Origin of the sequence: Mycobacterium sp. UM_CSW (genome assembly GCF_000455205.1) — a bacterium.
Classification (GTDB): Bacteria; Actinomycetota; Actinomycetes; order Mycobacteriales; family Mycobacteriaceae; genus Mycobacterium.
The window spans coordinates 1-56255 of the sequence record NZ_AUWQ01000048.1; the positions used below are offsets into that span (position 1 = coordinate 1).

63 protein-coding genes and 1 tRNA gene (1 of these 64 running past the window's edge) are annotated in these 56255 nt (G+C 68.4%); 26 read left to right on the forward strand and 38 right to left on the reverse strand.

Translation table 11 applies throughout. The features are described from left to right. The first annotated feature begins 372 nt into the window (after positions 1 to 372). Entirely contained in the window at positions 373 to 1410 is a 1038-nt protein-coding gene (locus N415_RS17575; RefSeq protein WP_068184602.1) for a PAS domain-containing protein, read from the forward strand. On the opposite strand, the gene N415_RS17580 is transcribed toward N415_RS17575, so the two are convergent. Genes N415_RS17580 through ssd form a run of 7 tightly spaced genes read right to left on the reverse strand, consistent with a single transcriptional unit; the run spans position 1407 to position 5849 of the window. Further along, positions 1407 to 1703, reverse strand: coding sequence for an Rv3654c family TadE-like protein (locus tag N415_RS17580; RefSeq protein ID WP_068184604.1), 297 nt, complete (start codon positions 1701 to 1703; stop codon positions 1407 to 1409). The two genes, N415_RS17575 and N415_RS17580, sit on opposite strands and share 4 nt — an antisense overlap. Positions 1704 to 1734: 31 nt before the next feature. Further along, entirely contained in the window at positions 1735 to 2025 is a 291-nt protein-coding gene (locus N415_RS17585; protein WP_081665329.1) for a TadE family type IV pilus minor pilin, read from the reverse strand. A 35-nt stretch (positions 2026 to 2060) separates the two neighbouring features. Then, positions 2061 to 2261, reverse strand: coding sequence for a DUF4244 domain-containing protein (locus N415_RS17590; protein ID WP_068108717.1), 201 nt, complete (start codon positions 2259 to 2261; stop codon positions 2061 to 2063). A gap of 18 nt (positions 2262 to 2279) precedes the next feature. Next, positions 2280 to 2858, reverse strand: coding sequence for a type II secretion system F family protein (locus N415_RS17595; protein ID WP_193376469.1), 579 nt, complete (start codon positions 2856 to 2858; stop codon positions 2280 to 2282). Next, positions 2855 to 3652, reverse strand: a complete 798-nt coding sequence (locus N415_RS17600) for a type II secretion system F family protein (RefSeq protein WP_068184607.1) — start codon at positions 3650 to 3652, stop codon at positions 2855 to 2857. Before N415_RS17600 ends, N415_RS17595 begins: the two co-directional genes overlap by 4 nt. Further along, a complete protein-coding gene (locus N415_RS17605) occupies positions 3649 to 4812 on the reverse strand; it encodes a TadA family conjugal transfer-associated ATPase (protein WP_068184609.1) in 1164 nt (387 codons plus the stop codon). Before N415_RS17605 ends, N415_RS17600 begins: the two co-directional genes overlap by 4 nt. Further along, positions 4809 to 5849, reverse strand: coding sequence for a septum site-determining protein Ssd (ssd, locus tag N415_RS17610; RefSeq protein ID WP_081665336.1), 1041 nt, complete (start codon positions 5847 to 5849; stop codon positions 4809 to 4811). Before ssd ends, N415_RS17605 begins: the two co-directional genes overlap by 4 nt. A gap of 491 nt (positions 5850 to 6340) precedes the next feature. Here ssd and N415_RS17615 point away from each other — a divergent pair, with 491 nt between their 5' ends. Then, positions 6341 to 7198: an HAD-IB family hydrolase gene (locus N415_RS17615; RefSeq protein ID WP_068184615.1), complete on the forward strand. Its 858-nt coding sequence runs from the start codon at positions 6341 to 6343 to the stop codon at positions 7196 to 7198. A gap of 429 nt (positions 7199 to 7627) precedes the next feature. On the opposite strand, the gene N415_RS17620 is transcribed toward N415_RS17615, so the two are convergent. The 5 genes from N415_RS17620 to N415_RS17640 are packed head-to-tail and all read right to left on the reverse strand — an operon-like array spanning position 7628 to position 13396. Then, positions 7628 to 8386: an oxidoreductase gene (locus N415_RS17620; RefSeq protein WP_068184618.1), complete on the reverse strand. Its 759-nt coding sequence runs from the start codon at positions 8384 to 8386 to the stop codon at positions 7628 to 7630. 11 nt (positions 8387 to 8397) lie between these two features. Continuing rightward, positions 8398 to 9999, reverse strand: coding sequence for an ABC transporter ATP-binding protein (locus tag N415_RS17625; protein WP_068184622.1), 1602 nt, complete (start codon positions 9997 to 9999; stop codon positions 8398 to 8400). Further along, on the reverse strand, positions 9996 to 10859 hold the full coding sequence (locus N415_RS17630; protein ID WP_068184625.1) for an ABC transporter permease: 864 nt from the start codon (positions 10857 to 10859) through the stop codon (positions 9996 to 9998). Before N415_RS17630 ends, N415_RS17625 begins: the two co-directional genes overlap by 4 nt. After that, positions 10852 to 11778: an ABC transporter permease gene (locus N415_RS17635; RefSeq protein WP_068184628.1), complete on the reverse strand. Its 927-nt coding sequence runs from the start codon at positions 11776 to 11778 to the stop codon at positions 10852 to 10854. Before N415_RS17635 ends, N415_RS17630 begins: the two co-directional genes overlap by 8 nt. Before the next feature lies 1 nt (position 11779). Next, a complete protein-coding gene (locus N415_RS17640; protein ID WP_068184631.1) occupies positions 11780 to 13396 on the reverse strand; it encodes an ABC transporter substrate-binding protein in 1617 nt (538 codons plus the stop codon). Positions 13397 to 13493: 97 nt separating this feature from the next. On the opposite strand from N415_RS17640, the gene N415_RS17645 reads away from it, so the two are divergent. Then, a complete protein-coding gene (locus N415_RS17645; protein WP_068184633.1) occupies positions 13494 to 14183 on the forward strand; it encodes a hypothetical protein in 690 nt (229 codons plus the stop codon). A gap of 6 nt (positions 14184 to 14189) precedes the next feature. On the opposite strand, the gene N415_RS17650 is transcribed toward N415_RS17645, so the two are convergent. Beyond that, positions 14190 to 14726, reverse strand: coding sequence for a DUF4232 domain-containing protein (locus N415_RS17650; RefSeq protein WP_193376470.1), 537 nt, complete (start codon positions 14724 to 14726; stop codon positions 14190 to 14192). A 114-nt stretch (positions 14727 to 14840) separates the two neighbouring features. On the opposite strand from N415_RS17650, the gene acs reads away from it, so the two are divergent. After that, entirely contained in the window at positions 14841 to 16790 is a 1950-nt protein-coding gene (gene acs / locus N415_RS17655) for an acetate--CoA ligase (RefSeq protein ID WP_068184639.1), read from the forward strand. Between the two features lie 95 nt (positions 16791 to 16885). Here the strand turns inward: acs and N415_RS17660 are convergent, their stop codons facing one another. After that, on the reverse strand, positions 16886 to 17581 hold the full coding sequence (locus N415_RS17660) for a S1 family peptidase (protein ID WP_152531452.1): 696 nt from the start codon (positions 17579 to 17581) through the stop codon (positions 16886 to 16888). A gap of 269 nt (positions 17582 to 17850) precedes the next feature. Here N415_RS17660 and N415_RS17665 point away from each other — a divergent pair, with 269 nt between their 5' ends. Then, positions 17851 to 18381, forward strand: coding sequence for a phage holin family protein (locus N415_RS17665; RefSeq protein WP_068184642.1), 531 nt, complete (start codon positions 17851 to 17853; stop codon positions 18379 to 18381). Further along, positions 18382 to 19359: an alpha/beta hydrolase gene (locus tag N415_RS17670; RefSeq protein ID WP_068184645.1), complete on the forward strand. Its 978-nt coding sequence runs from the start codon at positions 18382 to 18384 to the stop codon at positions 19357 to 19359. On the opposite strand, the gene marP is transcribed toward N415_RS17670, so the two are convergent. From marP to nth, 4 genes are read right to left on the reverse strand one after another with little or no spacing between them, the layout of a single operon-like run. Further along, positions 19352 to 20545 (reverse strand): acid resistance serine protease MarP, encoded by a 1194-nt coding sequence (gene marP / locus N415_RS17675; protein ID WP_142282171.1) that lies wholly within the window; start codon positions 20543 to 20545, stop codon positions 19352 to 19354. The two genes, N415_RS17670 and marP, sit on opposite strands and share 8 nt — an antisense overlap. Before the next feature lie 11 nt (positions 20546 to 20556). Next, positions 20557 to 21312, reverse strand: a complete 756-nt coding sequence (locus tag N415_RS17680; RefSeq protein ID WP_081665337.1) for a CoA pyrophosphatase — start codon at positions 21310 to 21312, stop codon at positions 20557 to 20559. Positions 21313 to 21362: 50 nt separating this feature from the next. After that, entirely contained in the window at positions 21363 to 22001 is a 639-nt protein-coding gene (locus N415_RS17685; RefSeq protein WP_068184651.1) for a TlpA disulfide reductase family protein, read from the reverse strand. Between the two features lie 17 nt (positions 22002 to 22018). Beyond that, entirely contained in the window at positions 22019 to 22699 is a 681-nt protein-coding gene (nth, locus tag N415_RS17690) for an endonuclease III (protein ID WP_068184653.1), read from the reverse strand. Positions 22700 to 22860: 161 nt separating this feature from the next. Here nth and N415_RS17695 point away from each other — a divergent pair, with 161 nt between their 5' ends. Both N415_RS17695 and crp read left to right on the forward strand, forming a co-directional pair. After that, a complete protein-coding gene (locus tag N415_RS17695; RefSeq protein ID WP_081665332.1) occupies positions 22861 to 23256 on the forward strand; it encodes a hypothetical protein in 396 nt (131 codons plus the stop codon). Positions 23257 to 23352: 96 nt separating this feature from the next. Continuing rightward, the gene (gene crp, locus N415_RS17700; RefSeq protein ID WP_036465140.1) at positions 23353 to 24027 is read left to right on the forward strand and encodes a cAMP-activated global transcriptional regulator CRP; all 675 of its coding nucleotides are present in this window, start codon (positions 23353 to 23355) and stop codon (positions 24025 to 24027) included. Between the two features lie 70 nt (positions 24028 to 24097). On the opposite strand, the gene N415_RS17705 is transcribed toward crp, so the two are convergent. Genes N415_RS17705 through N415_RS31555 form a run of 3 tightly spaced genes read right to left on the reverse strand, consistent with a single transcriptional unit; the run spans position 24098 to position 25517 of the window. Beyond that, positions 24098 to 24892, reverse strand: coding sequence for an MBL fold metallo-hydrolase (locus N415_RS17705; protein WP_068184657.1), 795 nt, complete (start codon positions 24890 to 24892; stop codon positions 24098 to 24100). Positions 24893 to 24897: 5 nt separating this feature from the next. Continuing rightward, complete coding sequence (locus N415_RS17710) at positions 24898 to 25353, reverse strand: RidA family protein (protein WP_068184659.1); 456 nt, start codon at positions 25351 to 25353, stop codon at positions 24898 to 24900. Positions 25354 to 25355: 2 nt separating this feature from the next. Beyond that, positions 25356 to 25517, reverse strand: coding sequence for a DUF4177 domain-containing protein (locus N415_RS31555; protein ID WP_073871548.1), 162 nt, complete (start codon positions 25515 to 25517; stop codon positions 25356 to 25358). A 77-nt stretch (positions 25518 to 25594) separates the two neighbouring features. Here N415_RS31555 and N415_RS17715 point away from each other — a divergent pair, with 77 nt between their 5' ends. Continuing rightward, positions 25595 to 26617 carry an ArsA family ATPase gene (locus N415_RS17715; protein ID WP_068184662.1) on the forward strand — a complete coding sequence of 341 codons (1023 nt, stop codon included), beginning with the start codon at positions 25595 to 25597 and terminating at the stop codon, positions 26615 to 26617. Beyond that, positions 26614 to 27768, forward strand: coding sequence for an ArsA family ATPase (locus N415_RS17720; RefSeq protein WP_068184665.1), 1155 nt, complete (start codon positions 26614 to 26616; stop codon positions 27766 to 27768). The genes N415_RS17715 and N415_RS17720 overlap by 4 nt, the downstream gene beginning before the upstream one ends. Before the next feature lie 291 nt (positions 27769 to 28059). Here N415_RS17720 and N415_RS17725 read toward each other — a convergent pair whose 3' ends face one another. Further along, entirely contained in the window at positions 28060 to 28410 is a 351-nt protein-coding gene (locus N415_RS17725) for a WhiB family transcriptional regulator (protein WP_066938055.1), read from the reverse strand. Between the two features lie 361 nt (positions 28411 to 28771). Here N415_RS17725 and ponA2 point away from each other — a divergent pair, with 361 nt between their 5' ends. From ponA2 to N415_RS17755, 6 genes are all read left to right on the forward strand, one after another. Beyond that, on the forward strand, positions 28772 to 31198 hold the full coding sequence (gene ponA2 / locus N415_RS17730) for a transglycosylase/D,D-transpeptidase PonA2 (protein ID WP_068184667.1): 2427 nt from the start codon (positions 28772 to 28774) through the stop codon (positions 31196 to 31198). 69 nt (positions 31199 to 31267) lie between these two features. After that, positions 31268 to 32236, forward strand: a complete 969-nt coding sequence (locus tag N415_RS17735; RefSeq protein ID WP_068184669.1) for a metallophosphoesterase — start codon at positions 31268 to 31270, stop codon at positions 32234 to 32236. Further along, on the forward strand, positions 32233 to 33345 hold the full coding sequence (locus N415_RS17740; protein WP_068184673.1) for a PLP-dependent cysteine synthase family protein: 1113 nt from the start codon (positions 32233 to 32235) through the stop codon (positions 33343 to 33345). The genes N415_RS17735 and N415_RS17740 overlap by 4 nt, the downstream gene beginning before the upstream one ends. Before the next feature lie 53 nt (positions 33346 to 33398). Beyond that, positions 33399 to 33472 (forward strand) — tRNA-Pro (locus N415_RS17745). A gap of 93 nt (positions 33473 to 33565) precedes the next feature. Next, on the forward strand, positions 33566 to 34249 hold the full coding sequence (locus N415_RS30840; protein WP_081665333.1) for a DUF4190 domain-containing protein: 684 nt from the start codon (positions 33566 to 33568) through the stop codon (positions 34247 to 34249). A 210-nt stretch (positions 34250 to 34459) separates the two neighbouring features. After that, a complete protein-coding gene (locus tag N415_RS17755; RefSeq protein WP_152531453.1) occupies positions 34460 to 35524 on the forward strand; it encodes a hypothetical protein in 1065 nt (354 codons plus the stop codon). A 39-nt stretch (positions 35525 to 35563) separates the two neighbouring features. On the opposite strand, the gene N415_RS17760 is transcribed toward N415_RS17755, so the two are convergent. From N415_RS17760 to N415_RS17785, 6 genes are all read right to left on the reverse strand, one after another. Beyond that, a complete protein-coding gene (locus tag N415_RS17760; protein WP_068184679.1) occupies positions 35564 to 36154 on the reverse strand; it encodes a restriction endonuclease in 591 nt (196 codons plus the stop codon). A 76-nt stretch (positions 36155 to 36230) separates the two neighbouring features. Further along, complete coding sequence (locus N415_RS17765; protein WP_152531454.1) at positions 36231 to 36875, reverse strand: hypothetical protein; 645 nt, start codon at positions 36873 to 36875, stop codon at positions 36231 to 36233. 216 nt (positions 36876 to 37091) lie between these two features. Beyond that, complete coding sequence (locus tag N415_RS17770) at positions 37092 to 38441, reverse strand: cytochrome P450 (protein WP_193376471.1); 1350 nt, start codon at positions 38439 to 38441, stop codon at positions 37092 to 37094. 54 nt (positions 38442 to 38495) lie between these two features. Continuing rightward, on the reverse strand, positions 38496 to 38792 hold the full coding sequence (locus tag N415_RS17775; protein WP_068184686.1) for a DUF4193 domain-containing protein: 297 nt from the start codon (positions 38790 to 38792) through the stop codon (positions 38496 to 38498). Positions 38793 to 38946: 154 nt separating this feature from the next. Further along, positions 38947 to 39219 (reverse strand): hypothetical protein, encoded by a 273-nt coding sequence (locus N415_RS17780; RefSeq protein WP_068184689.1) that lies wholly within the window; start codon positions 39217 to 39219, stop codon positions 38947 to 38949. Positions 39220 to 39283: 64 nt separating this feature from the next. Then, positions 39284 to 39595 (reverse strand): hypothetical protein, encoded by a 312-nt coding sequence (locus N415_RS17785; protein WP_068184692.1) that lies wholly within the window; start codon positions 39593 to 39595, stop codon positions 39284 to 39286. A 142-nt stretch (positions 39596 to 39737) separates the two neighbouring features. On the opposite strand from N415_RS17785, the gene N415_RS17790 reads away from it, so the two are divergent. Then, positions 39738 to 40439 (forward strand): HAD family hydrolase, encoded by a 702-nt coding sequence (locus N415_RS17790; RefSeq protein WP_068184695.1) that lies wholly within the window; start codon positions 39738 to 39740, stop codon positions 40437 to 40439. Here the strand turns inward: N415_RS17790 and N415_RS17795 are convergent. Further along, positions 40407 to 40913, reverse strand: coding sequence for a DUF6328 family protein (locus tag N415_RS17795; RefSeq protein WP_068184701.1), 507 nt, complete (start codon positions 40911 to 40913; stop codon positions 40407 to 40409). The two genes, N415_RS17790 and N415_RS17795, sit on opposite strands and share 33 nt — an antisense overlap. A 105-nt stretch (positions 40914 to 41018) precedes the next feature. Between N415_RS17795 and N415_RS17800 the strand changes: the two genes are divergently transcribed. Genes N415_RS17800 through N415_RS17810 form a run of 3 tightly spaced genes read left to right on the forward strand, consistent with a single transcriptional unit; the run spans position 41019 to position 43897 of the window. Further along, a complete protein-coding gene (locus N415_RS17800; RefSeq protein ID WP_068101872.1) occupies positions 41019 to 41579 on the forward strand; it encodes a hypothetical protein in 561 nt (186 codons plus the stop codon). Beyond that, positions 41580 to 42896, forward strand: a complete 1317-nt coding sequence (locus tag N415_RS17805) for a peroxidase (RefSeq protein WP_068184703.1) — start codon at positions 41580 to 41582, stop codon at positions 42894 to 42896. It begins immediately after the preceding gene. After that, positions 42893 to 43897 (forward strand): hypothetical protein, encoded by a 1005-nt coding sequence (locus N415_RS17810; protein ID WP_068184705.1) that lies wholly within the window; start codon positions 42893 to 42895, stop codon positions 43895 to 43897. Before N415_RS17805 ends, N415_RS17810 begins: the two co-directional genes overlap by 4 nt. A 15-nt stretch (positions 43898 to 43912) precedes the next feature. Here N415_RS17810 and N415_RS17815 read toward each other — a convergent pair whose 3' ends face one another. Further along, entirely contained in the window at positions 43913 to 44281 is a 369-nt protein-coding gene (locus tag N415_RS17815; protein WP_239645615.1) for an STAS domain-containing protein, read from the reverse strand. 156 nt (positions 44282 to 44437) lie between these two features. Here N415_RS17815 and N415_RS17820 point away from each other — a divergent pair, with 156 nt between their 5' ends. From N415_RS17820 to N415_RS17845, 6 genes are read left to right on the forward strand one after another with little or no spacing between them, the layout of a single operon-like run. Then, complete coding sequence (locus tag N415_RS17820; RefSeq protein WP_068184707.1) at positions 44438 to 45331, forward strand: STAS domain-containing protein; 894 nt, start codon at positions 44438 to 44440, stop codon at positions 45329 to 45331. Positions 45332 to 45353: 22 nt separating this feature from the next. Next, positions 45354 to 45743, forward strand: a complete 390-nt coding sequence (locus N415_RS17825; protein WP_067157499.1) for an STAS domain-containing protein — start codon at positions 45354 to 45356, stop codon at positions 45741 to 45743. Then, the gene (locus N415_RS17830) at positions 45733 to 46143 is read left to right on the forward strand and encodes an anti-sigma regulatory factor (protein ID WP_068184765.1); all 411 of its coding nucleotides are present in this window, start codon (positions 45733 to 45735) and stop codon (positions 46141 to 46143) included. The genes N415_RS17825 and N415_RS17830 overlap by 11 nt, the downstream gene beginning before the upstream one ends. Positions 46144 to 46189: 46 nt before the next feature. Beyond that, positions 46190 to 46762, forward strand: coding sequence for a SpoIIE family protein phosphatase (locus tag N415_RS17835; RefSeq protein WP_081665334.1), 573 nt, complete (start codon positions 46190 to 46192; stop codon positions 46760 to 46762). After that, positions 46759 to 48975 (forward strand): SpoIIE family protein phosphatase, encoded by a 2217-nt coding sequence (locus N415_RS17840; RefSeq protein ID WP_068184713.1) that lies wholly within the window; start codon positions 46759 to 46761, stop codon positions 48973 to 48975. The genes N415_RS17835 and N415_RS17840 overlap by 4 nt, the downstream gene beginning before the upstream one ends. Positions 48976 to 49018: 43 nt before the next feature. Continuing rightward, entirely contained in the window at positions 49019 to 50038 is a 1020-nt protein-coding gene (locus tag N415_RS17845) for an iron-containing redox enzyme family protein (protein ID WP_068184716.1), read from the forward strand. On the opposite strand, the gene N415_RS17850 is transcribed toward N415_RS17845, so the two are convergent. The 8 genes from N415_RS17850 to N415_RS17885 form a co-directional block, all read right to left on the reverse strand. Then, entirely contained in the window at positions 50035 to 50235 is a 201-nt protein-coding gene (locus N415_RS17850; RefSeq protein ID WP_068184718.1) for a CDGSH iron-sulfur domain-containing protein, read from the reverse strand. The two genes, N415_RS17845 and N415_RS17850, sit on opposite strands and share 4 nt — an antisense overlap. Continuing rightward, positions 50232 to 50921: a HemK2/MTQ2 family protein methyltransferase gene (locus N415_RS17855; protein WP_068184769.1), complete on the reverse strand. Its 690-nt coding sequence runs from the start codon at positions 50919 to 50921 to the stop codon at positions 50232 to 50234. The genes N415_RS17850 and N415_RS17855 overlap by 4 nt, the downstream gene beginning before the upstream one ends. A 99-nt stretch (positions 50922 to 51020) precedes the next feature. Continuing rightward, the gene (locus tag N415_RS17860) at positions 51021 to 51575 is read right to left on the reverse strand and encodes a type 1 glutamine amidotransferase domain-containing protein (RefSeq protein ID WP_068184721.1); all 555 of its coding nucleotides are present in this window, start codon (positions 51573 to 51575) and stop codon (positions 51021 to 51023) included. Between the two features lie 13 nt (positions 51576 to 51588). Beyond that, positions 51589 to 52758, reverse strand: coding sequence for a zinc-dependent alcohol dehydrogenase (locus tag N415_RS17865; RefSeq protein ID WP_068184724.1), 1170 nt, complete (start codon positions 52756 to 52758; stop codon positions 51589 to 51591). Further along, on the reverse strand, positions 52755 to 53699 hold the full coding sequence (locus N415_RS17870; protein WP_068184726.1) for an SRPBCC family protein: 945 nt from the start codon (positions 53697 to 53699) through the stop codon (positions 52755 to 52757). Before N415_RS17870 ends, N415_RS17865 begins: the two co-directional genes overlap by 4 nt. Before the next feature lie 178 nt (positions 53700 to 53877). Then, a complete protein-coding gene (locus tag N415_RS17875; protein WP_068184728.1) occupies positions 53878 to 54864 on the reverse strand; it encodes an LLM class F420-dependent oxidoreductase in 987 nt (328 codons plus the stop codon). Positions 54865 to 54990: 126 nt separating this feature from the next. Next, entirely contained in the window at positions 54991 to 56076 is a 1086-nt protein-coding gene (gene nrfD / locus N415_RS17880) for an NrfD/PsrC family molybdoenzyme membrane anchor subunit (RefSeq protein ID WP_068184731.1), read from the reverse strand. Next, positions 56073 to 56255, reverse strand: the end of a protein-coding gene (locus N415_RS17885) for a 4Fe-4S dicluster domain-containing protein (protein WP_068184734.1). 780 nt of this gene lie beyond the right edge of the window; only the last 183 of its 963 coding nucleotides appear in the window; the start codon falls outside the window, past its right edge; its stop codon occupies positions 56073 to 56075. Before N415_RS17885 ends, nrfD begins: the two co-directional genes overlap by 4 nt.

Consider the following 56255-nt stretch of genomic DNA (forward strand, 5'->3'; position numbering starts at 1 on the left):
GTGCCGGCGGCAACGCCGTCGTCGTCGGCGATGGCGGCAACGGTGGCAATGGCGGGACGGGCCCCATCGCCGGCAACGCCGGCGCGGGTGGAAACGGCGGCCGGCTGCTGGGGCTGAACGGCTTGGACGGGTTGCCGTAACGACGGCAGCGTACGAAGGTCGGGCGGCGGTTTACGCCAGGCAATACCGGGACGGCGACCGACCCCTCAACGGTCGACCTCCACGAACATGCGTCGTGATGGGCGCCATTCCTCACTGCTGAGGAGACTTCAACGTACCACCGCGCGGGGCGACCAACGGGCGAATACGCAATCCCGGCGTCGGCGGTCCAGCGCCGTGTAGACGGCCGTCGCACCGCCGTAAAATGCGCCCATGGCCCACGACTGGTTGCTCGTGGAGACGTTGGGCGGCGAACCCGCCGTCGTCGCGCAGGGTCGCCAACTCAAAAACCTCATCCCGATCACGACGTTCCTGCGCCGCAGCCCGCATCTCGCGGCCGTCCGGACGGCGATCGCCGAGTCGGTGCAGACCGGCCAGAGCCTGACCAGCATCACCACCAAGCGCGACCGTGTCATCCGCACGGAGCCGGTGGTGATGTCCGACGGCCAGATTCACGGGGTGCACGTGTGGACCGGGCCGGCCGACGCGGAACCGTCCGAACGGCCGATCCCTGGCCCGCTGAAGTGGGACCTCACCCTCGGTGTGGCCACCGATACCCGGCAATCGCTGACCAACAGCGGCAAGAATCCCGATGTCGAGGTGACCTTCGGCCGTGCCTTCGCGGAGGACCTTCCCTCGCGAGAGCTCAACCCGAACGAAACCAAGGTCCTCGCCATGGCGGTTCGGGCCAAGCCCGACCAAACAATCTGCAGCACTTGGGATGTCACCGATTGGCAGGGCAAGCCCATTCGGATCGGCTTCGTCGCCCGCACCGCCGTGGAGCCTGGGCCGGACGGCCGCGACCACCTGATCGCCCGGGCGATGAACTGGCGCTCGGTACTCAAGGGCCCGATGGTGTCCACGGACGATCTCGCGCAACGGATCCTCAACGGACTGGCCCAGGCCGGAGTCCACCGGGCGCTCGTCGACCTGGACAGCTGGGCGCTGCTCAAATGGCTCGACGAGCCGTGCCCGTTCTACGACTGGCGCGGGAGCAACACGGACCGGCCGAAGGTCCATCCAGACGACGAGCACCTAAAGTCCTCCATGACAAAGGAATTCGTCGAGGGTCCGACCAGCCGGGTGCTGCGCATGCGGGGCCACGACGACGACTGGGTGCCCGTGCACGTCACGGTCAACAGGGTGGAACTCGAACCCGACACGTTCGCCGGGCTGGTCGCGCTGCGGTTGCCAACCGACGAGGAAGTCTCCGCCGCTGGGCTCACGACAACGCCGGACGAGACGGCCTAGCCGGTGCCGGCGGGGCCTGCCCGCGCGGCGGCCCGCGCCGTGCCGGCGAAGGCGACCCGCACCTCGACGGTCACGACGACGTCGAGATCGTCGACCGCACACCGCGCGTCGTCGACGCGCATCTCGCGCGCCACCACCGTCGCGCGGGCGCACGCCGCCGCAGCCCCGGCGGGAAGCCCGGCCGCCGCGGCCAAGGCGGCCAGGTCCGCCGCGGCCTGCGCCCGGTGACGCGCCACCACCACAGAGCCGACACAGGCGCCCGCCAAGGCGACCGAGAGCAGCACCCCCACCATCGCGGCGGCGAGTACCGTCGCTGAGCCGCGATCATCGGCCGGGCTCGGCCGCCGAGACCGCCTTGGCGGCAATGTCCAACGAGGGCAACAGGTTCGAGCGCGCCACCACGGTGGCCACCAGGAAATCGCCGTCGCGGCGGACCTGCACCCGCGACCCCACGGGCGCGATCCGCCGGGCGGCGTCGAGGGCCGAGCGCTCGTCGCCGCGCGCGGCCAGCCGGGCCGCCTCGCGGGCGGCGTCGACGCAGCGCACCTGCATCGACACCGCGGTGACCCCGGCCAGGCACAGCACCAGCACCACGACCAGCGTGGCGATCGCCAACGCCGCCTCAACGGTGCTCGCGCCCGCACAGCCCGCTAGACCTTGGTGTTGAGCGCGCGACCGATGATGTTCGTCAGCGCCGAGACGATCGAGTCGCCGGTGACCACGGTGTAGAGGATCGCGCCGAACGCCGCGGCGGCGATGGTGCCGATAGCGTATTCGACCGTCGACATGCCCGACTCGTCTGTCGCCAGCACGACCACCCGCGCCAGGAGCGCGCGAAACTTGTTGACCATCAATGCCTTCCCTTTCTTTCACAGCAGGCCCGATTGCAAGACGTCACCGGCCAGCCCCGCGACCACCGGGACGATGCCCAGGCAGACGAATGCCGGCAAGAAACAGAGCCCGAGCGGCCCGGCGATCAGCACCCCGGCCCGCTCGGCGGCCGCGGTCGCCGCGTGCGCGGCCTCGTGGCGGGATTGATCGGCCAACTCGGCGACGCCGCGGGCCAGCGCCGCGCCCGACGCGGCCGAACGCCGCGCCAGCCGCAGCAGGGCATCGATTTGCGGGTCGACTGACCCGGTCGGCGGAACCGCCCATGCCACAGCGGGATCGGCGCCCAGCGCCAACATGTCCGCGGCGCGGCGCAACACCCCGGCCAGCCTCGGCGGTGCGGACGGGGCGGTCGCGGCCGCTGCCGTCGACACCGCCATGCCGGCTTCCAGGCATACCGCCAGCACGTCGAGGCTGGAGGCGACCGCCAGCGGGTCCGGGCCGCGGCGCGGCACCCTTCCCCGAAATTGGCCGCCGGCCTGGATTCCGGCGCGCGCCCGGACCGCCGAGGGACCGGGGCCGATCAACAGCGCAGCGGCGAGCACCAGCGCGGTAGTCATGCGCCGACCCGATCCGTGATGCGGTCCGACCACAGCAGCCCCCCGCAGGACAGCATCGAACCGATCACGAGCAGCCAGCCCCCGGCGTGCCCGTCCAGCAGAAAGCTCAGCGGCCGTGCCCCGATCAACTGTCCCAACAGCACACCGAGCACCGGCAGGGACGCCAGGATCGTCGCCGTGGCGCGCGCCCCGGCCATGCCCGAGGACACGCGAGCCGAAAAGCGTTGCCGCTCGGCGATATCGCGCTGCGCGGCGCGCATCAGGGTGGCGATCGCCAGCCCCTGGTCGTGGGCCAGCTGCCAGCACACCGCGAGCCGATCCCACTGCGCGGGCAGCGTCGACGATCCTCCCGCGGCCCGCAGGCCGGCCGTGACGTCCGCGCCCAATCGGGCCCGCGCCGCAACCGCCCGCAGCGACGTGCCGACCGCCCCAAGGGTTTCCTCGGCGGCGACGTGGAATGCGTGCACCGGGTGCGCGCCCACCCGCAGCTCGCCGACCAGTACGTCGAGGGCGGTTTCCAGGGCTCGGCCCTCGTCCAGGGCCCGGCGGATCCGGCGGCGACGTCGGAGACGCACGACCACCGTCGCGCCGATCACCCCCGCGGCGAGGACCGCCGTCCAGGACAGCAGCACGACGGCGGCCGCGGCAAGCGCGCAGGCGACGCAGGCAACCGCGCCCCCGGCGGCCGGGCGCCGGCGAACCCGCGCCGGTCTCGGCAGCCGGCCCCGCGACGACGACGGAAGCACCAGCAGCGCAACGGATAACAGCAGCGCGCCGACCGCGAGGCCGGTCACGCCGGCATCCGGCCGCGCAGCAGGCGATGCAGGTCCCCCGCGTCGTCGGTCATGCCCCGGTCTGCGTGCCACACGGTGACCGCCCGCACCTGCCCGTCGACCTGGCGCAGCACGGCGATCTCGCCGAGCCGACGGCGACCGGGCCGGTCCCGAGTGACGTGCAGCAGCACCTGCACCGCTGCGGCCAGCTGACTGTGCAGCGCCGCTCTGCCCAGGCCGCCGAGCGCGCCCAGCGCCTCCAGCCGAGCGGGGACCTCGCCCGGATTGTTGGCGTGCACCGTGCCCGCGCCGCCGTCGTGGCCGGTGTTCAGCGCCGCCAGCAAATCGACCACCTCGGCGCCCCTGACCTCGCCGACCACGATGCGGTCGGGCCGCATCCGCAACGCCTGCCGGACGAGTTCACGCACCGCGACCTCGCCGACGCCTTCGACGTTGGGGCAGCGCGCGACCAGCTTGACCAGATGCGGGTGCCGGGGCGCCAGCTCGGCGGCGTCCTCGACGCAGACGATCCGTTCGGTGGCCGGCACGGCGCCCAACATCGCGGCGAGCAGGGTGGTCTTACCGGCGCCGGTGCCTCCGCTCACCAGGAACGCCAACCGTGCGGCGATGATGTCGCCGATCAGCGCACCGGCCCGCGGATCGATCGCGCCCGCCGCGGTCAGGGCCGCCAAATCCTGAGTGGCCGGGCGCAATACACGCAGCGACAGGCAGGTGCCGCCGGCCGCGACGGGCGGCAGCACAGCGTGCAAGCGCACCGCGAACCCGCCGGCGCCGATGCCGGTCAGCTGGCCGTCCACCCAGGGCTGGGCGTCGTCGAGGCGCCGGCCGGCGGCCAGCGCCAGCCGCTGCGCCAGGCGCCGCACCGCCGCCTCGTCGGTGAACCGAATGCCGCTGCGCCGCAACCCGTTCCCGTCGTCGACCCAGACCGCGTCGGGCGCGGTGACCAGGACGTCGGTGGTGCCGTCCGCGCACAACAGCGGTTCGAGGATGCCGGCACCGGTCAGCTCGGTTTCCAGCAAGCGCAGGTTGGCCAGGACCTCGGTATCGCCGAGCATCCCGCCGGACTCGGCCCGGATCGCGGCGGCCACCACGCTCGGCCGCAGCGGTACCGATTCGGCCGCCAACCGCTCGCGCACCCGCTCAATCAGCGAACCGCTCACGCCGCCAGCCCCTTCCGCCCCGCGGGCAGCACCGCGAGCACCCGGCGGGCCGCCGCGGTGAGCGGACCGCGGCCGCCCAACCGCAGGCCGCCGCGCTCCAGCTGCCGGACCAGTTGCGGCTCGGCCCTGATCGACGCGAGCAGCGGCAGGCCGGTGACGTCGGCGATCTCGGCCGCCCGCAATCCGCCCGGCGAGGGGCCCCGCACGACCAACCCGAGATTGGGATTGATCGCGGCGAGCGTCGGGCCCATGGCCGCGGCCGCCGCGCAGGCGCGCACGTCGCAGCGGGTGACCACGACGACGAGGTCGGCGGCGTCCAGCGCGGCCTGCGTTGCGTCGGTGAGGCGGCGGGGAAGGTCGCAGACCACGGTGACGCCGCCGCGGCGCCCGGTGTCGACGACGGCGTCCACCGCCGCGCCGCCCACCTCGGACCCGCGCCGGGTGCCGGACAGCAGGCTGATTCCGCCGTGCCGCGGCAACGCCTCGCGCACGGCCAGCCAGTTGAGCCGGCCACCCTGCAGCGCCAGGTCGGGCCAGCGCACCCCGGGTGTGCTCTCGGCACCCACCAGCAAGTCGATGCCGCCGCCCCACGGGTCGAGGTCGATCAGCAGGGCGTCGCCGGCGGCCTGCGCGACCGCGACCGAGAGCACCGACGCGCCGGCTCCGCCGCAGCCCCCGATGACGGCGACGACTCCGCCGCGCGGCGTGTCGTCGCGCGCGGCCTCGCCGGCCTCAGCGAGCTCGCCGATCAACTCGCGCTCTTGGTCGGGCAGCGTTAGAACGTGTTCAGCACCGACCGCGACGGCCGCCGCCCAGGTCGCTGCCGAGGGTTCGGCGATCGTCAGGACGCTGACATGGGCGCGCCTCGGCAGCGCCGCCCGCCCGCACCGCTCCGCTGCCGACTCGTCCAACAACACCGCGGCGGCGGCCGACCATGCCTTCCGGCCCACCGCGGACCCGCCGGCGTGGACCACCCGAACGCCGACCGCGGCGGCCACCCGATCCAATTCGTCGCGCAACTCCGGGTCCGCCAGCACCGCCAGCACGCCCGATGAAGCCGCCGCTTTCGGGCGGATGTTGCTCGTCACCAACCCACCTTGCGGGGCCGTGACCTTGGCACACCAGTCCCAAAGCCGGATTTGGGGATAGAGACGCGAGTGTGTACAAACGCGTCGCCCGGGAGCTCAGCCGGGGCGGGTGGGACGCTTTCCCGCAACGCCCGGCGGCCAATGCGTCACGCCCGATTGCGGCGGGAAAACTTACCCCAGAAAAGGGACGACCCCCGCCAGGGGGGGAGGAGGCGAGGGTCGTCGTGTATCAGCCCCGGGGGGTCGGGCTGATGCACCCTCGGCTCAGGCCGAGTAATGCTTACTATACACATGACAGTCCGCACTAACGCAAGTAGTTGTTCTTACGAAAGGTGCGTTGAGCCGCAAAAATACCGAGAGTATGTTCTTGGGCCCTCCGTGAGCGGCCGTTTTGGGCCTAACTCGACGGCGCCGTCGGATCGCCGACCTATGCTGGATCGGTGACCGTCTCCGACTCGGCCGCGCGGCAGCAAACCTCACCGGAAACACCTGCAACCACCGCTCCTCGCGCCCGCACAGCCGCCTTCTTCGACCTGGACAAAACCATCATCGCCAAGTCCAGCACGCTGGCTTTCAGCAAACCCTTCTTCAACCAGGGACTGCTCAACCGCCGCGCCGTGCTCAAGTCCAGCTACGCCCAGTTCATCTATCTGCTCTCCGGTGCTGATCATGACCAGATGGACCGGATGCGCATCCACATGATGAACATGGTCGCCGGTTGGGACGTGGAACAGGTCAAGTCGATCGTCAACGAGACGCTGCACGACATCGTCACCCCGCTGGTGTTCGCGGAAGCCGCGGACCTCATCGCAGCGCACAAACTCTGCGGCCGCGACGTCGTCGTCGTCTCGGCGTCCGGGGAGGAGATCGTGGCGCCCATCGCCCGGGCGCTCGGCGCGACGCATGCGATGGCGACCCGGATGGTCGTCGACGACGGCAAGTACACCGGCGAGATCGCGTTCTACTGCTACGGCGAAGGCAAGGTGCAAGCGATCCGCGAGCTGGCCGCGCGCGAGGGCTATCCGCTGGAGCACTGCTACGCCTATTCCGACTCGATCACCGACCTGCCGATGCTCGAAACCGTCGGCCACCCCAGCGTGGTCAATCCGGACCGCGCCTTGCGCAAAGAAGCCGCCGAGCGCGGTTGGCCCGTGTTGATGTTTTCCCGCCCGGTGTCGCTGCGCGACCGGATCCCGGCACCCTCGGGCGCCGCGATCGCGACTACCGCCGCAGTTGGCGTCACGGCGCTCGCCGCCGGCGCGGTCACCTACTCGTTGCTGCGCCGCTTCGCCTTTTAGCCGGGCAGCAAACATGCAATTCGGGCAATAGATTTTTGCTTCGTATTTAGGCCTTGATGTGCTAGGGGACTAGTAGTACAAAGGAACCACGGAAGCCCGGTGAGGCCAAGGTCGATCCGGAAGAGAAGGATCGTTCTCCCGAACCTGGCGCCCAGCACGGAACCCGGCACCCACGCGGAGTCATAGCCGCGATAATGGCAGAAGTGTTGCGGGCCTGCGTAATTGCGAAAAGTGAAAGGCGTCGACGGCCCTTTGGGTGGGGTTGCAGCCGGAAGCATCGCAAGATCGCCGAGGCCAACCCACGCAGCCCAGAAATGCACGCTTGGTAACCGAGTTCCGTGCTAGCGGGCGGCGGACCGAATAATTCGGGACGTCGCCCGCTTTACATTTGTGAAACAAATTCCGCGCCACCGATTTCGGTGCCATCGGCTATCGATTCGGCAGCGATTCGGCGATCGACAAAGCCTCCTGCGCGCCGGCCTGAAGCGCTCGGCAACACAGCACCAGCCAGGCGCCGACGCCGTCCGGTGTGCCGTCGGCGAATCCGCGTGCGGCGTCGCGGTAGTCGGCCGGCTGCCGCATCCAACTGACCTCGGGCACGCCCAGCCCGTGCGGGTCCAGCCCGCTGGCGATCGTCACCAGCCGCGACACGGCTCGCGCCACCACGCCGTCGGCGCTGCCGAACGGCTTGAGCGTCATCAGCTCTCCGTGCGCGACGGCGGCCACCACCGGCGCCGGCGCGGACGTACGGCCCATCACCAATTCCGCCAGCAACTCCAGCCGCGGCCCAACCTCGGCGTCCGCGCGAGGACGCCCGAGCCGATCCTCGTCGACCTGATCGGCCGCGGCGAGCACGTGCAGGCGGGCCAGCGCCTGCAACGGCGCGCGCTGCCAGATCCCGACCAGCGGCCCTCCCCCGCCCTCCAGCGCCTGGGCCACCCGCAGCGCCCCGCCGAACACCGGCTCGCTGACCTGCGCGGCGTCCGCCAGATCGTCCAGCCGCACCGGACCGCCATCGAGCACCGAGGACGCGCGCGCCGCGCGCAACGCCGCTTCGGCGGCCGTCACCGGCCAGCGCCGCAGGTTGGCCGGGTGGCGATGGGCGCGGCCCAGCGCGTCGCGGGCCCGGTCGCTGGCCTCGGCGACGCCGGGAAGTGCCAGCAGCGGGGCCAGGGGGTCAGCGGTCACAGGTTGCCAACCTATCGGGGACGGGGAATGGCCTCCAACAACCGGCGGGTGTACTCGTGGGCGGGCCGGGTGAACAGCTCCTCGGTGGGCGCCTGCTCCACCACCCGGCCGGCCCGCATCACCAGGACGTCGTCGGCGATCTGCCGGATGACCGCCAGGTCGTGGCTGATGAACAGGTAGGTCAGGCCCATCTCGGCCTGCAGCTGGGCCAGCAGGTCGAGGATCTGCGCCTGCACGAGCACGTCGAGCGCCGAAACGGCCTCGTCGCACACCAGCACCTCCGGCCGCAGCGCCAGCGCCCGCGCGATCGCCACCCGCTGCCGTTGGCCGCCCGACAGTTCGCGGGGCAACCGGCGCAACACCGACGACGGCAGCGCGACGCGGTCGACGAGCTCGAGCACCGCCCGCTCGCGCTGCCTGCGGTCACCGACGCGGTGGATCCGCAGCGGCTCCTCGATCGCGCGAAACACCGAATACATGGGATCCAAACTGCTGTAAGGGTTTTGGAACACCGGCTGCACGCGCCGGCGAAACGCCAGCGCCGCTTCGCGGTCCAACCCGTCGTCGATCAGGGTGCCGTCGAAAACCACGGAGCCCGAGGTGGGTCGCAACAGACCCAGCACCATCCGCGCCAGCGTCGACTTCCCCGACCCCGACTCGCCCGCGATCGCCAGGGTGCTCGCGCGGCGCAGCCTAAACGACACCGCGTCGACGGCGCGAAACTCCGACCGCCGCCAGGGCGCCCCGCCCGCCTCCCGGTAGACCTTGGTCAGTTCCGAGGCGACGAGGATGTCCTCGGCGGGCTCCGCCCGGGTGCGGGACGGGCCCGGTGTCAGCGACGGGGCGGCGGCCACCAGCCGTCGGGTGTATTCGTGTCGGGGCTCCCGCAGGATGGCTTGCGCCGCACCGGATTCCACCACCACGCCGCGATGGACGACGATCACCGACTCGGCCCGTTCGGCGGCGAGCGCGAGGTCGTGGGTGATCAGCAGCAGCGCGGTGCCGAGTTGGTCGGTGAGCCCCTGCAAGTGGTCGAGCACCTGCCGTTGCACGGTGACGTCCAGCGCAGACGTCGGCTCGTCGGCGATGAGCAGCTTGGGCCGTCCGGCCAGCCCGATCGCGATCAGCGCGCGCTGGCACATGCCGCCGGACAGCTGATGGGGATACCGGCCGGCCTGTTTGGCGGGATCCGGCATGCCCGCCTCGGCCAGCAACTCAATTGCCCGGCGCCGCGTCTCGCCGGTATCGGTGTTCGCCCGCAACGCTTCCCGGATTTGGAAACCCACCTTCCACACGGGGTTGAGGTTGGTCATCGGATCTTGTGGCACGTAGCCGATGGCCCGGCCCCTGATCGAGCGCAACAGCCGGCGGTCGGCGCCGGTGATGTCCCGGCCGTCGAACACGATGCGGCCGGCCGAGATTCGGCCGCCGGGCGGAAGCAGGCCAAGGATCGCGGCGGCCGTCGTGGATTTCCCGGATCCGGATTCGCCGACCACCGCGACGGTCTGACCGCGCAGCACGGTCAGGTCCACGCCACACACGACGGGCGCATTCCCTCCGAACCGGACCTCCAGGCCCTCGACCGACAGCAGCGGCGCTCCTTGCGCGTTCATGCGCGCAGCGCCCGCGACGCCGGGTCGAGGGCGTCGCGCAGGGCGTCACCCATCATCATGAACGCCAGCACCGTCATCGCCAGCGCGCCGGCCGGATAGAACAGTATCGGCGAACCGGCCCGCAGCCGGGTTTGCGCGACGTTGATGTCGCCACCCCACGACACCACCGTCGTCGGCAGCCCGACCCCGAGGTAGGACAGCGTCGCCTCGGTGACGATGAAGATGCCCAGGGCGATGGTCGCCACCGCGATCACCGGGCCCAGCGCGTTGGGCACCGCGTGGCGCAACAAGATCTGAAACCTGTTCAACCCCAGAGCCTTCGCGGCCAGCACATAATCACTGGCGCGGACCTCGAGCACCGCGCCGCGGGCGATCCTGGCGACCTGCGGCCAGCCGAACAGGGCCAGGATGGCGATCACCGTCCACACCGTGCGGTGGTGCAAAACCTGCATCAGCACGATGGCGGCCAACAGCAGCGGCAATCCGAAGAACACGTCGGTGACGCGAGAGACCACCGCGTCGACCCAGCTGCCGTAGAAGCCGGCCAACGCGCCCAGCACCCCGCCGACGACGAACACCACCAGCGTGGCGCCCAGCCCGACGGAGACCGACGCGCGCGCTCCGTAGACGGTGCGCGCGTAGATGTCGTGGCCCTGCAGATCGGTGCCGAACCAGTGCGTCGACGACGGCCCGAGCAGGCTCTGGGCGGGATCGGCATAGCTGGGGTCGACCCCGGTGAACAACGACGGAAACGCCGCCACCGCAACGACGAACAGGATCAGGGCGCCGGCGGCGAAGAACTTTGGCCGCCGGCGCAGCTTGCGCCAGGTCTCGCCCCAGAAGCCGGAGTGCTCATCCATAGCGGATCCTTGGGTCCAGGGCCGCGTACAGCAGGTCCACCAGCAGGTTGGTGACCAGATAGATCAGCACCAGCACCGTCACGATGGACACCACCGTCGGCGCCTCCTGCCGGGTGACCGCCTGATACAGCACGCCGCCGACGCCGTGGATGTTGAAGATGCCCTCGGTCACAATGGCCCCGCCCATCAACGCGCCCAGATCCGCGCCCAGGAAGGTCACCACCGGGATCAGCGAGTTTCGCAAGATGTGCACCGTCACCACCCGGGGCCGCGACAACCCCTTGGCGGTGGCGGTGCGGACGTAGTCCGCGTGCGCGTTCGCGGCCACCGAGGAACGGGTCAACCGCACCACGTAGGCGAATGACACGGCGCCCAGCACTATCCCGGGCAACAGCAGGCGCCCGAATGTCGCCCGTTCGCCGACGGTGACGGGCGCGATCCCCAACCGGACGCCGAACACGAACTGCGCCAGGAAGCCGAGCACGAAAATCGGAATCGCGATGATGATCAGCCCGGTGATGAGCACCGTGGCGTCGAAGATGCCGCCCTGGCGCAAGCCTGCGATCACACCGAAGCCGATCCCGAGCACCGCCTCCACCACCAGGGCGATCAGCGCCAGCCGGATGGTCACCGGAAAGGCGTGTGCCAGAACCGAACTGACCGGCAGCCCGGAGTAGGCGCGGCCCAGGTCGCCGCGGAAGATGCCGCCCAGGTAGCGCAGGTACTGGACCAGGAAGGGATCGTCGAGGTGGTAACGGGCGCGCAGCGCGGCGGCCACAGCGGGAGTCAGCGGCCGATCTCCGGCGATCGCGGCCACCGGGTCGCCCGGTAGCAGGAAGACCATGCCGTAGATCAGCAGCGTGGCGCCGAGGAAAACCGGCACCATGACGGCGATCCGGCGCGCGATGTACCAACCCATTTCAGGCCTTGACGATGTTCTCGTAGTCGGGCATGCCGTTCCATGTCACCGTGACGCCCCGCACCGCGGACGACCAGCCCAGCACGGCGATGTAATACCAGAGCGGCACGGCGGGCATGTCGTGCAGCAGGATTCGCTGTGCGGCGTTGGTCAGCGTGTCCGCCTCCGGCAGGCTGGGCGCGGCCTCGGCGGCGGCCAGCGCGGCGTCGAATTCGCGGCTCGAGTATCCGACGTCGTTGGATCCCGCGCCCGTCGCGTACAGCGGCGCGAGGAACTCGATCATCGACGGGTAGTCCCCGATCCAGCCGGCGCGGAACGCGGTGTCGATCGTGTGGTTGGTGATCAGGGTGCGGTATCCCGCGAAGGTGGGGTGCGGCGCGCCGGCGGCATCGATGCCCAGCACGTTCTTGATGCTGTTGGCGACCGCGTCCACCCACTCCTGATGGCCGCTGTCGGCGTTGTAGGCGATCAGGTAGCGGCCGCTCCACGGCGAGATCGCATTGGCCTGCGCCCAGAGCTGGCGGGCCCGTTCGGGGTTGAAGTCCAACGCGTCGTTGCCCGGGATGTTCGGATCGAACCCGGGTAGGGAGCGGGCGGTGAAATCGCGTGCCGGGCTGCGGGTTCCGTTGAAGATCTGCTGGCAAATCTGCGGGCGGTTGATGGCCGCCGACAACGCCAGCCGGCGCAGCCGGCCCTCCTCGCCGCCGAAGTGCGGCAGCCGCAGCGGCGTGTCGAGCGACTGGCTCACCGCGACCGGACCGCTGGCGAAGTTACCGCCCAGGTCTCGCTTGTAGATCGTCAGCGCGCTCGACGGAATCGTGTCCAGGACATCCAGGTTGCCGGACAGCAGGTCTGCGTAGGCGGTGTCCAGGTTGCCGTAGAACTCGAACCTCAGGCCCTTGTTGTGCGGCTTGCGGTTGCCGTGGTAGCCGGGGTTGGGCCTCAGGTCGATTTTCACGTTGTGCTCCCACGCCGGCCCGTCGGGCCCGTCGGAAAGCTGGTATGGGCCGTCGCCCACCGGGTTGCGTCCGAACGCCGCCATGTCCCGAAATGCCTTGTCCGGCAACGGATAGAACGCGCTATGGCCCAGCCGCAGCACGAAGTCGACGGTCGGCGCCTTGAGCCGCACGCTGAACTCGAGATCGTTGACCACCCGCAGCCCGGACATGGTGGTCCGCTTTGCATCGGCACCGGCGACCTCGTCGAACCCGTCGATCGGGCTGAAGAAGTCTTGCTGCAGTTGGGCGTTGGTGCTCAGCGCCCCGTAGTTCCACGCGTCGACGAACGAGTGGGCCGTCACCGGCGAGCCGTCGGTGAACTTCCAATCCGGTTTGAGCAGGATCCGATAGTTGATGTTGTCGGTGGTCTCGATAGACTGCGCCACTTCTGGCGAAGGTTTGCCGGCGGCATCGTAGGACACCAGGCCGGCGAACAGCCGATCGAGGATCCGACCGCCCAGGCTGTCGGTGGTACCGGTCGGAATCAACGCGTTCGGTGGCTCCCCACTGTTGACCACCACCAGATCGGGGCTGAGCATGCCGCCGCCGCAGCCGGCCAGCGTCCCGGCCACCAGCATCCCGGCGGCAAGGACGGCCAGCGCGGCCCGCATCCGACGCATGCCAGCGACACTAAGGCCTGCGGCGCCCCCGAACCGAACGGGCGCGCCTGGTCGGCGATGGCGAACCGGCGCACCGCGTCGCCGCTAGGATGACGCTGTGACCTCGCACGAAGTCGGCGTTCAGGTCGGATATCTGGCGGTGGTGTTGGGCGTTCCGGCTATCGGTGTGGTCTGTCTGATAATCGGGTTACGCGCGCGCAGCGCGCGGGCCGTCACCGCCGGCCCCCCGGATTCGCCGGAGTCCCGACCCGCGAAGTGGGCCACCACGCTGATCGTCGTCGGCGCCGTGCTGCTCACCCTGGGTGCGCTCGGAATCGCGGGAAACCTCGTGCGACTGAACAAGCGGAGCCTGTTCGACGCCGACAAGTCCATGCCGGTGGGCCAGTGCATCGACCAAAACGATTTTCTCGCAAGGACTTTCAGTTCCAGCCCGACCAACGACTGCGCGAACCCGGTGAACACCTATCAACTCGCCTACAAGGGCAGCCCCACGGCGAACTGCCCGGACGGCAAACGCGATAACTCCGTCTACAGCCGATACACCGACGACTCCGCCATCCTGTGCTTCGCGCTCAACCTCCAGCAGGGCCGCTGCTACCAGCTGACCAACGGCGCCGAAAACCTGACGATGAGGCCGGACGACTGCGCCGAGCCCCAGCCGTCGCTGGACCGAGTCGTTCAGCGCTTCGACGGCAGCACGGACACCGCACGGTGCGCGACCGGCGACAAGGCCATCGCCTATCCGGTGCCGCCGCGCGTCTACTGCCTGGCACGGGCCGGCGCCTGACCGCTGTCAACCCGCGGTGACGGGATGGACCTCCAGTCGGCACGCGTCGATGGCGGCCGGCACGGTGAACACCTGCAGGATGGCCGGAGGGCTGACGGTCAGGTCGGTGTAGCCGGGGCACGGCTTGCCGTCGGCGTCGACGGCGACGCCCTCCACGACCGCCTGGCCCTGCGTCGACAACGACAGCGTGACCGTCGGCGGGTCGTCGGCGCCGGCGGGCAACCCGCCCAGGTAGCCGCGCGGCGTCGGCTGGGCGTGGATGGGCGGACCGCCGCTGCCCGAGTCGACGCTCGGGTAACCGGTGAGCGTGCAGGGGTCCGCCCCACCGGCGAGGGCGAACAGCAGCGTCACACCGCGGTGGCCGACGGCGGCCTGCGTCGGGGAAGCGCTGACGGCGACCTGCTCCGACCAGCACGGCGTCGGCTGGTCGATGGCGTCGGACGGCTCGGCCCACGCGGGTGACCCCGACATCGTCGCCGCCGCGTAAGCCGTTGCGGCCGCGGCGAAGCTGAGGGCTCGTCGCCGCGCGTGCAGTCCCGGCACATCGGTGATTATGCGGCACGCGGGCGTGTTTGACCCCGGATCGGGCGGCGGCTTTTCATCTGGAAGGTCTAGGCTCACTGACGGTTGACGAGCCTCGACGCTAGGAGGAATCCTGTGACCGCCACCCACACCGAGGGACCGACGTCGTATCCGCCGTCGGCGCAGTTCGCCGAGCAGGCCAACGCGGGTGAGGAGCTGTACCGCGAGGCCGAGCAGGACCGGCTGGCGTTTTGGGCCAAGCAGGCCAACCGGCTCTCGTGGTCGACACCGTTCACCGAAATCCTGGACTGGTCGGAGGCGCCCTTCGCCAAATGGTTCGCCGACGGCAAGCTCAACGTCGCCTACAACTGCGTGGACCGCCACGTGGAGGCCGGACACGGGGATCGCGTCGCCATCCACTGGGAGGGTGAGCCCGGCGACAGCCGCAGCCTGACCTATGCCGATCTGCAGAAACAGGTGTGCAAGGCGGCCAACGCGCTGACCGACCTCGGTCTGGTCGCCGGCGACCGCGTCGCCATCTACATGCCCTTGATTCCCGAGGCCGTCGTCGCGATGCTGGCCTGCGCGCGTTTGGGCGTCATGCACAGCGTTGTGTTCGCCGGTTTCACCGCCAAAGCGCTGCGGGCCCGCATCGCCGACGCCCAGGCCAAGTTGGTGATCACCACCGACGGCCAGTTCCGCCGCGGCAAGCCGGCGCCGCTGAAGGAGGCGGCCGACGAGGCGGTCTCGGATCCGGATAGCTCGGTCGAGCGCGTTCTGGTGGTGCGGCGCACCGGAATTGACGTGTCCTGGAACGACGACCGCGACCTGTGGTGGCACGAGGTCGTCGACGCCGCCTCGGACGAACATACCCCCGAGGCTTTCGACGCCGAACAGCCGCTGTTCCTGCTCTACACCTCGGGCACCACCGGCAAGCCCAAGGGCATCGTGCACACCAGCGGCGGCTACCTGACCCAAGCCTCCTACACGCATTACTACGTCTTCGACGTCAAACCCGAGAGCGACGTGTATTGGTGCACCGCCGACATCGGCTGGGTCACCGGACACACCTACGGTGTCTACGGCCCGCTGTCCAACGGGGTCACCGAGGTTCTGTACGAGGGAACGCCCGACTCGCCGACCCAACACCGGCATTTCGAGATCATCGAAAAGTACGGGGTGACAATTTATTACACGGCGCCCACGCTCATCCGGACGTTCATGAAGTGGGGGCGCGAGATCCCCGACGTGCACGACCTGTCCAGCCTGCGAGTGCTGGGCACGGTGGGCGAACCAATCAACCCCGAGGCGTGGCGCTGGTACCGCACGGTGATCGGCGCCGACAGCCTGCCCATCGTCGACACCTGGTGGCAGACCGAAACGGGCGCCGCGATGATCTCCCCGCTGCCCGGGGTCACCGCGGCCAAACCGGGTTCGGCGATGAGGGCATTGCCGGGCATCTCCGCGAGCATCGTCGACGACCATGGCGATCGCCTGACGCCAGCCGTCCATCACGGCGAACACATCACCGGTTACTTGGTTTTGGACCAGCCGTGGCCCTCGATGCTGCGCGGCATCTGGGGCGATCCGGAGCGCTACGTCGAGACCTACTGGTCCAGGTTCGCCGAGCAGGGCTGGTACTTCGCCGGCGACAGCGCCTATTACGACCGCGACGGCGCCATCTGGGTGGTGGGCCGCATCGACGACGTGATGAACGTGTCGGGGCACCGGCTCTCGAGCGCCGAATTGGAGTCGGCGCTCGTCGGCCACCACGGAGTGGCCGAGGCGGCGGTGGTCGCGAAGACCGACGAGACCACGGGCCAAGCCGTCTGCGCGTTCGTCGTCTTGTGCGCCGAGTACCAGGTGCACGACGGGATCGTCGACGAGCTGCGCGCCGAGGTGGCCCGGGAGATCTCCCCCATCGCCAAGCCGCGCGAGATCCACGTGGTGCCCGAACTGCCCAAGACCCGCAGCGGCAAGATCATGCGCCGGCTGTTGCGCGACGTCGCCGAAAAACGCGAGTTGGGTGACACGTCGACGCTGCTCGATCCCGGCGTGTTCGACGCGATCAGGAGCGCGAAGTAGCCCGCACCGGGGCCGGCGCCCAACCGCGCGCGAGCGTCACGCCAGCGCGACACTCGACGGTGAGCGCCACTCTGGCGTGACGCTCGGCCAATGCGTCAGCCCGGCAACGGCACGAATCCCGCGCCGGCGCGGTGCTTGGCGTTGATGTCGGCGAGGTCGGCGTTGAACGACTGCACCACCGCCGGGGTGTGCAGTGGGATGTATTTGATGATGCACGTCGGCAGGTTGTCGCTGAACGCACCGTGAATCATGCCGACCAGCAGGTTGTTGACGGTGACGGGGGCCCCGGAGTCACCGGGCTGACCGCATACCTGCATGACGATGGTGCCCGGGTCCTGGCCCGGCCCCCAGGTGACGCCGCAGGAGTTCCCCGTCGTGCGGCCCTGCTTGCAGGCCACCTGCCCGAACGTCGGATCCGGGCCGATGCCGCTGATCACAAAGCCGTTGTAGTTGGCCACCGGCGCCACCTTGGCCGGATCGAACTTGATCACCGCGTAGTCCAAATTGTCGTTGCCCGCGACCATCACGCCCAGCGGTCCGCGATCCTGGGCGGCCTCGGCCGCGACCAGCGCGCCGGGACCCCCGCAGTGCGCCGAGGTGAAGCCGATCAGCTCCCCGGCCGCGTCGGTGCCGATCGTCGTCAGGGTGCACATCGTGTCCCCATTGATGACGATGCCGGCGCCGCCGCCCATCGGGACCCGGTCGTCGCCGGCCGCCGTGGCCGGGACGCTGATCAGGGCCACCAGCACGGCCACCATCGCCGCCTTGTAGCAACGGTAGGCCGTCTGCAAAGCAACACCCCCATCGAGCGGTCGGACATCCTGAGCGGCCTGGTCAGTGTAGTCGGCCAGGGTGGCGGATTCGCCAGCGGCGACGACGCAACCTGGTGCCCCGCCATATTCCTTTCCCGCTCAAGGGGATCGACCCGCCCGTCGCCGCGGCGGCCGTTTCGCTGTCCGGACGCCGAACTCCGCGGTCCCGCGGCGCCTTCAGCTGGCCTCGTCTGGCATCGCACCGCATGGCAACATGAACCGCGACGAGAGAACCGAGAGGACGGTCCGTGAGCAAAGACGATCGCAACAACGGTGTGCCCAGCACGCTGACCACGATCCCGTTGGCCGACCCGCACGCCAAGCCGGCCGAGCCGTCGATCGGTGACCTGATCAAAGACGCCACAGCGCAGATGTCCACCCTGGTCCGCGCCGAGGTCGAACTGGCCCGATCCGAGATCACCCGGGACGTCAAGAAGGGCCTGACCGGCAGCGTCTATTTCATCGCCGCGCTGGTGGTGCTGTTCTACTCCACGTTCTTCTTCTTTTTCTTCCTCGCCGAGCTGCTCGACGAATGGCTGTGGCGCTGGGTGGCGTTCCTGATCGTGTTCGGGATCATGGTGGTCGTCGGCGCTGTGCTCGGCCTGTTGGGCTTCCTGAAGGTCCGTCGCATCCGCGGCCCGCGCCAGACCATCGAATCGGTCAAGGAGACGCGCACCGCGCTCACCCCCGGCCACGAGAAGGCCGCCACGGGCCCGAAGGAGCTCACCGAGTCCGGCGGCGGCAGGCACGAAAAGCCCGCGGACCCCTCGGGTTGGTAGATGCCGGCACCAGATCCGTCGGTCACCCGCATCGACGGGCCATGGCGGCACCTCGACGTGCACGCCAACGGCATCCGATTCCACGTCGTCGAAGCCCTGCCCGAGGGGCAAGGTGACGGCGTTCCGCCCGCGCAGCCGGCTACCGCGCGGCCGCTGGTGATGCTGCTGCACGGTTTCGGATCGTTCTGGTGGTCCTGGCGGCATCAGCTGCGCGGGCTGACCGGGGCGCGCGTGGTCGCGGTGGACCTGCGCGGCTACGGCGGCAGCGACAAACCGCCCCGCGGCTACGACGGCTGGACGCTGGCCGGCGACACCGCCGGGCTCATCCGCGCGCTGGGGCACTCGTCGGCGACGCTGGTCGGCCACGCCGACGGCGGGCTGGCCTGCTGGGCCACCGCGCTGCTGCATTCGCGACTGGTGCGCGCCATCGCGCTGATCAGCTCGCCGCACCCGGCGGCGCTGCGGCGCTCCACCCTGACCCGGCGCGACCAGGGCTATGCCCTGCTGCCGACGTTGCTGCAATACCAGCTGCCCGTCTGGCCGGAGCGGCTGCTGACCCGGCACGACGCCGCGGAGATCGAGCGCCTCGTCCGGAGCCGGAGCTGCCCTAAATGGGTTGCGTCCGAAGATTTTTCACAGACCGTCCGGCACATGCGGACGGCCATTCGGATTCCGGCGGCCGCGCACTCCGCGCTGGAATACCAGCGCTGGGCGGTGCGCAGCCAGCTGCGCGGCGAGGGCCGGCGGTTCATGAAGTCGATGAGCCGGCAGCTGGGCCTGCCACTGCTGCATCTGCGCGGTGACGCCGACCCGTACGTGCTCGCCGACCCGGTGGACCGCACCCAGCGCTACGCCCCCCAGGGCCGCTACGTATCTATCGCCGGCGCAGGACATTTCAGCCACGAAGAGGCGCCCGAGGAAATCAACCGGCACCTGACGAAGTTCCTCGAGCTGGTGTACGGGCGTCCCGTCAGCTGACGCAGGAGCCGGTGGCGACCTGCTGGGTGTCGCCGATCTTGGAGAGCTGGCTGGACACCTCGTCGGCGGTCAGCACGAAGCCGGTGTCGGGGTCGTCGACGGCGGCGCCGAACACGACGCCGAGCACGCGGCCGTTGAGGTCGATCAACGGACCGCCCGAATTGCCTTGCTCCACACTGGCTCTGATGGTGTATACGTCGCGGGTGACCGGCGCCGGATCCCGGTAGATGTCGGGTCCGCTGAGCCTGATGGCTTCACGGATCCGGGCCGGGGTGGCGGTGAAGTTGCCGCCGCCCGGATAGCCCAGCACCACAACGCTTTCGCCGCTTTTCGCCTCGCCCTGGGCGAACGCCAACGGCGGCGGCGGCAGGTTCGGGACGGCCAGGATCGCGATGTCGACTGACGGGTCGTAGGAGACCACGGTCGCGTCGAGGGGGCTGCCGCTGGCGTAGATCTGGACGCTGTTGGACCCAGCCACCACGTGCGCGTTGGTCATCACCCGATCGGGCGCGACCACGAATCCGCTGCCCTCCAACACCTTTTGGCAGCTCGGCGCCAGGCTGCGCACCTTGACCACGCTCGGCGCCGCGTTCGTCACCACCGGGTTGGTGGCCAGCGCCGGATCGGGCGACGCGACCGGAATCACCGGGGTGCGGCTGAATGGCTCGAGCACCGCGGGCAGCCCGGAGGTGTTCAACAGCGCCGAGAGGCGCTTGGGCACCGTCTTGAGCCAGGGCGGCGCGACCTCGTTGACCTGCGCGAGCACCCGCGAACCCCGGACCGCGGCGGCCAATTCGGGCTGGTCCTTGGACTGGGTCAGCGGGGTGGCCAGCAGCCACGCCGCGGTCAACACCACCACCAGCTGGACGCCCACGCCGATGACCGAGTCGACGGTTCGGATCGCGCGGCTGTGGATCGCGCCGCGGACGGCCCGCCCCAGCACCACGCCCGCCACCTCACCGACGACCACCAGCGCGAGGATCAGGAACAGCGCGGTGAACAGCTTGGCGCGGGGCGCGGCGATGTGGCTGACGATGTGGGGCGCCAGCAGCACGCCCGCGATGGCGCCGAGCAGCACGCCGACGAACGACAACAGCGAGCCCAGCGCCCCCGAACGCCAGCCCGAGATGGCCGCGATGAAAGCGACTGCCAGCACGGCGATGTCGAGCCACTGCGACGGTGTCATCGAATTCATGTTCATCGACGGGGGCCGCCCTTGTCGCCGACCAACATCATCGCCTCGTCCAGCTCCAGGATCTTGGTGGTGTCCCAGGGCCGGGCCCAGCCGGCGACATCCAGCACCGCGGAAATCACCTGGCCGGTGAATCCCCATACCAGCATCTGATTCAACAGAAACGCCGGCCCGGCCCAGCGGCGGCCGAGATTGCCCCGGTACACCATCAGCCGGTTCTCCGGATTGATGAAGGCGCGCACCGGAACCCGCGACACGATCGCCGTTTCGGTCTCGTCGACGACGGCCACCGGCCCCGGGTCCGGCGAGTACGCCAGCACGGGGACGACGTGGAACCGCGACGGCGCGATGAACGTCCGTTCCATCGTGGCGAGTGGACGCAGCCGGCTGACGTCGATCCCGGTCTCCTCCTGCGCCTCGCGCAGCGCGGTGGCCACCGGACCGTCGTCGCCGGGATCGGAGGCGCCGCCGGGAAAGGCCGCCTGGCCCGCGTGGTGGCGCAATGTCGAGGCCCGCACGGTCAGCAACAGGTCGGCATCGTCGGGCACACCGCCGTCGGCCGGACCGGACTCGGGACCCGAGAACAACACCAGCACCGCCGCCTCGCGGTCGTCACCGAGCAATGACGCCATCGATGCCGCCGCCTTGGACGCGGTCACCATCGCCAGCACCCCGGCCGGCAGCCGATGCCGGTACGCCTCGGGGATCTGACCGACGTTGTCCACCAGCGGACGCAACCAAGGCGGAGACACGTCGGGCATCAGCGGGATGACTGAACTCACCGGCGCCTCCCTCGGTCCAGTCAATCTGCCTATCCCGCGTCATTTCCGACCGCAGCTGCGATCTCGTCGGCACTGGCGAAAGGCCGCGGCAGCATCTGCGCAACGCTACCGTCCGACCGGAGGACGACCGTCGCAGGCATCACATTTACCACACGCAGCGCGGCAGCGACCCGACGACGGCCGTCCTGCAGCGTCGGCAACCGAACACCCAACTCCGCCAACCGCAGTAACCCGGCCGTCTCGTTCTCGTCCTGGTGGACCGTCACCACCATCACGTCCGCCCCGACCCGCCGCTGATACTCGGCCATCGCGGGAAGTTCGGCCGCGCACGGCGCGCACCAATAGGCCCAGAGGTTGAGGACCACCCGGTGCCCGGCCAGCGCGCGGGCGACGTCGACGGCAGAACCGTCGGCGGCGCATTCCACCGTGACGCCGCGCAGCGCCGCCGGGCCGGGGCCGCCGCCCGCGGCGGGACACGGCGGCAGGTTGGCGCGCTCGCGCGGACCCACCAGCGCGGCGGGTGTGTCGGCGTCGCGGTGCTCGCGGGGGGCGGGCGCCTGGGTCGTCGCGCTCGGCGCCGAGTCGTCGTGCAGCGAAGCCACCAGCGCCGCGATTAACGCCGCCACCACCGCCAGGATCGCGATGGTCCACCGGGTTGTCCGGGTCAACGTCGCGCGCCCCGGTATTAGAGCCCCACCAGGGCCAGCAGGTGCTCGGTTTCCGGGCCCTGGACCAGCGGCGCGGCGAGCAGCGGTTCAGTGGGGCCCAATCCGAAGGACGGGCAGTCCTTGGCGAGGATGCAGGCGCCGCACGCCGGTTTGCGGGCGTGGCAGACGCGGCGGCCGTGAAAGATGACGCGGTGGCTGAGCATGGTCCACTCCCGCTGTTCGATCAGCTCGCCGGCAGCGTGCTCGATCTTGACCGGATCCTTCTCGATGGTCCATCGCCATCTGTGCATCAAGCGCGAGAAATGGGTGTCGACGGTGATTCCCGGGATGCCGAAGGCGTTGCCCAGGATGACGTTGGCGGTCTTGCGGCCTACTCCGGGCAGGGTGACCAGCTCGGCCATCGTCGAGGGCACCTCGCCGTCGAACCGCTCGATGAGGGCCTGCCCCAGGCCGATCAGCGACGACGCCTTGTTGCGGAAGAAACCGGTGGGACGGATGAGGTTTTCCAGCTCGTCGCGGTCGGCTTGCGCATAATCCAGCGCGGAGCGGTACCGCTTGAACAACGCCGGCGTGGTCAGGTTGACCCGCTTGTCGGTGCTCTGCGCCGAGAGGATGGTGGCCACCGTCAGCTCCAGCGGCGTCGTGAAGTCCAGCTCGCAGTGGGCGTCCGGAAACGCTTGCGCCAGTGCGCGATTCATTCGCCGCGCCCGTCGCACCAACCCCACTCGCGTCTCTTTGGACCAGCGATCGGCGACGACACCGTCGGGCGCGGAAGGCGTCGACTTCGAACGTCCGGATGCCTTTGCCGCTGTCACCTACGACAGAGTACTGATTTCGTGATCTGGCTGAGACCTAAGCCATGTTTACTTTCCCTGTGTCATGGTTGCTGGTGGCGTGCGTTCCCGGGCTGTTGATGCTCGTGACGTTCGGTCTGGGGCGGCTGGAATCCGACCTGTCCAATGACACCGTCTCGGTGACCGATGTCGACGAATTCCTCGAGTACGCCGAGGCCGTCGACGTGCACACGCTGGCCCGCGAAGGCATGCCGGAGGCGCTGGAATACCTGCACCGGCGCCAGGCCCTGCGGCCCGCGGATGCACCGCCGGCGCAACCGGCGATCGGACCGCGGCACGCCAAGCCGGTGTTTGCCACCACCTTGGGTGACCGCGATGAGGCCGGTCTACCGACGCCGGTACGGGCCCGTTCGCGTGTTAATCCGCAATTTAGGGGGACTAGACACGTCAATCGTGTGTAGCGTGGCACGTTGGACACAATTGGCCTACCTCTAGACTTACGTCACACGGGCAGGGTTGGCCTGCCCGTATCACAAATGGAAGCTGAAGAGGCAACGGTGGACGAGATCCTGGCAAGGGCAGGAATCTTCCAAGGGGTTGAGCCCGGCGCGGTCACCGCGCTGACCAAGCAATTGCAACCCGTCGACTTCCCCCGCGGGCACACGGTTTTCGCCGAGGGGGAACCGGGCGACCGGCTGTACATCATCGTTTCGGGGAAGGTCAAAATCGGCCGGCGGTCGCCGGACGGCCGCGAGAATCTGCTGACAATCATGGGCCCGTCGGACATGTTCGGCGAGTTGTCGATCTTCGACCCGGGCCCGCGGACTTCCAGCGCGACCACCATCACCGAAGTTCGGGCCGTGTCGATGGACCGCGACGCGCTGCGGGCGTGGATCGCGGATCGCCCGGAAATCGCCGAGCAACTGCTGCGGGTCCTTGCCCGACGACTGCGGCGGACCAACAACAACCTGGCCGACCTCATCTTCACCGACGTGCCCGGCCGGGTGGCCAAGCAGCTGCTGCAGCTGGCCCAGCGGTTCGGCACCCAGGAGGGTGGCGCGATGCGGGTCACCCACGACCTCACCCAAGAGGAGATCGCCCAACTGGTGGGCGCTTCGCGCGAAACGGTCAACAAGGCCCTGGCCGACTTCGCCCACCGCGGCTGGATCCGCCTGGAGGGCAAGAGCGTGCTGATCTCAGACTCCGAGAGGCTCGCGAGGCGCGCCCGCTGAATTCCCCCGCCGAGCAGACACAAAAGCCCCCGACACGCCGAGCGACAAGGGGCTTTTGCGTCTGCTCGCGCTACCGAGTACGCAGGTAGTCCAGCTGCGCCTGCACCGACCATTCGGCCGCGTCCCAGAGCTTCTCGTCGACGTCGACATAGACGTACTCGACGATCTCGCGCGTGGTGGCCTCGTTACCGAGATCCCACAGCGCGGCGCGCACCTGCTCCAGGCGTTCGTGCCGGTGCGTCAGGTAGCCCGACGCGACGGATTCCAGGTCGGCCAGCTGCGGGCCGTGCCCGGGCAGCACCGTGCGTCGGCCCAAACCGCGTAGCCGCCGCAGCGATTCCAGGTAGTCGGCCAGGCTGCCGTCCTCCTTGTCGATGACGGTGGTGCCGCGGCCCAGCACGGTGTCCGCGGTCAGCACGGCATCGTCGAGCAAGAACGACAGCGAGTCGGCGGTGTGGCCGGGCGTCGCCATCACCTTGATCTTGAGGCCGGCCGCATCGATCACTTCGCCATCGGTCAGGTGACCGCCGAGGCCGCGCAGGAATCCGCTGCCGGCGGACCGGACCGTCGCCCCGGTCAGCTCGACCAGCTTGTCGATGCCGTCGGTGTGGTCGCCGTGCCGGTGGCTGATCAGGACCAGCGCGACGCGGCCGAGCGCGGCGATCCGGGCGATGTGCTCGTCGTCGTCGGGGCCGGGATCCACGATCACCAGCTCGTCGCTGCCCGGGCCGCGCAGCACCCAGGTGTTGGTGCCCTCCAGCGTCATCAGGCCCGGGTTGTCGGCCAACAGCACCGAGGCAGTGTCGGTGACCGCCCGCAGCCTGCCGTATGCGGGATGGGTCAGCGACTCGGCGGTCTCGGTCACGGCCGTCAGCCGACCTCCACGATCAGCTCCACTTCCACCGGCGCGTCCAGCGGCAGCTCCGACACCCCGACCGCCGAGCGCGCGTGGGCGCCCTGGTCACCGAACACCTCGCCGAGCAGGTCGGAGGCCCCGTTGATGACGCTGGGCTGCCCGTTGAAACCCGGAGCCGAGGCGACGAACCCGACGACCTTGACCACCCGGGCGACGGCGTCGATGCCCACCAGCGAATGCACGGCCGCCAACGCGTTGAGCGCACAGATCCGCGCCAGCGACTTGGCGTCCTCGGGGCTGACCTCGGCGCCGACCTTGCCGGTCCGCGGGAGCTTCCCGCCCTGCACCGGCAGCTGACCCGAGGTGTAGACCAGGTTGCCGGTCCGCACCGCGGGAACGTACGAGGCCAACGGCGCAACGACCTCGGGAAGCGTGAGGCCGAGCTGCCCGAGCCGGGCCGATGCGCTCATCTCTACTTGGGGCGCTTCAAATACGCGACGTGCTGCTCGCCGGTGGGCCCTGGCAGCACGGACACCAACTCCCAGCCGTCGGCGCCCCACTGGTCCAGGATCTGTTTGGTGGCGTGCGTCAGCAGCGGGACCGTGACGTATTCCCATGCGATGGGTTGGCTCATGACGCGAGCTTATCGGTCAGCTTTCCAGGGCTCTGGCCAGCCCAAGGGCGGTGCGGCGGCCGGGCTAGCATGCGAAGGTGGCATCCACTGGAAACGGCGGCAGTTCCGTCGGCTGGCCCGCCCGCTTGTCGAGGGCGCGCTTACATTTCGTAACCGGCAAGGGCGGGACGGGTAAGTCGACGGTCGCGGCCGCGCTCGCCCTCACGCTGGCGGCGGGCGGCCGCAAGGTCCTGCTCGTCGAAGTCGAAGGCCGCCAAGGGATTGCGCAACTGTTCGACGTCCCGCCGCTGCCCTACGAGGAGGTCAAGATCGCCACCGCCGAGCGCGGCGGGCAGGTCAACGCGCTGGCGATCGACATCGAGGCCGCGTTCCTGGAATACCTGGACATGTTCTACAACCTGGGCATCGCGGGCCGGGCGATGCGACGCATCGGCGCCATCGAGTTCGCGACGACGATCGCGCCCGGCCTGCGCGACGTGCTGCTCACCGGCAAGATCAAGGAGTCGGTGGTCCGCCTCGAAAAGGGGGCCAAGAACCCGGTCTATGACGCGGTGGTCGTCGACGCGCCGCCGACCGGCCGCATCGCGCGCTTCCTCGACGTCACCAAGGCGGTGTCCGACCTGGCCAAGGGTGGGCCGGTGCACTCGCAATCCGAGGGTGTGGTGAAGCTGTTGCACTCCGATCAGACCGCCATCCATCTCGTCACGCTGCTGGAGGCGCTGCCGGTGCAGGAAACGCTCGAGGCCATCGAGGAGCTCGCCGAGATGGAGCTGCCGATCGGCAGCGTGATCGTGAACCGCAACATCCCGTCGTTCCTGGAGCCGCGCGATCTGGCGAAGGCCGCCGAAGGGGACGTGGACGCGGACTCCGTGCGGGCCGGCCTTGAAATGGCGGGAATCAAGCTCGGCGACACCGACTTTGCGGGCCTGCTGACCGAGACCATTCAGCACGCGACCCGGATCACCGCACGCGCCGAGACGGCGCAGCAACTCGACGCGTTGAAGGTCCCGCGGCTGGAGCTGCCGGCGATTTCCGATGGCATCGACCTCGGAAGCCTGTATGAGCTGTCGGAAACACTTGCGCAGCAGGGGGTCCGATGAGCGTCACGACGAAAACCCTTGATATGGCCGCGATCCTGGCCGACCGATCCAATCGGGTGGTGGTGTGCTGCGGCGCCGGCGGGGTGGGAAAGACGACCACCGCAGCCGCGATGGCGCTGCGCGCCGCCGAATACGGCCGCACGGTATGCGTTTTGACGATCGACCCGGCCAAGCGGCTGGCGCAGGCGCTCGGAGTCAACGACCTCGGCAACACCCCGCAGCGGGTGCCGTTGGCGCCCGAAGTACCCGGCGAGCTGCACGCGATGATGCTCGACATGCGCCGCACCTTCGACGAGATGGTGATGCAGTACTCCGGCCCTGAGCGGGCAGAGGCGTTGCTGAACAACCAGTTCTACCAGACGGTCGCCACGTCGCTTGCCGGCACGCAGGAGTACATGGCGATGGAGAAGCTCGGCCAGTTGCTGAGCCAGGACCGCTGGGACCTCATCGTCGTGGACACCCCGCCGTCGCGCAACGCGCTGGACTTCCTGGATGCGCCGAAACGGTTGGGCAGCTTCATGGATAGCCGGCTCTGGCGGCTGCTGCTCGCACCCGGTCGCGGCATCGGCCGATTGGTCACCGGCGCAATGGGTTTGGCAATGAAGGGCATGTCCACGATCATGGGCTCCCAATTGCTCAGCGACATCGGTTCATTCGTGCAGTCACTGGAATCGACCTTCGGCGGTTGGCGGGAAAAGGCCGACCGCACCTACTCGCTGCTGAAGAGACGCGGCACGCAGTTTGTAGTGGTGTCGGCCGCCGAACCCGACGCGCTGCGCGAGGCGGCCTTCTTCGTCGACCGGCTGTCGCAGGAGGGCATGCCGCTCGCGGGGCTGGTCCTCAACCGCACCCACCCGACACTGTGCTCGCTGCCGGTCGAACGGGCCATCGACGGAAGCGAGACGCTCGACGCCTCCGATTCCGAGGCCGCCGCGCTGGCTTCCGCCGTGCTGAAGATCCACGCCGACCGGGCGCAAACCGCCAAACGCGAGATCAGGCTGCTCTCCCGGTTCACCGGCGCCCACCCGCATGTGCCGGTCATCGGGGTTCCGTCGCTGCCGTTCGACGTTTCCGATCTCGACGCGCTGCGGGCGCTCGCCGATCAGATCACCGCCCCCGGCGACGAGGCGGCCCGCGCGGCGAGCGGCTGAAACACGCGCTCGGTGAGCGAATCATTCTGTTGGGCACACGCCGGTCAGACGCTTGCGGAAGCTATTTGACACGAGCCATGACCGGTCGGCGCCGTGCGATTCGTTGCTATCGAATTCCTATTGGACACAAGCGAGCTCGTATTAGACACGGGCCAGTTGTATATTGAACACATTCCAATTAAGAGTGCCGCTTAGGCTGTAACATTAATGTAATCACGAAAACAGTTATTTTCAGAACCGTTAGTTCGGGGCCGCCCGCGATAGCCGGGCGCGTGCTTGAATAACCCCGGGTCAGCCGACGCTGCGGCCGCGGCGCTTGTCGAAGAAGTCCTGCCAGGACACGACCTCGGGATGCTGCTTGAGCAGGGCTCGGCGCTGGCGCTCGGTCATGCCGCCCCACACGCCGAACTCGACCTTGTTGTCCAACGCGTCCGCCCCGCACTCCTGCATCACCGGGCAGTGGCGGCAGATCACCGCCGCCTTGCGCTGGGCGGCCCCCCGAACGAACAGTTCATCGGGGTCAGTGGTCCGACACAGCGCCTTCGAAACCCATGCGATCCGTTCCTCGGCGTCGACACTGCGCAATACGCCCTGAGCAGCCGCGATGTTCGTTCGACGTGCGGCCGGCCGTGAACCTGACACGAGCTGTTCCCTTCCTTCCGACCGCTTGTCGCGGCCGCCCTCCTCGGGTGCAGACCCTTGCTGCGATCTACGCCACACCATGCAAATCGGTGTTATCTGAATCTCACCGTGTGTCTAAGTTAGGTGGTCAGGTGGCAATTGCGCAACAGTCTGATAACGCTTTTTTTGGGACGGCCGTGCAGCCTTAGCGAAAAGGATAATGCCGAGCGGCGCCCCGCGCACTTCACCTCGGTGGCTGACCCGTGACGGAACCGAAAATTTTTTGCCGGGCCCCATCGTAAGTTCGCTGGTCACGGTGCGCGAGGGCATTGGGCCAACTCGTGGCGTGGCCAGGTGAGCGTGGGCGGCTACCCTAGAACGCATGTCAGACCGCCCCCCGGCCGCGCTCACGGTTCTCAAGCTCGCGGGGTGCTGTTTGTTGGCCAGCGTCGTCGCCACGGCCCTGATGTTTCCGCTCGCGGGCGGGATCGGGCTGATGTCCAATCGGGCCTCTGAAGTCGTCGCCAACGGGTCCGCCCAACTGACGCAGGGCGAGGTGCCCGCGGTGTCGACGATGGTCGACAAGAAGGGCAACGTCATCGCGTGGCTTTACTCTCAGCGCCGCTTCGAGGTGCCCACCGACAAGATCGCCAACACCATGAAACTGGCGATCGTCTCGATCGAGGACAAGCGCTTCGCCGACCACAACGGGGTGGACTGGAAGGGCACGCTGACGGGCCTGGCCGGCTATGCGTCCGGCGACGTCGACACCCGCGGCGGGTCGACCATCGAACAGCAGTACATCAAGAACTACCAACTGCTGGTGACCGCCCAGACCGACGCCGAGAAGCGCGCCGCGGTCGAAACCACCCCGGCGCGCAAGCTGCGCGAGATCCGGATGGCGCTCACGCTGGACAAGACCTTCACCAAGCCCGAGATCCTGACGCGCTATCTGAACCTGGTGTCGTTCGGGAACGGCTCGTTCGGTGTGCAGGACGCGGCCCAGACCTACTTCGGCATCAACGCCTCGGACCTGAACTGGCAGCAGGCGGCCCTGCTCGCGGGCATGGTGCAGTCGACCAGCGCGCTCAACCCGTACACCAACCCCGACGGCGCCCTGGCCCGACGGAACCTGGTCCTCGACACCATGATCGAGAACCTGCCCCAGGAGGCCGACGCCCTGCGCGCCGCGAAGGCCACGCCGCTGGGCGTGCTGCCCCAACCCAACGAGCTGCCCCGCGGCTGCATCGCGGCCGGCGACCGCGCCTTCTTCTGCGACTACGTCCAGGAGTACCTGTCGCGCGCGGGGATCAGTAAGGAACAGGTGGCCCGGGGCGGCTATCTGATCCGCACCACGTTGGACCCGGACGTGCAGATCCCGGTCAAGGCGGCCATCGACAAGTTCGCGAGCCCGACCCTGCCGGGCATCTCGAGCGTCATGAGCGTCATCGAGCCGGGCAAGACCTCCCACCACGTGATGGCGATGGCCAGCAACCGCACCTACGGCTTGAACCTCGACGCCGGCGAGACGATGCGACCGCAACCGTTCTCCCTCGTCGGCGACGGCGCCGGCTCGGTCTTCAAGATCTTCACCACCGCCGCGGCGCTGGACATGGGCATGGGCATCAACGCCACGCTCGAGGTGCCGGGCCGGTTCCAGGCCAAGGGCATGGGCAGCGGCGGGGCCAAGGGCTGCCCGAAAGACACCTGGTGCGTCGTCAACGCGGGTAACTACCGCGGCTCGATGAACGTGACCGACGCGCTGGCCACCTCGCCGAACACCGCGTTCGCCAAGCTGATCCAGCAGGTCGGCGTGACCCGGACGGTGGACATGGCGATCAAGCTCGGGCTGCGTTCCTACGCCGATCCCGGCACCGCGCGCGACTACAACCGCGACAGCAACGAGAGCCTGGCCGACTTCGTCAAGCGGCAAAACATCGGCTCGTTCACCCTCGGCCCGATCGAGTTGAACGCGCTGGAGTTGTCCAACGTCGCGGCCACCCTGGCCTCCGGCGGCGTGTGGTGCCCGCCGAACCCGATCGACAAGCTGATCGACCGCAACGGTAACGAGGTCTCTGTGACGACCGAGACCTGCGATCAGGTGGTGCCCGAGGGCCTGGCCAACACGATGGCCAACGCGATGAGCAAGGACGCCGTGGGCAGCGGCACGGCGGCCGGCTCGGCCGGCGCGGCGGGCTGGGACCTGCCGGTGTCCGCTAAGACCGGCACCACCGAGGCGCACAGATCCTCCGCTTTCGTCGGTTTCACCAGCCACTACGCGGCGGCCAACTACATCTACGACGACTCACCCAACCCGACGGATTTGTGCTCCGCCCCGCTGCGTCACTGCGGCGAGGGCGACCTCTACGGCGGAAACGAGCCGGCGCGCACCTGGTTCACCGCGATGAAACCGATCGCGAACAACTTCGGCGAGGTGAAGCTGCCCCCGACCGATCCCCGCTACGTCGAGGGGTCCCCGGCGTCCCGGGTGCCGGCCGTCACCGGCCTGGACGTCGACGCGGCCCGCCAGCGCATCAAGGAGGCCGGCTTCCCGGTCGCTGACCAGACCAACTCGGTGAACAGCAGCGCAAAGGCGGGCGAGGTGGTCGGGACGTCGCCGTCCGGCCAGACGATCCCGGGCTCGATCATCACGATCCAGGTCAGCAACGGCATCCCGCCGGCGCCACCGCCACCGCCCGAGGGCGCGCCACCGGTGGTGGGGTCGCAGGTGGTCGAGATTCCCGGCCTGCCGCCGATCACGATTCCGCTGCTGGCGCCCCCGCCGCCGCCCGGGGCGCCCCCTCCATAGCGGCCCGCAACACGGACTTGTGGCGCAAGCTATACGCGCCCAGACCGCAACCGGCAGTAGGCTTCCTGCATGGCTGACGTTCGCCCGATTGCCCCCGTCCTGATGCGCACCGGCGCCATCGCGCTCGGCTCGACCCTGGCCGGCATCGGTTACGCCTCGCTCGTCGAGCGCAACGCGTTCGTCCTGCGCGAGATAACCATGCCCGTCCTTTCACCGGGCTCCACGCCGCTACGGGTGCTGCACATCAGCGACCTGCACATGACGCCCAACCAGCGCCGCAAGCAGGCCTGGCTGCGCGAGCTGGCCGCCTGGGAGCCCGACCTCGTCGTCAACACCGGCGACAACCTGGCGCACCCCAAGGCGGTGCCCGCGGTGGTGCAGACGCTGGGCGACCTGCTGTCGCGGCCGGGCGTCTTCGTCTTCGGCAGCAACGACTACTTCGGGCCCCGCCTGAAGAACCCGCTGAACTACCTGACCAACCCGTCACACCGGGTCCGCGGCGAGCCGCTGCCCTGGCAGGACCTGCGGGCGGCGTTCACCGAGCGCGGCTGGCTCGACCTGACGCACACCCGCCGCGAGTTCGAGGTGGCCGGGCTGCACATCGCCGCCGCGGGCGTGGACGACCCGCACATCGACCGGGACCGCTACGACGCGATCGCGGGGCCGGCCAGCCCGGCCGCGAACCTGCGGCTCGGTTTGACGCACTCGCCGGAGCCGCGGGTGCTGGATCGCTTCGCCGCCGACGGATACCAGCTGGTGATGGCCGGGCACACGCACGGCGGGCAGCTGTGTCTGCCGTTCTACGGCGCCCTGGTGACCAACTGCGGTCTGGACCGCTCGCGGGCCAAGGGACCATCGCGCTGGGGCGCGAACATGGCGCTGCACGTCTCCGCCGGGATAGGCACCTCGCCGTTCGCGCCCGTGCGATTCTGCTGCAGGCCCGAGGCGACCCTGCTGACGCTGATCGCCAGCCCGATGGGCGACCGCGATTCCACCAGCGACCTGAGCCGTTCACAGCCGACCGCTTCGGTGCGTTGAGCGACCGGACCCGGATCGCGGTCCGCACCCTGCCCCGAAGCTGGACGGACGACGCGATCCGGCTGATCCAGGCCGACGCGCGGCGCAGCGCCGACACCCACCTGCTGCGTTATCCCCTGCCGTCGGCGTGGGCCGGCGACGCGGACGTCGCGCTGTACCTCAAGGACGAGAGCACGCACATCACCGGCAGCCTCAAGCACCGGCTGGCGCGCTCGTTGTTTTTGTATGCGCTGTGCAACGGCTGGATCGGCGAGGGCACCACCGTCGTCGAGGCGTCCTCGGGTTCGACGGCGGTGTCGGAGGCCTACTTCGCCGCCCTGCTGGGGCTGCCGTTCGTCGCGGTGATGCCCGCGTCGACCAGCGCCGCCAAGGTCGCGCTGATCGAATCACAGGGCGGCCGTTGCCATTTCGTGACGGACTCGAGCCAGGTGTACGCCGAGGCCGAGCGTGTCGCCAAGGACACCGGCGGGCACTACCTGGACCAGTTCACCAACGCCGAGCGCGCCACCGACTGGCGCGGCAACAACAACATCGCCGAGTCGATCTACGAGCAGATGCGCGACGAGAAGCACCCCGTCCCGGAGTGGATCGTGGTCGGCGCGGGCACCGGCGGCACCAGCGCGACCATCGGCCGCTACATCCGCTACCGGCGGCACGCGACCCGGCTGTGCGTCGTCGACCCGGAGAACTCCGCGTTCTTTCCCGCCTACGCCGAGGACCGCTTCGGCATCGTGATGTCCACCTCTTCGCGGATCGAGGGCATCGGCCGGCCGCGGGTCGAGCCGTCGTTTCTGCCCGGCGTGGTCGACCGCATGGTCGCGGTGCCCGACGCGGCGTCCATCGCCGCCGCCCGCCACGTCAGCGCCGTCCTGGGGCGCCGGGTGGGCCCGTCGACGGGCACCAACCTGTGGGGCTGTTTCGGGCTGCTCGCCGAGATGGTCTCCGAGGGCCGCAGCGGGTCGGTGGTCACCCTGCTGGCCGACAGCGGCGACCGCTACGCCGACACCTATTTCAACGACGAGTGGGTCAGCGCGCAGGGGCTCGATCCCGCCGGCCCCGCCGAGGCGCTGGTTGAATTCGAGCACAGCTGCGCTTGGTCTAGCCCATAGCCAGCGGTTTGGCCAGCCGACCGGCTGGTGCGATAGGCTGTCGAGGCTTCAAGCGGGGTGTGGCGCAGCTTGGTAGCGCGCTTCGTTCGGGACGAAGAGGCCGTGGGTTCAAATCCCGCCACCCCGACTGTCAGTGGCCGTCCGGCATCGCGCCGGGACCACCAGGTGATTCGCCAACGCGCCATGCGATCTAAAGTCGATGCGGTGCTAGCGTGCGCCCATGGGAATCCCGTTTTGGGTTTGGGCGACCACCTTCGTCGTTTTCCTTGCCGGCGTGGGCTTCTCGATCTCTGTGTTGGTGTTCATGCGCAGAGCGAGTGTTCCGAAATTTAGCGGTCCGGCGCTGACGGGAACCGGGCGCGTTTTGGCGATTCCATCGCTGGGCCTCATGAGCGGCGGCGGGGCAGTCGTGGGGAACATCCAGTTGTTCCTTCACGACATGGGGCAAAGTGGCAGTCGCCTGTGCAGTATCGCGTTGCGCGTGGAAGTTCCAGGCCGTGAACCGTACGACGCGACGGTCTGGAAGGTTGTCGACCGCACCCAGGTCGCCGCCGTGGAGAGCGGCGCCGCCTTTCCGGTAGAGGTCGACTCCGCCGATCCGCACAAGGTTCGGATCGACTTGAACCGGCCGGTACCACATAGCGCTCCCCCGGCGGCGGACAATCGAGCAACGGGCGGCGTCACGTCGAGTCCGGCGACCAACACGCTGGCCATTGCGTCCCTCGTAACGGCGTTCCTCTTCCCCGTGATCGCGATCCCAATGAGCCTTAGCGCCCGTTCTCAAATCCGCAAGACCGGGGAACGGGGCGCGGGAATCGCGTTGGCCAGCTTGCTAATTAGCTGCCTCTACCTGGTCGGGATCGTGGTTGCGGTGGTTGTCGTTCCCCAACTGACAAAGCATTAGCGGTCGCGACGGCGCGTACGAACCACGGGGTCGCGCTCATTCGCCGTGAATCCGAGTAGCCGGCTACTCTATCCGCCGCGCATATCTGGGTGAAGTATCAGCGAGGTCGGCGACTGCTGGAACCGTCACGGAATTGGCTGGCCCGCTAGTGCCTACGAAATGACCGCGCGGCGACTGTGGGCAGCCATCTGCGCGCGAAGGGATGGCGTCATGGATTTTGACGAGCATTGCCGGGGTGACAACGTCCTGGTGAGTTTCATTGCCGCCGCTCCGGCCGACGCGGGTTTTGCGGCTCTGCTGACCGGCTTCATGATCTCCGCGATCGCCTTCTTGCTGGGCAGAGAACGGAGAGAGGACAAAATCCTGCACGCGGTCGCGCTATTTGCGCCAGGGTTGCTGGTTCTGGCGCTGGCTTGCAATCAGTTTGTCGGTATCACGGCGCAAGCCCCGGCTAAATCCGGTGACCACGTCATACAAGGCTCGGCAAAAGTCGCTTGCAGCATCGGCTGGACCCAGGGAACGACCGCGAACGGCATGTTGGGCGTGGGCTTCGTCGTCGCGGTAGCCGGACTGGTCTGGATGATGGCTCACGCGGTGGACGGAAACATTGGCCGGAACGCCCAGGAAAACGGCGCTCAGGACCGCAGAACCCTGATACATCTTGGCAACTTCCTTGTGTTCGTCGCCATTGCCACGGTGTCGCTGCTGTTGACGCGGGGTTCGCTCGGTTATTACGACCTGATGGGCAGCCTCGGCGTCCATGCGCCGAGTTCTTTGAAGGCCGTAGCTTGGTGGACATTTGGGTTGAGCATGGCTGTTGACGCCCGGATAATCTACGTCCGGACCGCAGGGTATTACCGTGTTCGACGCAAAAGAATTGATGGCGAGTGGGACGAGCGCAAAGAGTCCACGGCAGCGCGACTTTTGCGACGAGGACCCGTCATCTGCGTAGTGGTGTTGACGGCCGGCATGGCCTTGGTGGCGCCTTTGCACGCCAGTCTCATTTCAAACAATTCTGTGCCCGGCGGCGTCGCGGCATTCTTTGCGGTTGTCTTGGGCATGTTCTTTCCGCTCGTAATTTTCTTGTTTATTTCCGCTTCGGTGCCCGGACCAGACTTCTGGTATTGGGACGCCGTCTCCGATACGAAGGAGGACACGACACGACCGCCCGCGCAAGCAGAAGTCGACGGCCGGGGCGGCCTGGCGGCCGATCCTCGCGAGGTCATCGATACCCAATCCACCGCCACGGTCAACGGCCGTATCGCGCCCAAGTAACCGATAACAAGCGGCGCAGATCACGGCGCGCGGCGGCGGCTAGCCCAGTTCGGGTTGGACCCGCCTACGGTCGGCCCCGGCCCAGATCTGCACCTGTTCCCGACCGACGAGACGGCAGCGGTGCGTCATCGCCAACTGGCGGGCCGCCTTCGTGAACCCCTGATTGGTCACCACGACCGTCTGGTTGCACCGGTGGTGTAGGGCGCCGGCCACCACTTGCTGGACGGCGGCCACCCCGACGGCCTTCGCCTGCCTTTTGCATTGGACCGCCATGCACGCGCCGTCCCGCTTGGCGATCAGATCCACACCGTAGTCACCCGTGCTGGCGGTGTGCGCGACGCTCCATCCCACCGTCCGAAGCTGTGCCGCAACGAATTCCTCGAACTCGACGCCCGACATCTGGTCGATGGCCGCCAGGTCCGACGCCGCGTATCGCAGGTCACGCCGTCGCTGCCGCCCGACGCTGTAGCGGTCGCGTCGACCACCGAGCAACAGCAGGGCGACGACGGTCAGGGCGAGGCCGGCCAGACCGGCCGAAAATCCCGCCGGGACGCTGCCAGTGGCGTGCTGGGCGAAATACCAAGGGACGGCGAACCCCAACAGCAGCAAGGACCCGGCGATTATCTCCATTGCTCCTCGAATTGGCTGCGTGGACTCGTGCGACGAAAGTATCGGATCGCTATGACAATTCGGCGCAGGCCACCTACTAGGAGGTGATGTCGGCCCTCGCGGGGTCGACGGCCGCGCCTATCGTCTGCTCGAGATCCTCCAGCCTGACCTTCAATGGCAGGAATTCATCCATGCCGAGCTCCGCGCGGACCGCGTTGATAAATCGGTTCATTACGGCGCTGACATCGCTCGGCTGGATCCGGTTCGCCATCGGAAGGGCCGCGTAGAGCTGTTGGGTGAAGTTCACGGAAGCGGCCAATCCTGCCAGCCTGACGATGTGATTCGGTAGCAGCAAACGCATCTCGGCGACGATGACGCCCGCTTCCGATAACGTCGATTCCGCCGCCCCGATCGCCTGGAGAACGTCGTTCAACAGCTCCAGCTGCGACGCGGCGTCGGCAGCCCGCGAACGATCCGGATCGAATCCCCGCTTCTTGAAAGCCGCCAACGCCGCAGCTGGGTCCTCGCCATTCGAGAGTCGACTCATCAGCTCCTTGAGTTCCTCGGCGCTCTCCTGAATCTTGGCGTTGTCGAGTCGTTGTTTGGATACGGCCTGTATGAACCTGACAGAAACATCGCGCATCTGATCGCGTCTTTGGCGTTCGCGCTCTGCCTTTTCTTCGCGGCGGTGGGCGGACGTCGACGTTAAGAATGTGATCAGGCCGCCCAGCAGAGTACCCACGAGTCCCGCCCCGGCCGTGAACAGTGGAAGCCACCACGGTGTAGCGGATGCGGCACCTTGCACGGCTGCCAACGTCATCTCATCGTCCCCCGCCCCAAAAGAATTGGAGAAAACCGCCCCGATCCTTCCGGAGGCAAGTGTATGAGTCCCGGACCTTGGAGAGGGCGTCGACAAGCCAAAATCCCGAGGCAGCTTTGAGCGGCCGGTTGCGGCAACCTAGGCGTCGGGGCACGCACGACCCGGCCCGAGAGGACGGAACCGAACCCTGGTGCCGTTGCGGGGTGCGAGCATGATGGAGCGCCGCACGATCCGCTCCGACTCCTCGTCGACGGCGCTGAACTCCCCCTCACGCAGCAGCGTGTGCAGCACGGTGATGAGCTCGCGCATCGAGAACGCGGCGCCCAGACACCGTTTGACGCCACCGCCGAACGGCACCCATGCGTAGGTCTCGGGTCGGGCGCCGAGGAATCTCTCCGGGCGGAACTCGTTGGGGTGCTCGTAGGTGTGCGGGTTGCGGTTGATCGCGATGATGTGGACCACGATCCGGGTGCCGCCCTTCACGACATAGCCACCGATCGGAAACGGCTGTGCCGCAACGCGTGCCGTGAGGGGCGCTGGCGGCCGGACCCGCAGCGTCTCGTGAATCACCGCGGTCGTAAAGGCTTCCTCACCGCTCAGGGCTTCGGCCTGTACCCGTCGTAGCGCGTCGGGGTGGTGCAGCAGCAGGTCGAAGACCCAGGCCAGTGTCGTCGCGGTGGTCTCGTGACCCGCCAGCATCAGGGTGATCAGGTCGTCGCGAATCTCGCTGTCGGACATCGGTTCCCCGTCGTCGCCGCGGGCGCACATCAGCAGCGAGAGGATGTCGAGCTGCTCGCCCAGGCGGGGGTCTTCGCGCCGTCGCGCGATGAGCGGCATGACGACGCCGTCGATCTCGTCGTTGGCCCGCGCCCGCTGCGGCCACACCCTCAACGCGCCGAGGTGACGGAGCGCGTAGCGGACGGTCAATTGCTCTGAGACACCGAGGTTTAGCAGGCGCTCAAAGGGCTTGCCCAGCCGGCGGACCTCTTCGGGATCATCGACGCCGAAGGTGACCCTGACGATCACGTCCAGTGTCAGCGCGCGCGCCGCCTTCAGCATTTCGAACGGGCGGTCAACGGGCCAGCTGTGCATCGCCGCGCGGGCGCAGTTCTGCATGATCGGCACGTAACTGCTCAGCGCGGCGCCGTGCAGCGGGGGCGTCAAGAGCTTGCGCCGGCGCAGATGCTCCGGTTCCTCCTGCACGAACATCGACCCTGAGCCGTAGATGGCCGCCGCCGGTCCGACGCCCTCGCCGCCGAGCAGCACGTCCGGCGGGGCGGTGAAGACCTGCTTGACGAGTTCGGGGTCGGACACGATCGCCACGTCGCCCAGGCTGAGCACGGGCATGGTCATGATCGGCCCGTAGCGGCGGATCAACCGCAGCATCCGCCGCTCGCCGCCGACAAGATAGGCGGCGGCATACGCCGCGGCGAACAGCGGCCGAAGTATGCGCGGAGCCGGCAGGCCGGGCGGACGGCTCAAGGCCACGCTGACGACCGAAACACGGGGGGGCCTAGATGGTCAAGGCCGCCCGCGACGGCGTTACGCGCAGTCTGCGCAGACCGGAAGACCCGAGCTCGAGGGGCGTAACCGGCTGCGGTGCTGCACTAGAAAGCAGCTCGAGCAGGTGAACTCGTCGGAGCGCTGGGGTATCACCGTCACCGACAGTTCCTCGCCGGAAAGGTCCGCGCCGGGCAGCTCGAAGAAGACCACGTCGTTGGGGTCCTCGTCGACCACCGCGGTGGGTGTACCGGCGGCTGCGAGTTCGCGTAGCGCGGACGCGTCCTGGGTCTCGGCGTCGGGTATGCGGCGTGCGTCGTAATCGCTGGTGGTCGTCATGGCTGTTCCTCCCTGCTGGACGACGGGCTGACGCACTTGCCTGTACTCACCCGTGGCTGAGTCGGTACCCCGATCACGTGTCGATAACACCTAATCGGCTCAAAAAATTGCGCGGACGACAATTGGGCGCCTCCCATGGCCGCGGAGGGCCGACTCAGCAGGCGATCGGCGTCTTGGCGTGCGCCGCGGAGCCGCCGGCTCTCGTGCCGTGCAGAAACAATGCGACGTTGAAGGCCCGGCGCTGGCTCCGGGAAACGAAAGCCAGGCCGATCCAGGGCGCCACAACGGCGAGGAGCAGCGCCACGATCGCCGCCCCCGCATGCCCGGTGAACAGCGCAAGAACGCCAACCACCAGACCGACCGCCCAGATGGCGGCAGCCACGCGGCCTGCGATGCTTGGACGCAACGGGCCGGACGTGTCGAGCATGCGCCCCTTATGCCCGGTCAGACCGAAAATTAAACATTTCGGCGGCGGCTCGGCCGGGCGACGGTCAACTGCTGGGCGGCGGTGCGGGCTTGTCGGAATTCATTGCCTGCCAGCGCACTTCGGCCGCGCGCACCTTGCGGTGCGTCTGCAACAGCCAGGCCACGCCCCCGGCACCCGACACGGCGGCCAGCAGCACGACCATCGAACCGACCAGGAGGTGCCCGGTCGCGAACGCGTAAAGCCCGATCACCAGGGCGACCACGGCGACGGCCGCCGACGCGAGGCCGGGGGCATTGGCGGCGTGCGTCAACGATTCGCCGGCATGCTGGCGAGAAGTACGGTGGTGGTCAAGCGGGTCGCTTTTCGGGGTTCGCAAATTCTCTCCTCGTGAAAACGCTTTTGTAGCAGTGCTGTTCGCATGGCGGATCGTGCAGAAGCCTCGTCGAGGTCTACCCGTCGCCCCGATGGGCCAAACGACGGCTCGTGTCAGCCGGCCCCGCCGCGGGTATGCCCCGCGAATGCGCAAACCCCCCGCCGTCCTGTTCGACGTGGACGGAACCCTCGTCGACTCCAACTATCTGCACGTCTACGCATGGCAGCGCGCCTTCGACGCCGAAGGCATGCCCGTCGCGGCCTGGCAGATCCACCGCTGCATCGGCATGGACGGCGACACGCTGGTGCAGTCGCTGTGCGACAGCCAGGGCGGGGCACCCGACGACGTGCAGGATCGGCTCAGCGACGCCCACAGCCGCTACTACCGCGAGGTCACCCCGCTGCTGGCCCCCTTGCCCGGCGCCCGGGAGCTGCTGCAGCGCGTCGCCGCCCTCGGACTGCAAGTTGTGCTGGCCAGTTCGGCACCCGAGGACGAACTCAAAACCCTGCTCAAGACGCTCGACTGTGACGACGTCATCACCGCGAAGACATCGTCGCGCGACGTCGACACCGCCAAACCCGACCCCGGCATTGTGCAGGTGGCGCTCGACCGGGCCGGGGTGGACGCGGACCACGCGGTGTTCGTCGGCGACGCGGTGTGGGATGCCCACGCCGCCGGGGCTGCGGGACTGCCGTGCATCGGGCTTTTGAGCGGCGGCATCTCCCGCGCCGAGTTGGAGTCGGCCGGCGCGTCACCGATTTTCACGGATCCGCAGGATCTCCTCGAGCATCTGGACTCCACCCGGATCGGGGCGCTACATACCGCGCGTGCGGAGCAACAGCGGTAAGAGCCACCAAAAGAATGCAAACAGCGCCAACGCACAAGCTCCCGCGATGAGCCCGGCGCTGCGCCCGGCAACCGAGTCGAAAACGATGACCGTCACCCCGGTCAGGGCGGTTCCCAGCAGCCCGAGCCCGGCGTAGGCGCATCGGTGCGCTGCCGAGACCAGGACCTGGAGGCGGTGCCGCCGGAACAGCAGCCGATGAATGCCGACCGGGGCGACGAGCAGCACCGTCGCGCCCACCGAACAGCCGACGGTCACCAGGTACACGATCCGCATGGGTTCGGCGAGAATGTCGAAGCGCTGCTGGAACGGCAGCGTCAACAGGAAGCCGGTGAGCAGCTGAACGCCCGTTTGCACGACGCGCAGCTCCTGCAGCAGGCTGTTCCAATTGCGGTCCAGCCGTTCGATTTCGGTCTCGCCGCGCTGGCTGCGATCCCACTGCTGGTCATCTTCCGGATGATCGACGTCGTCACCCATAACACCGATCATCCCACCGGAAGTGATTTGCGGGCCAACGACCTTCCGAAGGGCCGGGCCGCGGTGAAGAATCGACCCAACAGGTCCGACCACGGGGAGAACACGATGCCGACCATCGACCACGAATGGAGTAAACCCGCCGCGATGGCCATCCCCGCGGAGGGGTATTTCGAACTGCAGCGCGGCCGGTACGGCCCCGTCTTTCCGCGGACGCCCGCCTGTTACGGCTTCTCCATCATCGCCAAGGTCAAGCCCGGACGCGAGGACGTGATCCGCGAATACGGCAAGACGATCCAGGCGGCGATAGAGTCCCAGCCCGACCTGTTGGCCCCGCTGCGCCTGCACTACCTGCGCTGGGTCCTTTTCGACGTCGGCTTCGGACTGCACTTCCAATACCAAGGGATCTTCGACACCGATTTCGACAAGTACACCGAGGACGCGATAAAACTGTTCTCGCAGTCGGGCGTCACCACCGTCTTCACCAACCTCGAGGGCTTCCCGGAGGATTGGCAGACCAACCCGGACGCGTTCATCAAGTTCGTACGTGAGCACCAGTTCCCCAGCTTCCTGGAGTACGGCGAGTACCCCTACGTCACCGCCGACGAGATCAAAAAGGCGCTGCGCCTCAAGGCCGCCTTCTCCGACATGCTCGACCAGATGCAGTAAATGCTTGAGTTAGACAACATCCAGCACATCCTGGTGACCCGCACACCGGCGATGACGGGGCGCTACGAATTCTTGTCGTTCGACAGTCCGGCGGGCGGACGAGCGTGGCTGGGCGAGCTGGTGGACAAGGCCCAGTCGGCGTCGGACGTTCGGCGGACGATGGACAGCAGTGACCGGTGGGTTACTCTCGCCTTCACCTGGAATGGGCTGCGGGCGTTGGGAGTTCCCGACGAGTCGCTGGCCACCTTCCCGGACGAGTTTCGCGAGGGCATGGCGGCGCGCGCCGACATCTTGGGCGACACCGGATCCAACCACCCGCGCAACTGGGTGGGCGGTTTGGCCGGTGACGACCTGCACGCGATCGCGATCCTGTTCGCGCGCAACGACGTCGAGCACCGGCGTTGCACCGCGGTGCACGCCGACCTCGTCGCGCGGTGTCCGGGGGTGCGCGTGCTGTCCTTCCTGGACTTGAATGCGACGCCACCCTTCGACTACGCCCACGACCACTTCGGGTTCCGGGACCGGTTGTCGCAGCCGGTGATCGAAGGAAGCGGCGAGGAGCCGACGCCCGGATCCGGGGGCCCATTGAAGCCGGGCGAGTTCATCCTCGGCTACCCCGACGAGGAGGGCGTCGTCCCGAAACTGCCGCAGCCCGAGGAACTCTCGCGCAACGGCAGCTACATGGCGTACCGGCGCCTGCGCGAGCATGTCGGCCTCTTCCGCGATTACCTGGCGTCGCAGGCGCATACACCGGAGGGGCAAGAGCTCCTCGCCGCCAAGTTGATGGGACGGTGGCGCAGCGGCGCCCCGCTCGTCCTGTCGCCCGAGCGCGACGACCCCGAACTCGGCGCGGACCCCATGCGCAACAACGACTTCAACTACAAGGAGATGGACCCGTTCGGGTACGCGGTGCCGTTGGGTTCCCATGCGCGACGGCTGAATCCGCGCGACACGACGGTCAACATGAACCGGCGCCGCATGATCCGCCGCGGCGCCACCTACGGCGAGGCGCTTCCCGAGGGCGCCGACGACGACGGCGCGGACCGGGGCATCGCCGCGTTCATCATCTGCGCCAGCCTGGTCCGCCAGTTCGAGTTCGCGCAGAACGTGTGGATCAATGATCGCAACTTTCACGAGCTGGGCAACGAACGCGACCCGATCTGCGGAACACAGGACGGCACACTGGAATACAAGATTCCGAAGCGTCCGATCCGGAAAGTTCTCAAGGGGTTGCCGGCCTTCACCACGCTCACGGGCGGCGCCTACTTCTTCCTTCCCGGCATCAACGGCCTGAAGTACCTTGCGAGGACACCGTGAGCGCACCTGCACGCACCTACAACCAGAACCACGTATCCCGAGCGCACACCCCGGGTCGTCGCCGCATCAGCATCTATTGGACCTGGAGTTACCCCTGGGAGGCACAACGCGATCCCGCCGCGCTGGACAATCGGTTCTCCACCATGACCGAGGTCCGCCGGGTGGCCTGGCCGAACTACGAGACGCCGGAATGGGACGACGCGCACTTCCTGCAGGGCATCGCCGGGACGCTCGAGCTGTTCCACCGCTCGACACTGCACTTCCAGCAACTGGCCGGCGAGGCGACCGGTCACCCCGTCGCGGTCTTCCAGCGCATCGACCAGGCCGGCTATCACCTACCGATCGACGAGCGGGTGCTGGCCGACACCGACACCCTCATGGTCTTCGGGCTCGACCACGTGCTCGGGCAGGAAGAGGCGAGGCCCGAGGAGGTGGAGGCGATTCGCGCCTGGCTGCAGCGCGAGGGCACCTGCCTGCTGTTGGCGCCGCACCACGACGTCGGCTTCACCGACGACGCGAAACAGCGCCAGACCGAGTTCCTGCACCACGGCGACCCGCTGGTCCCCCGCCAACAGCGGTTCAGCCAATACACCCGCTCCCTGATGAAGGCCCTCGACGTACCCGTCTACAACAAGTGGGGCCTGCGGCCGGCGGCCACCGACGGCCAGATCGCGCCGCTGACGGGCTTCCGCGACCTCGACGCGCCCGGGCTGCTGGACCAAGTCACCACCTTCAACTTCCATCCCCACCTGCCGCACTACGAATTGACGGCGCCCGAAAGTGCCGCCCTGCGCGTGCTGGGGCGCCAACGAATCGACCCCACGCGGCCACATCCCTTCACCGAGGCCGGCAAGACCGAATTCAACGCCCTGATCTGGATGCCGCCCGACGGGGGCCGGGCCGGCGACATCGTGTTGGTCGACTCCACCAACTTCACGACGCTCTTCGGCGGCACCGAAAGCCTGGCGAACTTCTGGCGAAACTTCTCGCTGATGCGATAGGGCCGCGAAGGCGCGTCAGCGGGTGCTGTTGCCGTCCCGGACCGCGGTCAACGCGTCGTCCAGCGTCGGGTACAGCGGGAAGGTCTTGTCCAGACCCGTGAGGTGGATCGGCCGCCTGGTCGCCGGGCCGCGCGCGACGACACCGAACTCGATGGATTTGCCTAGTCTTTCGTACGTCGCGGCCAGGATCTTCAAACCGACCGAGCCGAGGAACTCCACCGCCGAAAGGTCGATGACCAGTGCCGTCGGACCGTCCGCGATCACGGAGCTGATGGCCTGTTCGAGCGCCGGGGCGGTGACCAGATCGATTTCGCCGCTGACGCTGACCACGGACACGCCATCGTGGTCGGTAACCAGCGTGGTGATCGAATCAGGAGCTGACAATGGCGATCCTTTGTCCCGGGCCTTGAGTGTGGTGCAAGCCTAGCCTGCCATGCGAACTGCGAGAAGAATATGCCCTCGACAGTTGGGGCGCGATTATCCAGGCTAGTCTCCCCCATAGGCATACTGCGGAGCGCGCTGCGGCACATGGGAGGCCAGATGTCAGATTCGCTGTCGGATTTAGGCACCACCAGCACCGCCGCGCAGACGGTCAGCGAGGGCCTGCTGCCTCAGCTGGTCCAGCACCTGCGCCAGAACCGCACCGTCCTGCGCGAGGAGTGGGCGCGCAGGATCACCGAGGCCGAGCTGCTCACCGCCATGACCCCGGAGGAGATCTTCTCCGAAGCGACGACGGTGTACGACAGCTACGTCGAGGTGCTCGAGACCGGTAGCGTCGAGGCGCTGCAGGATTACGCGCGCGACCTGTCGGAACGCATCATCCCCCGAGGCGTGGAAACCGACGAGGTCGTCGGCATCGTGCTGCTGCTCCGCGACGTGCTGGCGCGGTCGCTGTTCGAGAAGTATCAGACCGACTTCGAGATGCTCAACCGCGTCCTCGACGCGTACGAGCCGGCGGCCAACCGCATCGCCAACACGGTGGCCGTGTCGTTCGTGCAGGAACGCGAGCGCATCATCCGCCAGCAGCAGGAGGCCATCCGCGAGCTGTCGACGCCGGTGCTGCAGGTGCGCGAGCAGCTGCTGATTCTGCCGATCATCGGCGTGCTGGACAGCCAGCGAGCCCGCCAGGTCACCGAACAGCTGCTGCGGGCGATCCGCGCGAACCGCGCGAAAGTCGTCGTCATCGACATCACCGGTGTGCCCACCATCGACTCCACGGTGGCGAACCACCTCGTGCAGACGGTCGACGCGTCGGGGTTGATGGGCGCCAGCGTGATCATCACGGGCCTGTCGTCGGAAATCGCTCTGACGCTGGTCACCATCGGGCTGGACCTGTCCAAGATGAACGCCGTCGGCGACCTGCAGGGCGGCATCGAAGAAGCCGAACGGCTGCTCGGTTACGAAGTCACGCGTACCGGTGAGCAGACCGGATAGCCACCATTAGCACGAGCCCCCCATGCCAGTACCGATCCTGAAACAGGGCGCGATTCTGATCGCTTCGGTGCAGTCGGCGCTCACCGACTCCGACGCCGAACGCCTTCGCTTCGACCTGATGGAAAGGGTCAGCCGGTTTCGCGCGCAGGGAATCATCGTCGACGTCACCGCCATCGACGTGATGGACTCGTTCGCCGCGCGCTCGCTGCGAACCATCGCCCACATGACCCGGCTGCGCGGCGCGGACACCGTGATCGTGGGTCTACAACCGGAAGTGGCCTTCGCGATGGTGCAACTGGGCCTGCAGTTCGACGACATGAACACCGCACTGGATCTCGAAGAGGGCCTCGCGCTGCTGAATCGCCAAGGCGGAGTGGGGAAATCGACGATCGGGCGCGATGGTGGCGGGTGACATCGTCGTCGACATCCGAAACTCCGACGACATCGTCGCCGCCCGCAAGGCCGGACACCAGCTCGCTCTCGATCTCGGCTTCTCGCTGACCGACGTGACCATGATCGCCACGGCGATCTCCGAAATAGCCCGCAACATCACCAGCTACGCGGGGCGCGGGGCCGTCCGGATCGCCGTGGCCGAACGGGACGGGCGCACGGCCCTGGTGGTGCGCGCGGAGGACGACGGGCCCGGCATCGCCGACATCGAGCGCGCGCTGGAGGACGGCTACTCCACCGGTCGCGGGCTGGGGATGGGCCTGCCCGGCGCCCGCCGCCTGATGGACCGCTTGGTAGTGGATTCGAAACTTGGTCACGGAACGGTCATCGAGATGTGGAAGTGGGTCCCCTCCCGTGCATGAGCATGGCCGGCTCGGGCCGATCGAGTGGGCAAGGGCGGGTCGCCCTATGCCCAGTGAGTTCACGTCCGGCGACCGAGGGGTCGCCGTCGACATCGACGGTCACGCCGCCCTGTTCGGCGTGGTGGATGGCCTCGGCCACGGTCCGGAGGCCGCGGATGCGGCGCTGCGCGCCGTCGACGCGGTCAAGCGCGCGAGCTCGGAGCGGCTCGAGGTGTTGGTCCAGCTCTGCCACCGCATGCTGGAGGGCACCAGGGGGGTCGCCATGACGCTGGCCAGGGTGGACTTTGCGGCCCGCACCCTGACGTGGACGGGGGTCGGCAATGTCACCGCCCAGCTGGTGGCCAAGGCGCCGACCGGTGTCCAGATCCGATCGACCGCGCGCCTCACCGGCGGCATCGTCGGCTACCGCATGCCCGAAATCAGGCCCGCCCAGGTGGTTCCGATCCGCCCGGGCGACCTCCTAGTGATGAGCACCGACGGAATCGCCGAGGACTACCTGGATCACATCGACTTCGCTGCCACCGCCCTGGACATCGCCGAAGAACTCCTGGGAAAGCACGCCAAGGAGATCGACGATGCCATGGTGCTTGCCGCGCGTCACCGGGGAGCATCGAGATGAACGGCAACGACGACTTCCACGCCCAGTACGGCGCCGCACTGCGCAGCTACTTGGACACCCGCGACGAGGACGTCCTGACCGTCGGCCACGAGCTCGGCCGCCGCGCTCTCGAGGAAGACATCAGCGTGCTCGAAATCATCGAGCACCACGTTCGGCTGGTTCTCGACACCTGTCAGGACTACCAAGTCGACGCCCCCATCGCCCTGGAATTCCTGTTGCAGACCCTGGCCCCCTTGGACGTCGCGACCCGCGGATTCCTCGACGGCACCAGGCGCTTCGCGCAAGAGCGGGCCCGGGCCGAGGGGCTTGCCGATCGCGACAAATTCCGTACGGCGCTGGTGAATTCGCTGCAGGAGGGCTTTTTCGTCGCCGACCACGAGGGCTCGGTGGTGGAAGTGAACAACGCCTTCATCGAGATCCTCGGCTATCCCGCCGAGGGGCTGCCGTACCGGTGGCCGCACCCGTGGCTGGTCGACAGGAAGACCGCGCGTGAGCAGCAATCGCTGGTCCGAAGCAACGGCAGCGCCGCGTACGAAACCCCGATTCGGCATCGGGACGGACATCTCGCGTGGGTGATGGTCAGCATCAACGCGGTCAAGGAGGTGGGCAGCGACCGGGACGTCTACGTCGGCACAATCCGGGACGTCACCGCGGAGCGCGCGTTCGCCGCCCGCGAGAGCGCGGTGCTGCGGCTCGCGACAGCGGTGGCCGTGGCCAAGAGCGTGGCCGAGCTGCTGTCGATCACCCTCGAAGAATGCCGGACGGCGATCGACGTCAAGCGGGTGATCGCCGTCTCGTGGCCCGCCGGCGGGGGCGAACCGACCGTTCAGGTGGCGGGCGAACCCGCCGAATCCTCCTGGCGCGAACTGGATCCCTGGCTGCGCGACACGTTCCAGGACGCACGCCACCAGCTGCCGCTGACGGCCAAGACGGTGGACAGGCCCGAGAATCCCGGCAAGGCACAGGGATTGGTGGCGGTGCTGTCCAACACGGGAGACCTCGCGCTCTGGCTGGAGCTGCTGACACCCCGTTGGATCAGCGCCGAAGACCGGCTGCTGGTCACGGTGCTCGTCGGCCACCTGAGCCTGGCCATGCAGCACGTGCGCCAGTTCGAGAGCGCGCGCGAAACCTCGCTGACCCTGCAGCGCGCCATGCTACCCACGGTGCAGCCGCCCGCCGGCTTCGCCGTGTGCTACGAGCCGGCCGTCCTGCCCTTGGAAATCGGGGGCGACTGGTATGACGTGCTGCCGATCGGCGGCAACCGCATCGGCATCGTCGTCGGCGACTGCGTTGGCCGCGGCCTGCCGGCGGCTGCGGTGATGGGCCAGCTACGCAGTTCGGCGCGCGCGCTGTTGATCAACGGCGCCCAGCCGGCCCTCGTGCTCGAACAGCTCGACCTGGCGGCGTCGCTCATCCCGAATGCCTACTGCACCACCGTCTTTCTCGCGATCCTGGACACCGACACCGGCGTCCTGGAATACAGCAACGCCGGCCACATGCCCGCGATGGTCGCGGGTCCGCGGCCCGCGACCACGACGGTGGTGACCGACGCCGCCTCGGTGCCCCTCGCGGTGCGCCGCGCGGAACCGCGGCCGCAGGCATCCCGGGTGCTGCCGGCGGGCTCGACGCTGATGCTGTACACGGACGGCCTGGTCGAGCGCAAACACGAGTCGATCGACATCGGAATCGCCCGCGCCGCAGATGTTTTGCTTGAGACGACGAAGCTGCCGCTGGCGGACGTCCCACAGACCATCGTCCGTGCGCTGGCCCCCGCATCGGGGTATGACGACGACGTCGCCATGGTGATATACCGGCATCGGCCGACGCGGCTGCGCATCGAAAGCGATGCCGTCGCCGACCAATTGGTCGACATCCGGCACCGGTTGGCCACATGGCTGCGCGCCGCCGAGGTTCCGAACGCGCTGGCCGCCGACATCGTGCTGGTCGTCAACGAAGCCTGCACCAACTGCGTCGAGCACGCCTACCGCGGACACCGGGTCGGGACGATGCTGCTCGACGCGGAATTGACCGATGGCCGAATCCGGACGCGGGTGACCGACGACGGCTCGTGGAAGACGCCGGCCGCCGACCCGGGCAACAGCGGGCGCGGCCTGGTGTTGATGCAAGCGATCAGCGACACAATGGAAGTGCGCAACAGCCCGGAGGGCACGACCATCGAGAACACCTTCCGAATTTCGGAACCCCCGGGCTGACGGGCCTTCGTTTGCCTGGCCCGATTCTCGGGTAGTCATCGGCGTGACTCGCGCATCAATCACTGTCGAGCCTGCCCTGCCGGCGGCGCACGGACCGCTGTCGACGGCCGTCCACCGCGCGCTGGCCGGCCCCCCCGCACACGACAACCTCACCCGCATCGGCGCGTCCGTGCGGGACTCCGACCCCTTCGGCCTGGATCTTCAGCTCGCCCTGTGCATGTGCTACGAGCTGCACTACCGCGGCTTCGCGGGCGTCGACCCCACCTGGGAGTGGAATCCCGCGCTGCTGCGGTTGCGCGCGGAACTGGAACGCGTGTTCCTGGCGGGGGTGCGCCGCGATGTCGGTCCCATCGACCCCGGCCAAACGGCGCAGGCCGAGATGGAGGCGATTTCCATCGAGCCCGCCGACGGTGACGGGCCGTCATATTTCCTGCGCGACTCGGGAACCTGGCAGCAGATGCGCGAGTACTTCGTGCACCGGTCGCTGTATCACCTCAAAGAGGGCGACCCGCACGCGTGGGCGATCCCGCGGCTGATGGGCACCGCGAAGGCCGCGTTCGTCGCCGTCGAATTCGACGAGTACGGCGCAGGCCAGGGCCCGCGCCTGCACCAGCAACTCTTCGCGGACCTGTTGACGGCGGCCGGTCTGGACGAGACCTATCTGGGCTACCTCGACGCCGTCCCCGCCGAGGCACTGGCCGTGGTGAATCTCATGTCGCTGTTCGGGTTGCACCGTCGGCTGCGGGGCGCCGCGATCGGGCATTTCGCCTCGACGGAGATCACGTCGCCGCCGGGATCGCGGCGAATGGTGCAGGCCTTGCAGAGGATGGATGCGCCGCCGGCCTGCGTCGGCTTCTACAGCGAGCACGTCGAGGCCGACGCGGTACACGAACAGGTGGTGCGCATCGACGTCGTCGGCGACCTCGTGGCGCGGGAACCGCACCTCGACTCCGATGTCGTCTTCGGGATCCGCGCGCACGCGGCGGTGGAAAACCGCTTGGCGGACAAGCTCATCGGGGCGTGGAAGCAGGGCCAGACGTCGTTGCGCAGGAACCTGGACTAGTTCGTCTGCTTCTTGACGCCGCGGCAGCGGCGATGGCTGGTGTCGCACAACGGATAATCGTCGCTGCGCCGGCAGGTGCAGATCGCCACCATGAAGCGGTCGGACTCGACGACATCGCCACCGGGGGTCTCCACCCGCACCGGTCCGGATACCAGCACGGGTCCTCCGGCCACCACCTGTACCCGCGTGGTGGTCATGGCTTGTCCGCCCGGATCACCACGAGCTCCTCTTCCCGGCGCCCGCGCGGGATCCGCCCCGTCTCCTCCAGCCAATTGGCCCGAGCCGACATGACGGGACCGAACGGAATCCACTTGGACGCCATGACTTCGGCCCTCAGGCCGGCCCATTTCAGGCGATCCAGGGATTGTTGGACGCCGGCGAGCGCCGAGTGCACGAGCAAAAGGGATCCGCCGTCGCACAACAACTTTGGCGCCGCCTCGCACAGCGGATCCAGAACCAGGCGCCCGTCGGGACCCGCGTCCCAGGCCCACGACGGTCCGGCAATCGCGCGGCCTGGCTCGGCAACGCCGGCGGGCGGGGCCGGGACATAAGGAGGATTGGCCACCACCACGTCGAACGGCGCCCAGTCGACGGCTTCGGTCCACGATCCCAGCCGGACGTCCACCTCCACGCCGGCCAGGGCGGCGTTACCGCGCGAACAACGCACCGCGTGGTGGCAGGTGTCGCAGGCGGTCACGCTGGCACAGCCCATCTCGGCCGCGGCGATCGCGACGAATCCGCTACCCGTACAAAGGTCGAGGACCCGTCGTCCCGGAATGAGGGCGGTGTGGTGCATTGCGTCGACCAGCAATCGGGAATCCTCTTGGGGCTGGTACACATTATGCGCAACCGAGATCGCAGGCTCGGGATAGGTTGTTGTCAACGTGGGCCTTTCGCTCAGCCTGGCAGAGATCGCCGTGGCGATCACGGCCTGGCCTGTGTAATGCCCGCAAACTTGCGGGTTAAAACGGTCCGGCGGCGGCTATCCCGCACTGCCGTGGGCGAATTGCTTGACGATGGTCTCGCAGAACGCGGGCAGGTCCGACGGTGAGCGGCTGGTGATCAGGTTGCCGTCAACCACCACCTCTTCGTCCACCACATGGGCGCCGGCGTTACGCAGGTCCGTACGGATGCTGGGATAGGAGGTCAGCGTTCGCCCCACCGCCACGCCCGCCTCCACCAACGTCCACGGTCCGTGGCAGATTGCGGCGACCGGCTTGCCGGAGACGACGAAGTCGCGGACGAACTTGACCGCGGCCTCGTCCAGACGCAACTTGTCCGGGTTCACCGTGCCGCCCGGGAGTACCAGGCCGCCGAAGTCGCCCACCGACGCGTCCGACACGGGGCGGTCGACGGGGAAGGTGCCCGCGGGCTCGAGATCGTGGTCACGAGCCTGGATTTCGCCCGGCTTCAACGACAGCACCTCGACCTCGGCGCCGGCTTCTTCCAGGGCCGCACGTGGCTGCTCCAGTTCCACCTTCTCCACGCCGTCCGCCGCCAGGATGGCAATCTTTGTCCCTTGCAACTCATTTGACATCGCGATACCTCCTTCACGGATGGAGGACGACTTTGGTGCAGCCGTCCTGCTTGTGTTTGAAGATCTCGTAGCCGTGCGGCGCCTGATCGAGCCCGAGATGGTGGGTGATGATGACGGTCGGGTCGATGTCGCCGCTGCGGATCCGCTCCAGTAGGGGCCGCATGTAGCGCTGCACGTGGCATTGGCCCGTCTTGATGGTCAGCGACCGGTTCATGATCGCGCCGATGGGAAACTTGTCCATCAGGCCGCCGTAGACCCCGACGATCGAGATGGTGCCGCCGTTGCGGCAACTCATCGCTGCTTCCCGAAGTGCATGCGGGCGTTCGGTTTCCAGCCGCATCGCCTGCTTCACCCGATCGTAGGCGTCCACCGGGGTGGACCCATTGCGCGCCTCCATCCCGACCGCATCGATGCAGTGATCCGGCCCCCGCCCGGCGGTGATGTCCTGAAGCCCCTCGAGGACCGGCGTTTCGTCGAAGTTGACGGTTGTCGCGCCGATCTTTTCGGCCAGCTCGAGCCGATAGGGCACCCGGTCGATGGCGATGACCTTCGATGCGCCCAGCAGGAACGCGCTCATGATCGCGAACAGCCCGACCGGACCGGCGCCCCACACCGCCACGACCTGGCCGGGTTGGATATCGCACATCTCGGCGCCCATGTAGCCCGTCGGCAAGATGTCCGACAAGAACAACACTTGATCGTCTGTGAGATCGTCTTCGACCCGAAGCGGTCCCACGTCGGCGAACGGCACCCGGGCGTATTCCGCTTGGCCACCGGCGAATCCACCGAGCATGTGCGAATACCCGAAGAGCCCCGCCGGGGAATGACCCATGAACTTCTCGGCGATGCCCGCGTTCGGGTTCGAGTTCTCGCACAGCGAATACAGGTCACGTTCGCAGGCCGAGCAGGCCCCGCACGCGATCGGGAACGGCACCACCACCCGGTCGCCGACGGCGAGGTTGGGCACCGCCTTCCCGACCTCGACGACCTCGCCCATGAACTCGTGGCCCAGCACGTCCCCGTGCTTGACGGTCGGGATGTAGCCGTCGTAGAGGTGCAGGTCCGAACCGCAGATCGCCGTCGAGGTGACGCGCACGATGGCGTCGCGCTCGTTGAGAATCGTCGGGTCCGGAACCGATTTCACCTCAACGCTGTTGCGTCCCGCCCAGATCGTGGCCTTCATGCGGTCGCTCCTTTTCCGTTGTTACCGTTCGGCTGGGCGGGCTGCTGATGCAGCTGCCGGGCCGCGGCGGTGCCTTCCGGCGAGCCGTCCGAGCGCAGCACCTGACCCGTCTCCAAGATTTGCTTGAACCGCCGAAGGTCGTCGTTGACCTGTTGGTCGGGCGATTCGCCGAGCAGGGTCGCGGCGGCCTTGCCGACGGCGCCCCCCGGCATCTGGTAGCCGATGCGGACCCGAACCTCGGTTCCGTCGCCAGTGGTGGCGGGCGTGAACTCGACGCTGCCGCCGTTTTGGATCGACGAGCCGGGCAGCGATTGCCACGCGATCCGCTCGCCGGGTCGGTCCTCGGTTATCTGCGCATCCCATTGGACCGGCTGCCCCACCGGCGCGCTGGCCACCCAGTGCGAGCGCCCGTCGGAGCCGGTGGTGACCGATTGCAGGTGGTGCATGAAGCTGGGCAGGTTCTCCAGGTCCCGCCAGAAGCGGTATACGTCCTCGGGTGGGCGCCGGACCGTGACCGCGGCGCGCACGGTTCGGTTGCGCGCGCCGTTGGCGTGGCGGCCGCCGCCGTCGCGGGTGGCACGCAGCGCGGCGTAGAGGTCGACCGCCCCGATGCCGCCGAGGACGGCCGCCGAAATCGCGCCCCGGCGCCGGCGACCACGGTCCCGGGCGGCCACGCCGGCCAGCAGCAACGCCACATCCAGGACGTCGCCGGCCACCCGCGTCCAGACCAGCCGGTCCGAGCCGACCGACAACGCGGCCCCATGGCCGCATTCGCGGGCGCCGAGCGCGCGGATGACCCGGCGGGACAGGCGCGTGTCTTCCACGCCCGCGATCGCAGCAACCTTCTGGGGCGCCACCAGCTCGGCCAGACCGAGCCCGAAGCTGGCGCCGGCGAGCGCCTTCACCAGCGGCGCCGTGGTGTTGCCGGATCGATCGTTCATTGTCGACTCCCTTGCCGGGCCGGGCGCAAGCGGGCACAAAACGGCTGCTGCACAGCAGATTTGCTGGCCTTACGCCCGCGCCGGCCCTAAGCCCCTGTTGATACGTCAAACTGCCGGTGGTAGCCCGAAGCCCACGTTGGCTGTCGGATACCCGGGCAGAAACGGCCCAAACTTGTGATCAACCGGCCGCGTCGCGCAGCGCGTCGAGCAAAGGCTGGGCGGCCTCTTTGAGGAAGAGGTCCTGCGTCTCGCCGCCGATCTGGACCAGCGCGATGTCGGTAAACCCGGCCTCCCAGTAGGGTCGGACCGCCTCGACGATCGCATCCAGGTCGGGGCCGCACGGAATCGACTCGGCAACGTCTTCGGGCCGCACGAACTGGGTCGCGCCGGCGAAACCGGCCGGCGTCGGCAGGTCGGCGTTGACCTTCCAGCCGCCGCCGAACCAGCGGAACTGGTCGTGCGCGCGCTGGATGGCGGCATCCCGGTCGGGGTCCCACGACACCGGGATCTGGCCGACCACCCGCCCGCCGCCGGCGAGGTTGGCGGCCTGGCGCGCGGCGTGCCACTCGCGGACGAGTTCCGCGTCGGGCTCCACGGCTATCAGGTGTTCGGCCAGCCTGGCGAACTTCTCAACGCCCTTCGCCCCGGACATCGCGACCCCGATGCCGATCGGAACGTCCGGCACGTCCCACAGCCGCGCCGAGTCCACCTGGAAGTACTCGCCGCGCCAGCTCACCAGCTCGCCGCCGAACAGCTCCCGGATGATCTTGATGGCTTCGCGCAGCATGTCCTGCCGACGCTCGACGGTGGGCCAGCCCCTACCGACGACATGTTCGTTGAGGTTCTCGCCGCTGCCCAGGCCGAGGGTGAACCGGCCGTCGGACAGGATCTGCACGGTGGCGGCCTGCTGCGCGACGATCGCGGGGTGATACCGCATCGTCGGGCACGTCACGTAGGTGTACAGGTCCACCCGTTCGGTGGCGTGCGCCACCGCACCCAGCACCGCCCAGGCGTTCGGCGCGTGCCCCTGCGACGTCAGCCAGGGCGAGAAGTGGTCACTGCACACCTCGAAGTCGAACCCGCGATCTTCGGCTGAAACTGCGTGCCGCACAAGGTCTTTGGGTCCACTCTGCTCGGTCATCAAAGTGTAGCCAAAATTCGTCATAGCCAACTGGATACCCACGCGTTCGCGGACGTAACGCCTTGCGCACGCGAGCCCAACCACACTGCGACAAACGGTGCCGAAACTCGCAGCCTCGTTCGGTTCGCGGGCGCTCACGAGCGCAAACGGCTAATCCGCGGTGGTGATGGAGTCTCCCGTGACGCCCGCCGCCCGGCGCGCCGCCAGCCTGCGCTTCTGCGGCTCGATCGTGTATCGGGGGTCGCGGGTCGACTCCAGCCCCGCCTCGAAGAACCCGAACCGCAGCATTGCCGAGGCCGTCAGCAGCGCGATCCCGGACAGGGCGGCGACGCCGCGGTGTTTCCCGCCGAGCAATGCGCCCAAACCGCCTGCGGCCGCGAGGCGTTCGCTCCACGCCAGCAGCCGGCCCGGCCTGCCGTGGTGCAGCGGTTCCCTGGTCACCGGGTCCATCCGGTGTTCGGTGAACCTGGCGGAGACCAGATCGCTCGCCGCACCGATGATGGCCAGGGTGCGGGCGGGCCCGGCCTCGGCCACCGGGGTGGTGATCATCGCCAATCCCGACGCGGCCAGGGTCGCCGAGCTCGCGAACACGAACGGCAGGTCTTTGTAGGCGGCGTTCCACGTCGGGGTTGCGGTGTCGCTGAGCAGCACCGCGGTGTAGACGGCAAGCGGCGGCGCGAGGACCGCGGCTTCCAATCCCGCCGGGCCCTCGAGCGCGCGCAGCGGGGCCCGCAGCGGGCCCAGCGGGATGCGCTCGCCGGTCATCCGGTCGATCTCGGAGACCGTGGCCAACCCGATCCCGGCGCTGAAGGAGCTCAGGATCCACGATCCGACGCTCATCGGCGAGGTCAGCTTGATGGTCCGCAGCATGTTCACGAAACGCTCGGGCCGGCCTAGGTCCTTCACCAGCGCGACCGCGCCCAGCATCACCGCGATCAGCGCGGACAGCCTGGTGTTGCGGCGCAGCTTGTCCCGGCCGGTGAGCTGCGCGCCGGCCGCCAGCAGACCCGACCCACCGGCGACGCCGCCCAGGAACAGGTATGCCGCCACTTCATGTCCCCACGGCGCGGGCTTGACCACCGGGCGTCCGTAGTACGAGCTGAACTCCGCCTCGGGCACCATCGGCATCTCACGCGAGCCGTCGGCACCGCCCTTGCGCCCCTTGCCCTTTCCGTTGCGCCGCCGGCCGCCCGTCGGCTCGGGCGGGCGCACGCTGTCGAATTCCGAGGTGGTCACCTGCTCCTCCAGAACGCCAGCACCGCCGCGCCGAACATGCCGGCCGCGGCCAGGCCGGCCCGCTTGAACATTTCGGGCAGGTCGGCCGTGCACACCCGCGGGTCGGGCGGCAGCCCGTAGACCTCCGGCTCGTCGAGCAACAGGAAGATCGAGCCGGTGCCGCCCACCCCGTCGTACTC

Bases quoted from the DNA above. Each gene is read 5' to 3' on its own strand.
- N415_RS17575 (WP_068184602.1), top strand. From the start codon at position 373: ATGGCCCACGACTGGTTGCTCGTGGAGACGTTGGGCGGCGAACCCGCC.
- N415_RS17670 (WP_068184645.1), top strand. From the start codon at position 18,382: ATGCCGGCACCAGATCCGTCGGTCACCCGCATCGACGGGCCATGGCGG.
- N415_RS17840 (WP_068184713.1), top strand. From the start codon at position 46,759: ATGAACGGCAACGACGACTTCCACGCCCAGTACGGCGCCGCACTGCGC.
- N415_RS17630 (WP_068184625.1), bottom strand. From the start codon at position 10,859: ATGGATGAGCACTCCGGCTTCTGGGGCGAGACCTGGCGCAAGCTGCGC.
- N415_RS17710 (WP_068184659.1), bottom strand. From the start codon at position 25,353: ATGAGCGCATCGGCCCGGCTCGGGCAGCTCGGCCTCACGCTTCCCGAG.
- N415_RS17755 (WP_152531453.1), top strand. From the start codon at position 34,460: ATGGATTTTGACGAGCATTGCCGGGGTGACAACGTCCTGGTGAGTTTC.
- N415_RS30840 (WP_081665333.1), top strand. From the start codon at position 33,566: ATGGGAATCCCGTTTTGGGTTTGGGCGACCACCTTCGTCGTTTTCCTT.
- N415_RS17590 (WP_068108717.1), bottom strand. From the start codon at position 2,261: ATGGTCAACAAGTTTCGCGCGCTCCTGGCGCGGGTGGTCGTGCTGGCG.
- N415_RS17780 (WP_068184689.1), bottom strand. From the start codon at position 39,219: ATGCTCGACACGTCCGGCCCGTTGCGTCCAAGCATCGCAGGCCGCGTG.
- N415_RS17865 (WP_068184724.1), bottom strand. From the start codon at position 52,758: ATGAAGGCCACGATCTGGGCGGGACGCAACAGCGTTGAGGTGAAATCG.
- N415_RS17795 (WP_068184701.1), bottom strand. From the start codon at position 40,913: ATGGGTGACGACGTCGATCATCCGGAAGATGACCAGCAGTGGGATCGC.
- N415_RS17595 (WP_193376469.1), bottom strand. From the start codon at position 2,858: ATGACTACCGCGCTGGTGCTCGCCGCTGCGCTGTTGATCGGCCCCGGT.
- N415_RS17580 (WP_068184604.1), bottom strand. From the start codon at position 1,703: ATGGTGGGGGTGCTGCTCTCGGTCGCCTTGGCGGGCGCCTGTGTCGGC.
- N415_RS17625 (WP_068184622.1), bottom strand. From the start codon at position 9,999: ATGAACGCGCAAGGAGCGCCGCTGCTGTCGGTCGAGGGCCTGGAGGTC.
- N415_RS17835 (WP_081665334.1), top strand. From the start codon at position 46,190: ATGCCCAGTGAGTTCACGTCCGGCGACCGAGGGGTCGCCGTCGACATC.
- N415_RS17720 (WP_068184665.1), top strand. From the start codon at position 26,614: ATGAGCGTCACGACGAAAACCCTTGATATGGCCGCGATCCTGGCCGAC.
- N415_RS17760 (WP_068184679.1), bottom strand. From the start codon at position 36,154: ATGGAGATAATCGCCGGGTCCTTGCTGCTGTTGGGGTTCGCCGTCCCT.
- ponA2 (WP_068184667.1), top strand. From the start codon at position 28,772: ATGTCAGACCGCCCCCCGGCCGCGCTCACGGTTCTCAAGCTCGCGGGG.
- nth (WP_068184653.1), bottom strand. From the start codon at position 22,699: ATGAATCGCGCACTGGCGCAAGCGTTTCCGGACGCCCACTGCGAGCTG.
- N415_RS17800 (WP_068101872.1), top strand. From the start codon at position 41,019: ATGCCGACCATCGACCACGAATGGAGTAAACCCGCCGCGATGGCCATC.
- N415_RS17635 (WP_068184628.1), bottom strand. From the start codon at position 11,778: ATGGGTTGGTACATCGCGCGCCGGATCGCCGTCATGGTGCCGGTTTTC.
- N415_RS17680 (WP_081665337.1), bottom strand. From the start codon at position 21,312: ATGCCCGACGTGTCTCCGCCTTGGTTGCGTCCGCTGGTGGACAACGTC.
- N415_RS17790 (WP_068184695.1), top strand. From the start codon at position 39,738: ATGCGCAAACCCCCCGCCGTCCTGTTCGACGTGGACGGAACCCTCGTC.
- N415_RS17735 (WP_068184669.1), top strand. From the start codon at position 31,268: ATGGCTGACGTTCGCCCGATTGCCCCCGTCCTGATGCGCACCGGCGCC.
- N415_RS17875 (WP_068184728.1), bottom strand. From the start codon at position 54,864: ATGACGAATTTTGGCTACACTTTGATGACCGAGCAGAGTGGACCCAAA.
- N415_RS17695 (WP_081665332.1), top strand. From the start codon at position 22,861: ATGTTTACTTTCCCTGTGTCATGGTTGCTGGTGGCGTGCGTTCCCGGG.
- N415_RS17860 (WP_068184721.1), bottom strand. From the start codon at position 51,575: ATGTCAAATGAGTTGCAAGGGACAAAGATTGCCATCCTGGCGGCGGAC.
- N415_RS17820 (WP_068184707.1), top strand. From the start codon at position 44,438: ATGTCAGATTCGCTGTCGGATTTAGGCACCACCAGCACCGCCGCGCAG.
- N415_RS17640 (WP_068184631.1), bottom strand. From the start codon at position 13,396: ATGCGTCGGATGCGGGCCGCGCTGGCCGTCCTTGCCGCCGGGATGCTG.
- N415_RS17825 (WP_067157499.1), top strand. From the start codon at position 45,354: ATGCCAGTACCGATCCTGAAACAGGGCGCGATTCTGATCGCTTCGGTG.
- N415_RS31555 (WP_073871548.1), bottom strand. From the start codon at position 25,517: ATGAGCCAACCCATCGCATGGGAATACGTCACGGTCCCGCTGCTGACG.
- marP (WP_142282171.1), bottom strand. From the start codon at position 20,545: ATGACACCGTCGCAGTGGCTCGACATCGCCGTGCTGGCAGTCGCTTTC.
- N415_RS17805 (WP_068184703.1), top strand. From the start codon at position 41,580: ATGCTTGAGTTAGACAACATCCAGCACATCCTGGTGACCCGCACACCG.
- N415_RS17775 (WP_068184686.1), bottom strand. From the start codon at position 38,792: ATGACGACCACCAGCGATTACGACGCACGCCGCATACCCGACGCCGAG.
- N415_RS17850 (WP_068184718.1), bottom strand. From the start codon at position 50,235: ATGACCACCACGCGGGTACAGGTGGTGGCCGGAGGACCCGTGCTGGTA.
- N415_RS17870 (WP_068184726.1), bottom strand. From the start codon at position 53,699: ATGAACGATCGATCCGGCAACACCACGGCGCCGCTGGTGAAGGCGCTC.